This window comes from Stenotrophomonas sp. YJH_SMC_12-1 (assembly GCF_059370935.1).
Window position 1 is genome coordinate 1 of sequence record NZ_JCAFUD010000011.1, and the last position, 55,668, is coordinate 55,668.

Sequence of the window (55,668 nt, forward strand, 5' to 3'; positions counted from 1 at the left end):
GCGGCGAGGGGTAGTGCCGGCCGCTGGCCGGCATTTCAGTCAGGCGGCGAGGGGTAGTGCCGGCCGCTGGCCGGCATTTCAGTCAGGCGGCGAGGGGTAGTGCCGGCCGCTGGCCGGCATTTCAGTCAGGCGGCGAGGGGGGTAGTGCCGGCCGCTGGCCGGCATTTCAGTCAGGCGGTAGTGCCGGCCGCTGGCCGGCATTCCACTGCCGGATCACGGCTTGTCGCGCACCAGCGCGTCGGCTTCAACCACGCCGCCATCCTTGCCATGCAGGTACAGGTGCATGTCCTGCTGCGGGTACGGGATGTTGATGCCGGCCTTGTCATAGCCCAGCTTCAGCTGCTCCAGCAGCGTGACCTTGGTACCAAACCAGTCGGCCGACTTCACGTAGCAGCGGATGCCGAGGTTGATGGCGTGTGCGCCCAGCTCGTAGACCACCACGTCCGGTGCGGGGGTCTGCAGCACGCGCGGGTCGGCCTTCATCAGCGCCAGCGCGGTGTCGCGTGCCAGCTGGATGTTGTCCTCGTAGCCGATGCCGATCACCAGTTCGACGCGGCGTGTCGGCTCGGCGGTGAGGTTGATGATCGGCGCGGCGGTGATCAGCGTGTTCGGAATGGTGGTGTGCTGGTTGTCAGCGCCGGTTAGCACGGTCTGGAAGATGCGCACTTCGCGCACCGTGCCGGTCTGGCCGGCCACGGTGACCACATCGCCCACGCGGAACGGACGCAGCGTCACCAGCATCACGCCCGAGGCGATGTTGGACAGCGAATCCTTCAATGCCAGACCGACCGCCAGGCCAGCGGTGCCGAGCACGGCCAGCAGCGGGGTGATCTGCACGCCCAGCGTGCCGATGGCCAGCACCACGACGATCACCAGTGAGGCGGCGTACACCACATTGCGAAGGAAGCTGCCCAGCATCGGGTCCACACCCATGCGCGCAGTGGCGCGCGGCATTGCATTGGACAAGCGACGTGCCACCCACAGGCCCACCAGCAGCACCACGATCGCGGCCAGCAACGGCACGCCGTAGGTTTCCAGCAGGCGTTCCCAGTCGAGCGAGTGGAACCAGGGCGTTGCGGCGGGGGCGGCGGGTGCTGCTGCGGCGATCATGCGGAAGTCCTTTGCTGAGAAACGGTGTCTGCGTGGGGCAGGGCGTGCGTGCACGCCAGAAACACGAAGCCCCGCAGAGGCGGGGCTTGCATGCAGCAGCAGTATCGGCCGACGCCGATGAACACGACGTCAGCCTGTAGCCATCACGGCATCAGCCGTTGGCCTTCAGCTTGGCCAGGCGCAGCCAGGTATCGACCACGGTGTCCGGGTTCAGCGACACCGACTCGATGCCTTCCTGCATCAGCCATTCGGCCAGATCCGGGTGATCGGACGGACCCTGGCCGCAGATGCCAACGTACTTGCCCTTGGCACGTGCTGCCTTGATCGCCATCGACAGCAGCTTCTTCACTGCCGGGTTCCGCTCGTCGAACAGGTGCGCAACGATCGAAGAGTCGCGGTCCAGGCCCAGGCTCAGCTGGGTCAGGTCGTTGGAGCCGATCGAGAAGCCGTCGAAGATCTCCAGGAACTCATCGGCGAGCAGTGCGTTGGACGGCACTTCGCACATCATGATGATCTTCAGGCCGTTCTCGCCCTGCTTCAGGCCGTTCTGTTCCAGCACCTCGACGACCTTGCGGCCTTCTTCCAGGGTGCGCACGAACGGAATCATGACCCACAGGTTGTCCAGGCCCATTTCGTTGCGCACGCGCAGCACGGCCTTGCACTCCAGCGCGAAGGCGGCCGAGAAGCTCGGGTCGACGTAACGGCTGGCGCCGCGGAAGCCGATCATCGGGTTCTCTTCGTGCGGCTCGTAGTTGCTGCCGCCGATCAGGTTGGCGTACTCGTTGGACTTGAAGTCCGACAGGCGCACGATCACCGGGTTCGGTGCAACCGAGGCGGTGAGGGTGGCGATGCCTTCAGCCAGGCGGTCGACGTAGAAGCTGACCGGATCACCGTAGCCGGCGATCTTCTCGTCGATCTTCTTCTTGGTCGCCGCGTCCTGGCGGTCGTATTCCAGCAGCGCGTTCGGGTGGATGCCGATGTGGCTGGCGATGATCATTTCCAGGCGGGCCAGGCCGATGCCGGCGTTCGGCAGCTGGCCGAAGTCGAAGGCACGTTCCGGGTTGGCCACGTTCATCATGATCTTCAGCGGGGCCGGCGGCATGTTGCCCAGATCGGTGGTGGTGCGCTCGAAGCCGAGCTTGCCTTCGTAGATGAAGCCGGTATCGCCTTCAGCGCAGCTGACGGTGACCAGCTGGCCATCTTCGATGACCTTGGTGGCGTTGCCCGAACCGACCACGGCGGGCACGCCCAGCTCGCGCGCGATGATCGCGGCGTGGCAGGTGCGGCCACCACGATTGGTGACGATGGCCGAAGCGCGCTTCATCACCGGTTCCCAGTCCGGGTCAGTCATGTCGGCGATCAGCACGTCGCCCGGCTGAACGCGGTTCATGTCGTCCAGCGTCTTGACCACGCGGGCCACGCCCGAACCGATCTTGGCGCCGACGGCGCGGCCTTCGGCCAGCACGTTGCCGCCCTTTTCGGTCAGCGCGAAGCGCTCGATCTGGGTGGCGTGGCTGCGCGACTTCACCGTTTCCGGGCGCGCCTGCACGATGAACAGCTTGCCGCTGACACCGTCCTTGGCCCACTCAATGTCCATCGGGCGGCCGTAGTGCTTTTCGATGACCAGCGCCTGCTTGGACAGTTCCTGCACGTCCTCGTCGCTGATCGAGAAGGTGTTGCGCAGTTCGACCGGAGTGTCCTCGATCCTGACGCGCTCACCCGGGACATCCGAATACACCATGCGGATCGCCTTGCTGCCGAGCGAGCGGCGCAGGATCGCCGGCTTGCCGGCCTGCAGGGTGGGCTTGTAGACGTAGTACTCGTCCGGATTGACCGCACCCTGCACGACCATTTCGCCCAGGCCGAACGAAGAGGTGACGAACACCACGTCGCGGAAGCCGGACTCGGTGTCCAGGGTGAACAGCACGCCGGAGGAACCGACGCCCGAACGCACCATCAGCTGCACGCCGGCGGACAGGAACACGTCCTCATGCTTGAAGCCGTGGTGGACGCGGTAGGCGATGGCACGGTCGTTGTACAGCGAGGCGAACACTTCCTTGACCTTGTGCACGACATCGTCGGCACCGGTGACGTTGAGGAAGGTCTCCTGCTGGCCGGCGAAGGAGGCATCCGGCAGATCCTCGGCGGTGGCCGACGAACGCACGGCCACGGCCACGTCGCCGCCGCCGTTTTCGGCGCTCAGCTTGGCGTAGGCGGTGCGGATGTCCTGGTCCAGCTGCGGCTGCAGCGGCGCATCGATCACCCAGCTGCGGATTTCCTTGCCGGCGGCGGTCAGCGCGTTGACGTCCTCGACGTCCAGCGTGGCCAGCTTGTCGAAGATGCGCTTGGACAGGTCGTTGTGCGCGATGAAGTCCTTGAAGGCTTCAGCGGTGGTGGCATAACCGCCCGGCACCGAAACGCCCAGACCGGCCAGGTTGCCGATCATCTCGCCCAGGGACGAATTCTTGCCGCCTACGCGGGCCAGATCGGCCAGACGCAGTTCGTGCAACCACAGGATGTTCTCGTTCAAGCGCGATGCTCCGTTTGGCCATCGCCCGAGGCGGGCTGAGTGGCCGCGTCCGTAGGAAGAAGCCGATATGATGCCGGGCAGACCACTGTCGGCACAAGCTTGTGCTGGCGGCCTTTTTAAGCTTCGTAGGGGGTAAAAGCGCGCATGTCGACCATCCGCCCGGTGTTCTACGTTTCCGATGGAACCGGTATCACCGCTGAAACCATTGGGCATAGCCTGCTCACCCAGTTCTCCGGGTTCAGCTTCATTACCGACCGCATGTCGTTTGTCGACGACCCCGAAAAAGCGCGTGAAGCCTGTGCCAGGATCCAGGCGGCAGGGGAGCGGTACCAGGTCCGGCCGATCGTGGTGAACTCCTGCGTGGACCAGAGCCTGAGCCTGATCCTGGCCGACAGCGGGGCGCTGATGCTGGATGTGTTCGCGCCGTTCATCGAGCCGCTGGAGCGTGAACTGGCCAGCCCGCGCCTGGCCCGGGTCGGCCAGGCCCACGGCATGGTCGACTTCGACACCTACCACCGCCGCATCAACGCGATGAACTTCGCCCTGACCCACGATGACGGTATCGCGGTGAACTACGACGATGCCGACGTGATCCTGGTGGCGGTGTCGCGCGCCGGCAAGACGCCCACCTGCATCTACCTGGCCCTGCATTACGGCGTGCGTGCGGCCAACTACCCGCTGACCGACGAGGACCTGGAAAGCGATCGCCTGCCGCCACGCCTGCGCAATTACCGGCGCAAGCTGTTCGGCCTGACCATCGACCCGGACCGCCTGCAGCAGATCCGCCAGGAGCGCCGCCCGAACTCGCGCTACGCCAACCTGGAGACCTGCAAACGCGAGGTGGCCGCGGCCGAGGTGATGTTCCAGATGGAGCGGATCCCGACGCTGAGCACCACCCACACCTCGATCGAGGAGATTTCCAGCAAGGTGCTGGCCACGCTGGGGCTGCAGCGCGAGCTGTATTGATTCCGGTAGAGCCGGTAGAGCCGGCCGCTGGCCGGCTGATCGATGGACCCTCGGCCGCGATATTGCGCTGCCGGCCAGCGGCCGGCACTAACCCAGGGCTTGGCTTGCGCATGTACGCCCCCACGTTGAAGCACCAACGTGTAGGATCGACCCATGGCCCGAGCCTTGCCCCGTACCGAACGCATTCCCCGCCTGAGCCGGTTGAGCTGGCTCATGGGCCTGTACGCGGAAAACTACCGTCATCTGGTACGCCTGTTCGAGCCGGCGGGACTGGTCGCGGGCAGCTACATCTCCTCGATCGGTGACGGCCTGGATGTGCGCCTGGACGTGATCGAATGCCACCGCTACACGGTGGAACTGCGCCTGACCTACGACCTGGCCGACCCGGTCACCGGTGAGCCGGACCCGTCGGCCTACGTCCGCCTGTACCGTGATGCGCGCCAGGCCGAGACCACCCATTGCTACGTCGGCCGCCGCTGGCAGGACACCATGGGCCTGTATCCGCCACCGGCGGAACTGATCAGCCATCGCATGCGGATGAACACCTTCCTCGGCAAGTGGCTGGAATACCTGGCCGAGCGCGGCCATGGCGTCGCCACGCTGCGCCGTGACCCCGATGGCGCCGGTGCGCCTGCCGAACGCCGCCTGTCGCTGGTGCGCTGATCGGCCATAATCCACGGCTGACCTGCCGCTGGATGCTGCCCATGCCGTACACCCCGATCGTCGCCACCCTGGGCTACGTGCTGTCGCCCGATCGTCGCCAGGTGCTGATGATCCACCGCAACACCCGGCCCGGTGACCACCACCTGGGCAAGTACAACGGGCTGGGCGGCAAGATCGAACCAACCGAAGACGTTGCGGCAGGCATGCGCCGCGAGATCGCCGAGGAAGCCGGCATCGACTGCACCGGCATGCGCCTGCGCGGCACCATCAGCTGGCCGGGTTTCGGCAAGCACGGCGAGGACTGGCTGGGCTTCGTGTTCGTCATCGACAGTTTCGAAGGCACCCCGCACGGCGGCAACCATGAAGGCACGCTGGAGTGGGTGGACCTGGACAAGCTGGACACGCTGCCGATGTGGGAGGGCGACCGCAACTTCCTGCCGCTGGTGTTCGACGCCGACCCGCGCCCCTTCCACGGCGTGATGCCGTACCAGGACGGCCGCATGGTCAGCTGGTCCTACAGCCGGCTGTAAACCGGCGAATCGGGAGGGGGGCGATCTTTCGAGTGGGGATCAACCTTCCAGGTGGGTGCCAACCTTGGTTGGCACGCTCTTCCGGTTCATTAACACCCGGGCAATATTGACGAATGAAAATTACCCGGGCAATATTCGCGCATCACCTCCGATGCCATTGCCATGCCTGCGTCCCGACTCCCTCCCTTCAGTTGCTTCGACGGCCACCGCCTGGTCGCTTCCGGTACACCGGAAGTGGCAGCGCTTGCGCTGAAGCAGCTGCGTGCCGGCAACGCTGCCGGTCCGCTGCTTGTGTTCGACAACGCTACCGGCCGCACCCGTGATTTCGATACGCGCGGCAGTGACGCAGAACTGCTGGCGCGGGTCGTCGAAGCCTTTCCCGCCGCCGTCGAGGCGGATGCCGACGCTACTGCCGAAGAGGCGCCGGCAACTCCGCGTGGCCGCGGCCGCCCCAAGCTGGGCGTGGTCGCACGCGAAGTGACCCTGCTGCCCCGCCACTGGGCGTGGCTGGCCGAGCAGCCCGGCGGGGCCTCGGTAGTGCTGCGCAAGCTGGTGGAGGCGGCCAGCCGTGCTGGTGCCGACAAGGACCGGCGGCGCCGCCACAGCGAGCGTGCCTATCACTTCCTGCAGACCATCGCCGGAGACCTCCCGGGTTTCGAGGAGGCCATCCGTGTGCTGTTCGCGCACGACCGGGCAGGCCTGGAAATGGCCTTGCGCAGCTGGCCCGAGGATGTGCGCAATCACGCCCTGCGCCTGGCCTTCGATGATTCTTCGGACCACGCAGACGGCTGAGCCACTGCGCCGTTGCTGAGCGGCGGCGCCACCTGATCGCGGGCCACGGCCGCCCGCTCCCCTTTGCTTGCTTTGCTGGCGGAAACGCCGGGCAGGGCAGCGCCTTGCCCAGAGAACCCCATGGACACCCCCGCACATCCCATCCCCCCGGTCGCGCCGCCCCTCTGGCACACCTATCTGAACCTGCTGCTGCCGATGCTGCTGACCAATGCATTGCAGCTGGCCGCAGGCACGCTGGACAACATCTACCTCGGCCATCTGCTGGGTACGCAGGCGGTGGCCGCCGCCGCAGCGTTCTTCCCTGTCTTCTTCCTGCTGCTGGCCCTGGTAATGGGTCTGGCGACCGGTGCGATGGTGCTGATCGGCCAGGCCTGGGGCGCGGGCCGGCCGCAACAGGCTCGCGCGGTGGCCGGCAGTGCGGTGGCACTGATCCTGCTGTTGTCAGTGCTGGTGATGGCAGTGGGCGGCGGTTTCGCTCCAGAGCTGCTGGTGGCACTCGGTACGCCGGCGCCGATCCTCGGCGAATCCATCGTCTATGCCCGTGTCCTGCTGCTGGCGGTACCGGTGTTCTTCCTGCTGTGGCTGGCCACTGCGGTGAGCCGTGCGGTGGGCGATGCCAGAACGCCGCTGCATGCGCTGCTGCTGGCCACAGTGGTCGGCCTGCTGTGCACGCCGCTGCTGATCCTGGGCTGGGCCGGCCTGCCGCAGCTGGGCGCGGCCAGTGCGGCAGTCTCGGCGGCGCTCGCCTCGCTGCTGGCCCTGGCCTGGCTGATGTGGCGGTGGCAGCGGATGGGGCACCCGTTGGCCCCGGGGCATGAGTTGCTGCAAGCCATCCGCTTTGATGGAGCGCTGATCCGTTCGATGCTGCGCATCGGCATACCGTCTTCGTTGCAGATGCTCAGCCTGGCCATTGCCGAAATCGTGCTGCTGGGCTGGATCAACCGCTATGGCTACACGGCCACGGCCGCCTACGGTGCGGTCAACCAGTTGATGAGCTGGGTGCAGCTGCCGGCGATGTCGCTGGGCATCACTGCCACCATCCTCGCGGCGCATGCGATGGGCGCGGGGCGTACGGCACGGCTGCCGGCCATCGCACGCACAGGCGTGCTGCTTGGACTGGCGATGCTGAGCGGGGTGGTGGTGCTGGTTGTGGCGCTGGCGCCCTGGCTGACCGGCCTGATCCTGGCGGCGACCGACGTGCGCGAACTGGCCGCGTTGCAGTTGCGCACCGTGGTGTGGGGCGTGCTGGCGATGGGAGGCAGTGCGGTGCTGGTCGGAGTGATGCGCGGCAGCGGCACGGTGCTGTTGCCGGCGTTGCTGGGCATGGCTGCCGTGTTGCTGCTGGAGCTGCCGTTGGCGATGTGGCTGCAATCCCGGCACGGTCTGGCCGGGCTGTGGTGGGCATGGCCGCTGGGGTTGCTGGCCATGCTGGTGATGCAGGTGTTCTGTTTCGCGCATTGGCGGCGCCGGGTGCAGGCTGGGTAGTGCCGGCCGCTGGCCGGCAATCCGCAATGGCCGGAGCAGCCGGCCAGCGGCCAGCACTACCACTTCAGTGCCGCTGTGCCAGCAGCAGGTGGAAGTGCTTCTCTCGGGTCTGGCCGTCATTGCCGGCCGCGGATTCGCGATGGCTGCGCCAGGCCGAGACGCGGAAGCCGGACACGCGCAGGGCCAGCTCCACCGCGTCCAGCTCATGCAGCTGGAAGTCGGCGGCGAATGGCAGGCTGCGCATGAAGCTGGCATCGCCGAAGGCCAGGCACAGGCGGCCGCCCCGGCGCAGCACCCGCGCCAGTTCGTCCAGCACCGGGGCCAGGTTCGGCCAGAAGTACAGGGTGTTGACCGCCAGCGCGGCATCCATCGCGGCATCGGCGACCGGCAGTCCATGGGCGTCGCCGTGTCGCATCGCCGCACGTTCGGCAACCCCGGCGTCGGCCAGCCGCTGGTTGCCGGCCTCGACCATGGCCGTGGACAGCTCGATGCCCAGATAGTGGCTGCCGGTGGCCTGCAGCATCAGTGGCGCGAAGGCCGCATTGCCCGGGCCGACCTCCAGGACCCGTTCGCCGGCGCCGACGGCCAGCAGCCCGATTGCGGCCAGGTTGAGTGCGCCGTTGCTGCGGTTCATCGAGTCGGCCACTGCCAGCGCGGCCTCGCCGTGGGGCTGCCGCAGCTGTGCGGCCAGGGTGGGAGCATCCAGCATCATCATCGTCCGTTGCAGAGTTTCGGACGTGGCGGCGGCGGGTCCGCCGGTGACCATAGCGCCGACCTTGTGGCTTGGGAAGTAGGGAAACCCCGCTTCCGGGTGATGAGGAAATGTCCAGCGTCGCAGTCGGTGAGATCTGGTTGTCCACAGGGGGTGTGGATTACGCGTGGGCAACTTTGTGGATAAGCCGCGACAGGCGCCACCCCCCTAGGCTGTCAAGATGGGTGGCGAAAAATTCACCGTCGGTGAGGGCAGGTGAGGGAGCGGTGAAGGCGGGGCCTGCCAGCGCTGTCGCCAGCGGCGGCGCTCGCGGTAACCTGTGGGCCTTGATGCTCCGTGAGACCCCATGAAACGTCACTTCTCGATGCTGCGCGAATTCCAGCTGGCCGACTGGTTCACCCTGGCCAATGCTTTCTGCGGCACCGGTGCGGTCTTTGCCGCGATGCGCTTCCTGCAGGACGGCGAGCGCGGCTACCTGCTGTTCGGCATGGCGCTGATCCCGCTGGCCTTCATCTTCGACGCGCTCGACGGGCGCATCGCGCGCTGGCGCAAGTCCAGCTCCACCCTCGGCCGCGAGCTGGACTCGCTGTCGGACGTGATCTCCTTCGGCGTGGCGCCGGCGGCGCTGGCCTATGCCTGCGGCATGCAGGGCGGCTGGGACTGGCTGGTGCTGAGCTACTTCGTCTGCTGCGGTGTCAGCCGCCTGGCACGCTACAACGTCACTGCCGAGGCGCTGGCCGGCGACGAGGGCAAGGTCACGTATTTCGAGGGCACCCCGATCCCGACCAGCCTGGTGCTGGTGATCGTACTGGCGATTGCCGCCGGTACCGATGCCATCGGCCAGAACATCTGGTTCGGCCAGTGGCAGATCGGCCCGTGGCAGCTGCACCCGATGGTGCTGTTGTTCGCCCTGTCCGGGTCGCTGATGATCAGCAAGACCCTGCGTATCCCCAAGCCATGAGCCAGCCCAGCGGAGGCCTGCAATGACCAGCTCGGCCCACGACGCCGGCAGCAGCGATTTCGAGACCCTGGCCCGGCAGTACTTCGGCGCCTGGGGCGATGCCCTGCGTCATGCGAGCACGCCCGGCGCACCCGCCGGTGACGACCCCGGCAGCTGGCAGCGGTTGTTCGACTGGTGGGGCCAGCTGTTGCCCGAGCAGGCGCAGGGCGCACCGGAAGATGCCGTGCGCCGGTTCCGGGAGCAGGCGGGCAGCTGGTACGGCACCATGCAGGAGGTCGCCGCACGATTTGCCGGCCGCGACGCCAGCAGTGCCGATGTGGCCCAGGCCTGGCGCGAGGCGGTGCAGGGGCAGGGCGATGGCATGCTGCAGTGGATGCTGCAGGGCGCCCGTGGCAGCACCCACGCCGGCGCCACCGTGCCCGAATTCGCCGCATGGCTGCAGCAGTTCCAGCTGCAGGCGGGCCCGTGGCTGCAGAGCCCGGCGTTCGGCCCCGGCCGCGAGCACCAGGCGCGCTGGCAGGCGCTGCTGCGGGCGCAGGAGGAGTACCAGCAGCATTCGCGCGCCTACGTTGATCAGATCAGGCAGGCGTTGGACGAGGCCTTCGCGTTGTTCGAGCAGCGTCTGGCCGAGCACGAACAGCCCGGCAGCCAGTTGACCAGCGCCCGCGCGATGTTCGACCTGTGGATCGAAGTGGCCGAGGAGGCCTACGCCAAGGTCGCCATGTCCGAACCGTTCCAGCAGGTGTACGCCTCGCTGGGCAACGCGCAGATGCGCCTGCGCGCCGGCCTGCAGCGCGAGGTGGAACAGATGAGTGAGCGTATCGGCCTGCCGACCCGCAGCGAGATGGACGCCGCGCATCGCCGTATTGCCGAACTGGAGCGCAGCCTTCGCCGCCTGCAGGCACAGGTGGCGGTGCTGGCGGGGACCGCCGCGGTCGATCCGGTGTCGCAGCCGGCACCGGCGAAGGTGAAGCCGGCCGCGCGCAAAGCCGCGAAGAAGGCCGCGCCGGCGAAGAAGGCGCCTGCAAAGAAGGTGTCTGCGAAGAAGGCTGCGTCTCGCGCGTCCACTCGGGCGCGTGACCGATGAAAGGACCGCTGGGCTTCAACGCCGATGACCTGATGCAGGAAACCCTGGCCATCCAGCGCAAGCTGATGGAAGGGCTGAAGCTGCTGCCGCAGGTGGAAGACGTGGACTATGGCGTGACCGCGCGCGAGGAAGTCTGGCGTGACGGCAAGGTGGTGCTGTACCGCTTCGTCGGCGAACAGGCACCGACCCGGCGCACACCGCTGCTGATCGTCTACGCGCTGGTCAACCGGCCGTACATGGTCGACCTGCAGGCCGACCGTTCGCTGGTGCAGAAGCTGCTGGCGCTGGGCCAGGACGTGTACGTGCTGGACTGGGGCTACCCGGATAGGTCCGAACGCTTCCAGACCCTGGAGGACTACCTGCTGCGCTACATCGACGGCGCGGTCGATGCGCTGCGTGCGCGCAGTGGTGGCCCGGTGGACCTGCTGGGTATCTGCCAGGGCGGCGTGTTCGCACTCTGCTACGCCGCGCTGCGCCGGCAGAAGCTGGGCAAGCTGATCACCATGGTCACCCCGGTCGACTTCCAGACGGCTGACAACATGCTCTCGCATTGGGCGCGGCAGGTGGACGTGGACCTGCTGGTCGACACGCTGGGCAACATCCCGGCCGACCTGATCAATGCCAGTTACCTGATGCTCAAGCCATTCCGCCTGAACGTGCAGAAGTACGTCGGCCTGCTCGACATCCTCGATGACAAGGCCGCGCTGGAGGATTTCCTGCGCATGGAGAAGTGGATCTTCGATTCACCGGACCTGGCGGGCGAGGCGTTCCGCGATTTCATCAAGCAGTTCTACCAGGGCAATGGGCTGGTGAACGGCACGGTGCGGATCGGCGAGGAAGCGGTGGATCTGTCGCAGGTGACGCTGCCGGTGCTGAACATCTATGCCGAGCAGGACCATCTGGTGCCACCGGATGCCTCGCGCGCGATGCGCGGGCGTTTGGGCACGGACGACTACACCGAGTCCAGTTTCCGTGGTGGGCATATTGGTATCTACGTGTCCGGCCGCGCGCAGCGCGAAGTACCGGCCACGATCGATGGCTGGTTGAAGGCGCGCGATCTGTAGAGTCGAGCCATGCTCGACTGACTTGGGGGGATGATGTACCGGATTTTGTTGATTCTTGCGGCACTGCTGACAGCACCACTTGCCCACGCCGCACCCAGTACGGATGCACGCCGGGAGATCGCCCAGCTGATCGCCAGCCTGGACGGCTCCCAGTGCCGTTTCCAGCGCAATGGCAGCTGGTACGGCGGCAGCGACGCGCGCGCGCACCTGCAGCGCAAGTACGATTACCTGCTGAAAAAGGGCATGGTGGACAGCGCCGAGCAGTTCATCGAGCGCGCTGCCAGCCAGAGCAGCATGAGTGGCAAACCCTACCGCATCCAGTGTCCGGGGCAGCCTGAACAGACCGCAGCCGCCTGGTTCGGCGCACGCCTGCAGGCCCTGCGCCACCGCACGCCGTAGACATGGGGGCGGTGTAGAGTCGAGCCATGTTCGACTGCCTTGTCCGTTTCCCGGAGCTGCCGCCATGAACACCACGCCCAAAACGCTGTCGCGCTCATTGAACGACCGCATGATTGCCGGCGTGATGGGCGGCATTGCCCATCGCTTCGGCTGGAATGCGACCCTGCTGCGGGTGATCTACGTGCTGGTTTCGCTGGCCTCCGCCGCCTTCCCTGGCATCCTGGTCTACCTGATCCTGTGGCTCCTGATCCCCAACGAGGCCGATTGAAGACTGGAGCAACGCCCTGGCCGATCTGGCTGCGCGCGCTGCAGGTGCTGGGCGCGGTGTGGACGTCACCCAATTCCCTGCTCGGCGTGATCGGCGGCCTGGCCGGCATGCTCGGCGGCGCGACATTGCGCTGGAGCGGGCGTGACTGCGCGCTGGTGTTCGACCACTGGCCGTGGGGGCCAGGCGGGGCGATCACCCTGGGGAACGTGATCCTGCACACCGGCCATGACCTGGGCATTTCCTGCCGCACCTATGCGCATCAGGCAGGGTGGGGCGTGGAGCCGCTGATCCGGCTGGATGATCACGAACGGGCGCACGTGTACCAGTACATGGTGCTGGGCCCGCTGTACCTGCCGGTGTACCTGCTGTGCGGCGGGGTGAGTGCGCGCAATCCGTTCGAACGGGCGGCCGATCATTTCGCCCGGTTCGGGCGTGGCTGGTGGCCGTAGTTTCCAGCCAACGGCGCAGCCCCTCGTGGGTGGTCGCGGAATGCGTTTCATGCGATTGGGCCGGGCGGGGTGGGTTCGCGGGACACGCCGTAAACCCGTCCCTGGGGGCTCGATGGCGCCTTGCTCGTGTGCGCAGTCCTGCGCACACGGCAAGACCGGGGTTGGGCGTCCTGCCCAACCCGCCCGAGGCATGCCTCGGGCCCATGGCGCCAACGGTCCCGCGAACCCACCCCGCCCGGCCCCTGACAGTTTCCGTGCGCGTCCAGCCACGGAGAAGAAATAGAACAGCAGAAGCGGGTCGCGCGCTGCGCTTGCTCGCGAGCGGGGCATGGCTTGGCTTGGCTCTACAGGAAGCAATAAATCAGCCGGCCAAGCTGTTTTTGCTTTTGATCTTCTTTTTTCTTTTCCGTGGGGGGGGGGCAGGCATCAGGAACCTGTCAGCGGCCGGGAGGGTGGGTGGGGCGGGGTGTCCGCAGCATGGATGCCGCGGCCAAGCCCCCAAGGACGGGTTCACGGCGTCCCCGCACTACCCACCCTCCCGGCCAGCCCCTGGGAAACCAGCTTTCAGCGAACAACCAAACCACCCACGAGGGGCTGCGCCGTTGGCGGGAATCCGCCACGGATTCGTTAGCAGGAAGTTAAAGATCCGTAAGCATTCTGCTGCGATCCCGCAGTCATCTGCATGCAACCGATCGTCATTAGCCTTCGTGACGTTCCAGTCAGGTTCGACGCAGTAAGCTCTCCTTCGATGAGCTCGCAGCATCGTTCATCGAGTGCAGTACGCAGTAGCAATTTGGAGGAATACATCACATGGCAATCGTTCTTTATGTCGGTGGTAGCAAGGATGGCGAGAAGGGCGTGGTGCCCTACGGCTTCAGCAAATCCCGCGCCGACACCGCGCTGGGGCCGGAGTTCTACACGGAGCGGTTCATGGAACTGCAGGGTGTCGGCAAGGTCCGCCTGATGGCCCTGGAAGGCATGCGTGACGAGATCGTCATGCAGCGCGCCGCCCGCCACTACCGCTGACCTTCGCAACACGCGGCAGGGCGCGCCCACCATCGCGCGCCCGCGCCGGCATCCCAGCCCAGGGCCAGTCCGAGCCCTCTCTCCGCCAGGATGCCGGCGTCCACTCCGGCCCCGCCGCTGAACCTCGCCCCCTGTCAATGCCTTGTCCGGCTCCGTCGTGGATTGCCAGAATGGGATCTTCCCGTACCGCGGCACAGACCTGAAGCAATGCACGACGCCAAGAACGCCCAGAGCGCGCTCGCCCAGCAGATCGCCCAGACCATCGCCGACGAGATCGGTGCCCAGTCCGCCCAGGTGCGCGCCGCCGTCGGCCTGCTCGACGAGGGCGCCAGCGTTCCGTTCATCGCGCGCTACCGCAAGGAAGTGACCGGGGGCCTGGACGACACCCAACTGCGCAACCTGGAAGTGCGCCTGACTTACCTGCGCGAGCTCGAAGACCGTCGCGCAGCGGTGCTGGCCAGCATCAGCGAGCAGGGCAAGCTCAGCGACGAGCTGCGCAACGACATCCTGGCCGCCGACACCAAGAGCCGGCTGGAAGACCTGTACCTGCCGTACAAGCCCAAGCGCCGTACCCGCGCCCAGATCGCCCGCGAGGCCGGTCTCGAGCCGCTGGCCGATGGACTGCTGGCCGATCCCACGCAGGACCCGCAGGCCTTCGCGGCCGCCTTCGTCAACACCGACAAGGGCGTGGCCGACACCAAGGCCGCGCTGGAAGGTGCGCGCGCGATCCTGATGGAGCGCTGGGGCGAGGACGCCGCGCTGGTCGGCGAGCTGCGCACCTGGCTGGGAGAGAACGGCGTGATCCGTGCCCGCGTGGCCGAGGGCAAGGAAACCGAAGGCGCCAAGTACCGCGACTATTTCGAACATGCCGAATCTCTGGCGAAGATTCCTTCGCACCGGTTGCTGGCGCTGTTCCGCGCGCGCCGCGAAGAGATCCTGTTCCTGGAACTGGACCCGGGCAGCGATGCCGAGGCCGGCCACCAGTACGCCGAAGGCCGCGTGGCGCGCAGGGCCGGCATCGCCGACCGGGGCCGCGCCGCCGATCGCTGGCTGCTGGACGCCTGCCGCCTGACCTGGCGCGCCAAGCTGCACACCCATCTGCTGCTGGACCTGTTCAACCAGGCTCGCGAGAAGGCCGAGGCTGAGGCCATCGCGGTGTTCGGCGACAACCTGAAGGATCTGCTGCTGGCCGCACCGGCGGGCCCGAAGACCGTGCTTGGGCTGGACCCGGGCATCCGCACCGGCTGCAAGATCGCCGTGGTCGATGCCACAGGCAAGCTGGTGGCCACCGACACCATCTACCCGCATGAGCCACGTCGCCAGTGGGACCAGTCGGTGCAGACGATCAAGCAACTGTGCGCCAAGCACAACGTTGAACTGATCGCGATCGGCAACGGCACCGCCAGCCGCGAAACCGACAAGCTGGCCGGCGAAGCGATCAAGGCTGCCGCCAACCCGAAGCTGCAGAAGGTCGTGGTCAGCGAGGCGGGCGCCTCGGTGTACTCGGCCTCCGAGTTCGCGGCCAAGGAGTTCCCGGGGCTGGACGTGTCGCTGCGTGGCGCGGTGTCGATCGCGCGTCGCCTGCAGGACCCGCTGGCCGAACTGGTCAAGATCGAACCCAAGGCGATCGGTGTCGGCCAGTACCAGCACGATGTGGACCAGTACCGGCTGGCGCGGGCGCTGGACGCGCGCGTGGAGGACTGCGTGAATGCCGTGGGCGTGTACGTGAACACCGCATCGGCCGCGCTGCTGTCGCGGGTGTCCGGCCTGTCGGCCACGGTGGCCGAGAACATCGTGCGCCATCGTGACGAGAACGGCCCGTTCAAGCGCCGCAAGGATCTGCTGAAGGTCGCGCGCCTGGGCGAGAAGACCTTCGAACAGTGCGCCGGCTTCCTGCGCATCGCCGACGGCGACCAGCCGCTGGATGCTTCGGCGGTGCACCCCGAAGCCTATCCGGTGGTCGAGCGCATCGTGGCCAGCACCGCACGCCCGATCAAGGCGCTGATCGGTGATGGCAGCTTCCTGCGTGGCCTGAAGGCCGAGCAGTTCACCGATGACACCTTCGGCTTGCCGACCGTGCGCGACATCCTGAAGGAACTGGAGAAGCCGGGCCGCGACCCGCGTCCGGAGTTCAAGGCTGCGCGCTTCGCCGAAGGCGTGGAGGACATCAAGGACCTGCGCGAGGGCATGGTGCTGGAAGGCGTGGTGAGCAACGTGGCGGCCTTCGGTGCCTTCGTCGATATCGGCGTGCACCAGGACGGCCTGATCCACATTTCGGCGTTGTCCGACACCTTCGTGAAGGACCCGCGTGACGTGGTCAAGGCTGGCGACATCGTCAAGGTGAAGGTGCTGGAGGTGGACGTGGCGCGCAAGCGCATTGCCCTGACCCGGCGTCTGGACGATACCCCCGGGCAGGCCACCAGCCGCCCGGGCCAGCGTGATGAGCGCGGCCATGGGCAGGGTCCGCGCCGGGATGCAGGCGGCCAGAACCGCGGGCCGAACCGGGGCCAGGGCAATGGCGGCCGTCCCGCCGCGTCCGTGCCGCCGGCCAACAACGCCCTGGCCGAGGCCTTTGCCCGCGCCAAGCGTAGTTGAGGACCGTGTTCCCCGTCACGCTTGATTCGTGGCGGGGGACTTGTCGATTTTCCCCGTGATTGCGCACACTTGCGCTTGAGGGGAGGCGTCCGGCCACCCCGCTGTCGCTGGGGAGGGCCATGACGCCAGCAGGACCCGTCGTCTTCGTTGAGGTCTGCAGCGTCGCGCTGCGGCCGCTGCCTGCCTGCGCGGGCCGGGGGCAGCGGTGATGGCGGGCCAGGGCACCAACGGCAACGGGTTGCTGGAGCGCCGCCTGCAGGCGCTGGCCGAAGAGCGTCGGCGGCTGGCGATGATCATCGATGGCACCGCCGCGGGCACCTGGGAATGGAACGTGCAGAATGGCGAGATGCGGGTCAACGCGCGCTGGGCCGAGATTGTGGGTTACCGCCTGGAAGAGCTGGAGCCGGTCTGCCAGAAGACCTTCCTGAAGCTGGTCCATCCCGATGACATAGCGCTGTCGGACGCGGCACTGGACGAGCATTTCGAGGGGCGCACCGACAACTACGCGTGCCTGCTGCGGATGCGCCACAAGAATGGCCAGTGGATATGGATCCAGGACCGTGGCCGCGTCTTCGAATGGGACGCGCGGGGCAAGCCATTGTGGATGGCCGGCGCGCATGCCGACGTGACCGAGCTGCAGCAGGCCCGACAGGATGCAGCCGAAACACGGCAACGCCTGCAGGCCGTGGTCGATGCCTCCGACGAGGTGGCGGTGATCGCCACCGATATCGATGGCACCATCACCCTGTTCAACACGGGCGCGCAACGCCTGCTGGGCTACAGCGCGGCGGATGTGGTCGGCCAGCGCCGGCTGGATGCCTTCCACGATCCGCAGGAACTGAATGCCTGGCTGCGACCGCTGGCCGATGCCGATGGCCAACTGCCAGATGTGTTCGAGGCACTCAGTGCGCGTGCCGATGGCCAGACCTATTCGCGGCAATGGACGCTGCTGCGCAAGGACGGCCAGCCACGCCAGGTACGCCTCTCGATCAGCCGCATGGACGGAGCCGATGGTGTACGCATCGGCTATGTCGGGATGGCCATCGACATCACCGAGATCCTGCAGGCGAGGGCCGAAGCGCGCTTGTCCGCGGAGAAGTTCGCCGGTGCGTTCACCTCGGCTGCGCTGGGCATGGCGCTGGTGTCACTGGAAGGGCGATGGCTGGACGTCAACGATGCGCTGTGCCGGATCCTCGGCTATCCGCGGGAAGAACTGCTGCAGGTGGATTTCCAGCGTCTCACCCATCCTGATGACCTGCAGACCGACCTGGCCCTGGTGCAGGACCTGCTGGCCGGGCGTCGCAGCCACTACCACCTGGAAAAGCGCTATCTCGATCGCGATGGCAAGGTCATCTGGGCCCGATTGTCGGTCTCGCTGGTGCGCAACGAGCATGGCGAGCCGTTGCATTTCGTGTCGCAGATCCAGGACATCACCGCCCAGCGCAGCAGCGAGCAGCGGCTGTTCGAGAGCGAACAGCGCAGCCGCATCACCCTGGATGCCGTGGCCGACCTGGTGCTGAGCGTCAGCCTCGATGGCCGTATCGATTACGCCAATGCCGCTGCAGTACGCACGTTGGCCGGCGATGGCGCGTTGTCGCTGGCCGGACACAAGGTGCAGGATGTGCTGGCGCTGACCACCGAATACGCGCCGGGTTCGGTGCTGGACGTGTCGGTACTGCTGGATCCGGACAGCAATGCGGTCGACCTGCATGCCGACCTGCTGCTGCGCCTGGGTGCCGCCACGGTGCCGGTGGACCTGACCCGCGCCTGGTTGCGCGATGACGAGGGCCATGTGCGAGGCGCGGTCTGGGTGCTGCGCGACGATACCCAGCAGCGTGCCCGCCAGCGCGAGGCGCGTCATCTGGCCGAGATCGACCCGCTGACCGAACTGAGCAACCGCCGTGGCTTCGAGGTGCATCTGCAGCAGGCGATCACCCGTGTCGAACGTACCGGCCAGGCCGCGTCGCTGATGTACATCGATCTGGATCGGTTCAAGCCGATCAACGATACCTGGGGCCATTTGGCTGGCGATGCGGTGCTCTGGGCGGTGGCCAGCGTTCTGCGTCACGGGGTGCGCGATTCGGATGTGGTGGCGCGGCTGGGCGGCGATGAGTTCGCGGTGATCCTGTCCGGTTGCACGCCGCGTCGTGCAGCGCGCATTGGCGGCGAGCTGCTGCATACCCTGGCGTCGCTGTCGATTCCGTGGGACCAGGACCGGTTGCGGGTAGGGGCCAGCATCGGCATCGCGCCGCTGGCCGGAGGGATGAGCGTGGACCAGGCGGTGGCCGCGGCCGATGCCCAGTGTTACCGGGCCAAGGCGATGGGCCGCAACAACGTGCAGGTGCAGGGCGAGGCCAGTGAGCTGCCGGGCGATGATTCCGAGGTCGTCGAGGGCTGATCTCAGCCTGTGAGAGGGCGGGCGCAAATACTCCGCGCACCTCCTCTCTTACAGGTGATCCCATGAATGTCTGCAACCCGATGGCGGTGCGTGCCTTCGCCCCGGCTCTGGTCGGCTGGTGCCTGGCCCTGGCGGCCGGGCTCCGGCTGGAGGAGGTGCGTGAGGACCGTCTGGCCCAGGCAATGTTGCCGGTGCTGCAGGCGAGCGTGGTGGCGCTGCTGGCCCTCACCCTGGCGTGCACGGTGGCGGCCAGCCTGGTGCTGTGGCGGCACAGGCGCCGGGATCACCGTCGCGTTGATGCCGGCACTACAGAGGCGCAGCATCCATCAGCAGGAACCGGCATGGCGCGCGCTGGAAGGCATTGATCTGCGGCACCAGTCGCTGGAAATGTTCGCTGGCGCAGTGGATGTCCAGGGCGGCGCGGTCAGGCCATTGCTCGATGAAGATGAAGTGCCCGGGATCCTTCTGGTCCACGAACAGTTCATAGCCGAGGCAGAGCGGCTCGCGCTGCGTGCACGCGACCAGTTCCCGGTACAGCGGAAGCACGGTGTCCACGGCATCGGGATGGATGAAGTCTTCGGCGATGACCTTGAGCATGCAGGCACCTCTGGATGGGGCCCTGCAGGATAGTGCCGGCGGGTGGCCGGCACCTATGCCGTCAACGCAATACTGCGTCCGCACTGACCAGCTGCACATCGTGCATCTGATTGAGGTAGGCCTCGTAGTAGCCCTTGTGCGAGGCACCGACGATGGTCAGCATGCGGGTGCCCGGGTGCTGGCCGAGCACGTCGCGCATGTTGGCGACCATGCGCAGGTTGCGGGTTTCCCAGTAGCCCACGTAGTTGCGGCCGAAGCCTTCCGGCGAGGGTTCGACGAGCGTCGCGCCGAAATCGCTGTTGAAGGCCAGCATCGCGGCCTCGGGTGCGTTGTAGGCGCGATACATCGCGAGCAACCCATCCGGTTGAGCAAGATTGGCTTCCAGTCGTTCATCGGCCGCCCTGCGCGCTTTGGCGAAGGAATTGTCCCAGGCACCGCGTATGGCGGCAGCGTAGGCCTTCTGCTGCGATTCCGGTGTAGGCGAATCCGCAGTGTGGTCGTCGACCGCCCACAGCCGCTCCAGCCCCAGGCGCGCGGCGAGGACGCCGGCCACCAGGCCGGCCTCGTTGCGGCGTGCCATGCGCGTGTCGAGGAACTGCACCAGCTCCGGTGTCAGGCTGTCCGAGGCACGTCGCTCTTCCCTGGGCAGCCGCAGCCATTGGACGACTGCCGAGCTGCTCTCGCCCGCAGCCAGGAACACTGCGGCCAATCGGCGTCGCTGGGCAGCGGTTGGCGCCTTCGGCCAATCCGCAAGCAGGCGTTCCATCTCCACGTTGGCGCTGGGCACGTCCAGGCCGGTGGCGGCCTGCGCCGGTGCCGGATCGACGCAGTAGTCCGCTACGCTCTCGGCGTAGCGGGCCGGATTGCGGCGCATGAAGTCACACTGCAGGCCGGACAGGTTCTCCACTGCGATCGTGGTGGGCCGCCAGGCTTCCAGACGCTGCAGCAGAGGTTCCAGCATCGCCGGCGTGAAGGTCTCCGGCAGGCTGGACAGGTGCGGGCTGCCCAGCACCAGCACTTCGTTCGGGCGCCCTGCGGGCGGTCCCTTCAGCTGGTCCGGGTGGAAGGCCGGTCGATAGGCGGTGTCGTTGGCCAGCGCGCTGCTGCTGCACACGGCCAGGAAGAGAAGGCTGGCAAAGCGAGGGAACATGCGATCTCCATGTCGATGAGCATCCTGCGGGACCTTCATGCTGGTCATATTCTCCTGCCGCGGAATCCCGCATTGGTCATGTAAACCTTTTTGCCTTGAGCTGCATCCTTCTGCTGAGCGATGCTGTACCCAGCGCTCAGGCAATGCAGAACATGACGTCCGACGACTGGACCATCGACAGTCCGCGGCTGCACCTCCGGCCATTCACGCCCGGTGACGCCGACGAGGCATTTGCGGGAATCACCCCCGGGCTGACCCGCTACATGTCCTTCGAGCCGCCGCCGTCGAAGGAGGCGTTTGCTGCTGTCTGGCGAACGTGGCTGCCCACCATCGCCGACGGGACCGACATCACGTTCGTGATCCGCAGGCGCGAGGATGGTGTATTCCTTGGCCTGGCAGGCCTGCATCGAGCCCGTGACGCAGAACCCGAACTGGGCATCTGGATCGCAGAAATGATGCATGGGCACGGCTATGGTCGCGAAGCCGTGGCGGCGGTGTGGTCGGCCGCCTCAGGGCGCCTGCGCTGTGCTGCGTTCCGCTATCCGGTGGCCGAGCAGAACCGGTCCAGTCGTTCCCTCGCTGAGTCCCTCGGGGGACTGCCTGTAACACGTGAGCAGGGCGTGAAGTACACGGCAATCGTCTACCGCATTCCGGCTGCAATGCACGGAGTTGCGACGGACGTCGCGGAATCCCGCTAAAGCGGCTGACGGCATCGCCGATACTCCCTCTGGATCCCGCTCCAGTCACCCGCCGCAGGACCCCAGGCTGCCCCCGATGGGCGGTCCGCGCAGTGTGTTCCGCCGCTCCCAGATGCCGATCGCACCCGCAGCAGACGTTCTTGGCAGTCGCTCGAGAGGTGCCGTTGGCACCTGTAGTCCCTGGCAACTGATGTTGCCGCCGGGCATCCCGCCCGTCGGGTCACAACCGCTTACCGGACACCGAGGATCAGACAATGCTCATTCCAGGCTTCACGGCAGGCGCGCAGGCGCCGGCCGAGCTGCACACCCGTTGGTCGCCGTGGCGTGCGCTGCTTGGCGTACTGGCGCCGCAGCAACGCACCAGCACAGAGAAGGCGATGACCGACCGCACCGAGCTGGAAGCGCAGGTGGCCGCGCTGCATCGCGTGCAGGCCGTCATCGAGTTCGCGCTCGACGGCACCATCCTGCAGGCCAATGACAATTTCCTGCAGGCGATGGGCTACCGGCTGGAGGAGATCCAGGGCAAGCATCATTCCCTGTTTGTCGACCCCGAGCTGGCGCGCAGCGCCGAATACCGCGACTTCTGGGCGCGCTTGGGGCGCGGCGAATACGACGCCGGACAGTACCGCCGCTTCGGCAAGGGCCAGCGCGAGATCTGGATCCAGGCCTCGTACAACCCGGTACTGGACCGCCAGGGGCGGCCGTACAAGGTGGTCAAGTTCGCGACCGACATCACCGCGCAGAAGCTGCAGGCGGCCGACTCGGCGGGGCAACTGGCCGCGATCGCCAAGTCGCAGGCGGTGATCGAGTTCAGCATGGATGGCCGCATCCTGTCGGCCAACGACAATTTCCTGGCCGCCACCGGCTACAGCCTGGACGAAGTGCGCGGGCAGCACCATTCGTTGTTTGTCGAGCCCGAGCATCGCAGCAGCATCGAATATCGCCAGTTCTGGGAGAAACTCGGGCGCGGCGAATATGACGCCGGCCAGTATCGGCGCCTTGGCAAAGGCGGGCGTGAGGTCTGGATCCAGGCATCCTACAACCCGATCCTGGACCTCAATGGCAAGCCGTTCAAGGTCGTCAAGTACGCCACCGACATCACCGCACAGGTGCATGAAAACCAGGCCATGCAGCGCGCGGTGGCGCAGACCCGCGAGGTGGTGGCCGCGGCCAAGCAGGGCGATCTGACCCAGCGCGTGGCCACCGCCGACAAGAATGGCTCGATCGCCGAACTGTGCGAAGGCGTGAATTCGCTGGTGGAGGCGATGGCCGCGATCATCGGCCAGATCAAGTTCGCCGCGGACACCATCGCGGTCGGCGCGACTGAAATCGCACAGGGCAACAGCGACCTCTCGCAGCGCACCGAGCAGCAGGCGGCTTCGCTCGAGGAAACCGCGGTGTCGATGAAGGGCCTGGCCGAGACCGTGCAGCGCACCGCCACCAACGCGCGCCAGGCGAGCCAGCTGGCCGGTGGAGCCGCCGATGTCGCTGCGCGCGGCGGCAGTGTGGTGCATGAGGTGGTCGAGACGATGGCGGTAATCAATGCCTCGTCGCGGCGCATCGTCGACATCATCGGGGTGATCGACGGCATCGCCTTCCAGACCAACATTCTCGCGCTGAACGCAGCGGTGGAGGCGGCGCGTGCCGGTGAACACGGCCGTGGATTTGCCGTGGTTGCCACCGAGATCCGCGAGCTGTCGCAGCGTTCGGCCAGCGCAGCGAAGGAGATCAAGCACCTGATCGATGAGTCGGTTGCCAATGTGGGTGCCGGTACGGCGCAGGTTGAGAGCGCGGGCCGCACCATGGACGAGATCGTGACCAACGTGCGCCGGGTGAGCGACCTGATGACCGAAATCAGCACTGCCTCGCAGCAGCAGAGCGACGACATCCAGCAGATGAACCAGGCCGTCGATCTGATCGACCAGGGCACCCAGCAGAACGCGGCCTTGGTCGAGGAGGCGTCGGCGGCGGCGCGCAGCATGGAAGAGCAGTCGGCGCAGCTGCTGCAGACGGTGGCCAGCTTCCGCTTGCAGGGCGGCGCCGGGCACCGGCACGGAGCGGCGGCGCTGCATGCGGTCTAGGCGCGGCGACCGGACTGTTCTTCCTTGGTTTCGGTGTCGCCGCGTACGCAGTTGCGACCGGCATGCTTGGCGCGATACAGGGCCTGGTCGGCGCGTTCGACCAGGCCGCGCGGATCGCCGTCTTCGCCGGGTGCCTGCCAGGCCACGCCGATGCTGATGGTGACGGTGGCCACGGGGGCGGGCAGGGCTGCGGCTTCGACCGAAGCGCGCAGCCGTTCGCCCAGGCCCAGGGCGTGGGTGGCATCGGGCGAGGGCAGGGCGGCGATGAACTCTTCGCCGCCATAGCGGGCCAGCAGATCGTCGCCCCGTTGCAGGCAGCCATCGAGGATGCCGGCGACGGCACGCAGGCGCCGATCACCTTCCGGATGGCCGTAGGTGTCGTTCAGCCGTTTGAAGTGGTCGATGTCGATCATCAGTACCGCCAGGCCCTGGCCCTGGCGGCGCGCGCGGCGGTGGGCCCGATCCAGCGACTCATCGAAGCTGCGCCGGTTGCCCAGTCCGGTCAGCGGATCGCGCCGTGCCAGCGTTTCCAGTTCATCGCGCTGGCGCTGGATCTCGACCTGGCTCAGCACGCTGCGCAGCGCATAGCCGAGCAGGGAGCCGATGAAGCCGACCGTGGCCAGGGTCGGCTGCAGGCGCGCGACCAGAAGCGCCACCAGCATCAGCAGCAAGGGCAGCATCAGTGGTACGCCGGCATCGACGATGCGCCGCAGGCTGCGGGATACCTCCACTGCCGGGTAGCGACGATGGCTGCCCACCAGGGTGGCCAGCAGCACGAACAGTCCACTGATCAGCAGGTCGACCCAATTGCCGTCGGGCACCTGCGGCTGATAGGTATTGATGTAGAAGGCCAGCAGGAAGTAGCCCAGCGCGTAGATCGTCAGCGTCCGGAAAAAATCGCGGCGGTCCGGATCGTCCTCGGCCAGGAAACGGATCAGTGCGAAGCAGAACACCAGGCTGTTCTGCACGCCGCTCATGGTGTTCAGGCACTGCGTCCACAAGGCGGTGTTCAGCGGCGCCATGGCCCGCGCATGCAGGTAGTACAGCAGCCAAAGCAGGGCAATGATCCCGAGGTCCACCGCACGGATGTAGCGGTTCCCGCCGCCCGGGCTTGCAGCGACGTAGGTCAGGGGGATCCGGTAGAACACGTACAGGATCAGTGTTGAGGCGGTCATTTGCGCAGGGGCGAGGCCGGCCACATTGCGGTACAGCAGGTCCAGCAGCGCGAGAGAGAACAGGCCGACGGCCGCGCCGAGCAGTCGCCACTGGCAGGCCGCCTGGCTGACGCGTGCACGCCGTACGCAGGCCAGTGCAGCCAGCAGCGGGGCGGTGATCAGCATCAGGTAGGAGCCGACCGGGTCCTGCGGGCCGACAAAGGCAATGACGAGCGCGTGCGTGACGAGAAAAAACAGTGCAGCACGCAACGTCATGCAGTCCCCCACCCCCGGATCCGGCGGGATCACGATAGGCAGATGTACGTGAGGCTGGCAAGAAAAGTGTGCACTACGTCTAGCGACAACCCTGTCAGCGGTCGCAGTTTTGCGTCAGCACAGTGACACCGGAGCGGCTACATGGGCCTGCATCGCCCGAAAAGCAAAAGGCCAGGTCATGGACCTGGCCTTTGATGCTGTGGTGCCGGTGAAAGGACTCGAACCTTCATGGGGTCACCCCCGGCTGATTTTGAGTCAGCTGCGTATACCATTCCGCCACACCGGCAGGCAGCGTGTGAGTGTAACCGAGGAGGGCAGGGCTTTCATAGGGGCAAGGCAGATCGAGGCGTTTCCTGTCGGCATCGGCTCTGCGATGGCTATACTGCGCCGGCTTGAATGCCTCCAGGAGCCATAGCCGATGACAGTGTTGCAGGACCTGAGGGTGCTGGTGGTCGAGAACGACGAGATGAGCGCAGCCTTGCTGCAGATGCAGCTGGTGCATGCCGGCGCGACCGTGGTCGGGTTGGCGGCGAGCGTGGCTGAAGCATTGCGCGTGCTGGAAGACTCGGTCCCCGATGTGGCCCTGCTGGACTATCGCCTGGCCCGCAACGAGACCAGCGAGCCGGTGGCGGCAGCATTGTCGGCGCGAGGCGTACCGTTCGTGCTTGCCACCGGAATGCTGGCTGAGCAGCTGCCCGAGTCCATGCTGTCCGGAGTACTGCTGGTCAAGCCATATCTGTCGGCGGACCTGACCCGGGCGCTGAGCCGTGCGGTGGGCCGTTCCAGCGCAACGGCGTGAGAACGGCGCTTCAGCCGGCCTCCTCGTACAGGTAACGGATGTCCTCGCGGTCGTCGAGGATGCTGTACTGCCCGGCCAGGTTGTCCGGATCGGGGTTGAGCCACGCATCGAGATGCTCCCTGCGGATCGGTATCACGCCGCGATCGTGACCTGCCGCGGCGACATCGCGTGGCGGGGTGTCGGTGATCGTGGCGAATGAGAGCAGGCGTCCTTCCGGTCCCTCCCATTCCGCCCAAAGGCAGGCCAGAAGCAGGTCGCGGGGCGGGTCCGGGCGAAACTCCAGCACCACATCCTGTTCCTTTTCACTGGCGCCAAGCGCGCGCCCTGCGATCGCGTGGCGTGGTACGTGCTCATAGAACGCCCGCACCACGACAACGCCGTGGCGAAGGCCGAACGCGCCGCGCCAATAGCCTTCCAGGCTGTCGCGTCGTGCGTTGTAGGTGCCGGGGTAGAGCACGTCGTTGCGTGCCGGCTTGTCCGGCAGCCGGCATTGGTAGCGCATCGGCTTGATCACCCGTCGGCCGCTCTCGCTGACCATCACCGGCGCGTAGGTGCCGGGAAAAATGCGGTTGTCGCGCGGCAGTAGTTGTACCCGGTGCAGGTCCTCAAGCCGGGCCTGGGCGCGCTCGATGCGGTTGCCGGCCACGCGCAGGTCGTTGCGTGCCTTCTGGGTGGGGCGGGTGGCGAGCGTCGCGTGGGCGATATCGCGGCGCTCGCGTTGGCGGGCCAGCTCCGCCTCCAGAGCCTGGCGTTCCTGCGCATGCCACTGCTGGATCTTCGCGACGATGTCGCGACCCTGTTCGGTGCGCGCGCCGGCAAAGCCGTCGTCCATGGCCTTGGGGGTGTTCGGCCGCTTCTTGCCGGGATCGTGCGCGTACAGTTCGGCGAACTCCTCCAGCGACAGGATGGCACCGAACTCGCGGACCAGCTTGGCGTAGTCAGCGCGGATCAGGGCGGAATAGCACATGGGAACTCTGCAGGCCTGGGTCGCAGTCGTTGCGACGTGGATGCGGCAGGATAGCCCGACCTACAGGGAGATACCGCATGAATGATTCTGTCAGCTGCCAGTTCCGCGAGGCTGTCCCCACGGTCGAAGACTATTGCCAGCTGCGTGTGCTGGCGGGCCTCAGTGCCAAGAGCCAGGAGGCGGCGGCACGCGCGCTGCCCAATACCCTGTATGGCGTGTGCGCCTACCAGGGCAATGAGCTGGTAGCGATGGGCCGCATCGTCGGCGATGGTGGGTGCCACCTGCAGGTCTGTGATATCGCGGTGCTGCCGCGCCTGCAGGGGCAGGGCCTGGGCAAGGAAGTGATGCGTCGCCTGGATGGCTGGATGCAGGCGAACCTGCCGCCGTCTGCATACGTCAGCCTTCTGGCCGATGGTGAAGCGCACCGGTTGTACGCGCAGTTTGGTTTCGCACCCACCGCACCTGCATCGATCGGGATGTATCGCCGGTTCTGAGGTGTGTTCAGGCTGAGGCCATCCATGCGTGGCATGGATCTACTGGGCCAACCGGCCGCCGGATCCATCCCGGCTCTGCAGTAGATCCACGCCATGCGTGGACAGGGCTTTCACGGGAATCTCAGGCAAAGAAAAACCCCGGCCGAAGCCAGGGTTTTCAAGAGTTGGCGTCCCCACGGGGATTCGAACCCCGGTCGCCACCGTGAAAGGGTGATGTCCTAGGCCTCTAGACGATGGGGACGCACGAAAACTTCAAGTTGTAGATCCTTCGACGGCCTAATTTCGAAGTGGTGGAGCCAAGCGGGATCGAACCGCTGACCTCCTGCATGCCATGCAGGCGCTCTCCCAGCTGAGCTATGGCCCCATGAAACTCCGGATGATCTGCCGGGAGCAGAGTCCGTTTTGAAACTGGCGTCCCCACGGGGATTCGAACCCCGGTCGCCACCGTGAAAGGGTGATGTCCTAGGCCTCTAGACGATGGGGACGCACGAAAAACTTCAAGTTGTAGAACCTTCGACGGCCTAATGTCGAAAGTGGTGGAGCCAAGCGGGATCGAACCGCTGACCTCCTGCATGCCATGCAGGCGCTCTCCCAGCTGAGCTATGGCCCCGTGTTACCGAGCCGCCTATCATACCTGCGTGTTCACGTTTGTGGAAGTCTTTTTTTGAACTTTTTTCGTTCCGGTTCAACCGCAGCCACGAGGGCAGGGGAACCGCAACGCCACACCCTGAATGCCGGTAGGCGGTGAACAAAAAAGACCCGGTTATCGGCCGGGTCCTCGTTGTTCGTGATGAGTGGCGTCCCCACGGGGATTCGAACCCCGGTCGCCACCGTGAAAGGGTGATGTCCTAGGCCTCTAGACGATGGGGACGCAATTCTCATCAATGTTCTTTAGCGACCTTTCGACGGCCTAATGCCGAAAGATTGGTGGAGCCAAGCGGGATCGAACCGCTGACCTCCTGCATGCCATGCAGGCGCTCTCCCAGCTGAGCTATGGCCCCACGTCGCTGAGGAGCGAAATAATAGCCTTGCCCCAGGGGGTTGGCAAGCATTTGTTGCACTTTTCTTCACGCGTGTTGCGAAGCCGATGTCAGTCGCCTGCGGCCGTGGTGTCGTCGGTCAGAGCGGCCAGGATCGGGCACTGGTCCAGCGCGCCATGGCCGGGGCAGGCGTCGACCAGCTGCGACAGCGCGATGTGCATGCGCTGCAGTTCGGCCAACCGTTGTGCGATGTCCTGCAGGCGGGCCTGCGCGGTGTCACGCACGCTGCCCATGTCCTGCTGGTGGTGATCACTGAGCGCGAGCAGCTCTCCGATTTCCTCCAGGCTGAAGCCCAGTGCCTTGGCGCGGCGGATGAAGCGCAGCCGGCGCAGATCCGGCTCGCCGAAGATGCGGTAACCCCCGGCCGAGCGCGCCGCCGTCGGCAGCAGCTGCTGCCGTTCGTAATAGCGGACCGTATCGATCGGCACGCCCGCCTGACGGGCCAGTTGTCCAATGTTCATGGCAGCTTTCCTGCGGATCCTGCCGGCCATTGTGAAGCCTGGAGTCTGGTCGAGAGTCAAGGCTTCAGCTCGGTGCGCGCATTCAGCCCACTTTGCAACTTTCTTCATAGCCCCGCAGATGGGCCTGTTCCTACCCTTCGCCTGAACCGGCCGTTCGATGGCCTGCAACGAACCGAGGAGGTGGTCTGTGGAGGGAGTCAGGAACGAAGCATTCGTAGAGGTTGCGGTGGTTGAATATCCGGGAGGGGACCCCTCCGCCGCCTCTGTGCTGGCCGAAATGGCCCACGTCGCCAACCGCCTGGCCCAACAGCAGCGCCGACCCTTCAAGCGTGTGCTTGTCACCCGCTGGATCGTTCCCGCCAGCCAGACCGGCGTACACCGCATCGCGGGTGCTGAAATGCTCGACGCCGCCATTCCCGCGGTGATCGCGGTTCCCGGCCAGATCAGCCCCGGAGCCTGTCTGCGCGCCGAAGAGGTCCTGCTGGACTGGTTGCGGGCCCATTACGACGGGGGCAGCCTGCTGGCTGCTGCCAGCGACGGGGTCGGTGTACTGGCCCGTGCGGGACTGCTGGCCGGAAGAACGGTCAGCGGCCCCGATCTGGGGCGACATCCTGGGCTGCAGGCGCAGGCGGTGAGCTGGGTGCCCAGTGAGCGGGCGCTGGTCGACGATGGCGATCTGCTGACGGTTGGCGGATCGCAGGCCTGGCGTTTCCTCGGGTTGCGTTTGCTGTACCGGCTGCACGGGCAGGGCGTGGCGAGCGCGGTCGCGCAACAGCTCGGGATCGTCGTGCCCGCAGGAATCCAGCAGGATCTTGAGCGTTTCAGTGCCAACTTCGCCCACGGTGACCGCGATGTACTGAAGGCCCAGCGCTGGCTGCATACCACTGCGGCACGAGGAGCCACTCTGGCCGCAATCTGCGAGGTTTCCGGATTGGAACCGCGCACCCTGCAGCGGCGCTTCCTCCGGGCGACCGGTCTGCGGCCGATCGAATACTGCCAACGGCTGCGCATTGCCAAGGCGCAGACCCTGCTGCAGCAGGGCGCAGGCATCGAGGAGGTGGCCTGGGGGGTGGGCTACGCTGATCAGAGCGCGTTCCGGCGTCTGTTCCTCCGCATCGTAGGCATGACACCGGCCAACTATCGCCGCCACGTCAACTGCAAGCGGCGGGAGCGACCGTTGATGCCGTCGGTGGCCGGAAGTCTGCGCGGCCTGCAGGCGTCCCCCGGAATGCAGTTGGGGCGGAGTGCGGCCTGACCATGGGTGGCGGGCGAGCGCTTGCAACCTGGGCGTGACGCTTTGACCATGCAGGCAGTGGAACTTGAACAGGTGGGCTGATGTCGAGTGTTGGACCGGTACCGATGCCGGTGGTGTTGATCCTGATGTGCACATTGCTGGCCATGATCGTTGCCCGTCTTTGGCCGCGCAGGGCAGTGGGAATGCCGCTGCCGTCGGCAGCAGGCATGGTGCTGGACATGCTGCTGATCGGCCTGCTGTGTGGTCGTGTCAGTTTTGTTGTGCTGAATTTCGCGCTCTATCGTTCGGAGCCCTGGAGCATTCTGCAGGTCACCGATGGTGGCTATCACCTGATGGTGGTGCTGGTGGCCGGGCTGTCGTGGGGATTATGGCGTCTGCGGCCGTGGCGTCAGTTGCGTGCACCGGTGCTGACGAGCGCACTGGTGGGTGCGTTGTTCTGGGTCGCTGGTGGCCAGTTGCTGTCGGCATGGCAGGAGCGGCAGATGCCGTTGCCGGCGCTGCAGGTGGCGGACCTTCAAGGCGATCGTATCGATCTGCAGCAATTCCGCGGCAAGCCGCTGGTGCTGAATCTGTGGGCCACATGGTGCGGGCCCTGCCGCCGTGAGATGCCGGTGCTGGCGACGGCACAACAGGCACATGATGACGTGCAGTTCGTATTCCTCAACCAGGGCGAAACCCTGGATGAGGTGCAGGGTTTCCTGGCCGGCGAACGACTGATGCTGGGCAACGTGCTGCTGGATGATGACGCTGCTGCTTCCACCGTGCTCGGCGTTCAGGCATATCCTTCCACGCTCTTTTTCGACGCCGATGGGCGCCTGCGTGAACTGCACCTGGGCGAACTGACTGCGGCCGGCCTTGAACACAAACTGCGCCGGCTGCGGTAGCCTGCGCAGGCATCTCACTACGGAGTTCCCATGTTGTCGATTTCCCTGCGCACCGCCCCGGCGGTGCTCCTGCTGCCGGTCATGCTGGCATTGGCCGCCTGCAGCCAGGCACAGACGCCGCCGGGCAAGGCCGCTACGGCGTCGGCGACGACTGCTCCGGCATCTGCCGCCAAGGGCGACCGTCCAGCGGTGCTGAAGGGCATCGAGAAGCACGGCTTCGAGGTCGTTGCCGAGTTCGATGCGCCGGACGGCCTGCGCGGTTTTGCTGGCGTGGTGGGAGGGCAGCAGCCTGCAGCGGCCTATGTCACGGCCGATGGCAAGCACGTACTGGTGGGCAGCCTGTTCGATGCCGAAGGTAATGATGTGGCTGCCGAAGCGGTCGAGAAGCTGGTTGCCGCACCGATGTCGGTCAAAATGTGGACCAAGCTCGAAGCCAGCGCCTGGGTACGTGATGGCAAGGCCGACGCGCCCCGCGTGGTCTATACCTTCAGCGATGCCAACTGCCCGTATTGCCACAAGTTCTGGGAGGCGGCCCGTCCGTGGGTCGACGCCGGCAAGGTACAGCTGCGCCACATCATGGTGGGTGTGATCCGCGAGGACAGTCCGGCCAAGGCCGCAGCCATCCTCTCCGCACGTGATCCGAGCGCGGCGCTGCTGGAGAACGAACACCAGTTCGACCGTGGCGGTATCAAAGCGCTGCCGAACATCAGCCGCGAGATAGCCGGCAAGCTCGACGCCAACCAGGTGTTGATGCTGGAAATGGGGTTCCAGGGCACCCCGGGCATCCTGTTCCAGGATGCACAGGGCCAGGTGCAGCGCCGGGCCGGATTGCCGCAGGGCGACGACCTGCAGACGGTGCTTGGTCCGCGCTGATCCACGCCTGCATGATGATGTAGACCACAGGCCCGCATGGTGACATGCGGGCCTGTTGCGTTCCTGCCCCAGGCGAACACAATCGCTTGCGCATTGTCTGTTCGTCGTCACGTCTGAATCGTGACTGAGATCAAGCATCGTGCCTTGATTCCAATCAAGGTCAAAAGCGACAAACGGACTAGCCTTTGACGCATGGAATACAGCGTCAATGCGCGATGGATGCCGCGCTCGCCACGCCCTGATCAGGGTCGGCCGGCACAGCCATTCACGACACTCTCACTCTGTGCTTGTTACCCAGACCGCTGCGGTCGCCACCTCTCTGGCAGCGCGGCCTTGATGGAGTCGACATGGGTGCAGGCGGGGCAGTGTCATCGTCCTGTTGCCTGCCGTGCGCAGGCTGGCCGATGTCGTCGACGCAGTACCCGCATTTCCAGCAACGGCAACGCGAAGCCAGGGCGGCGCATGAATGCGCTCCGGAACCGTGATGCGAGTGTTCGTCAGGGGAGGATGCAATGCGTTTGGCCGTACTGAGTCTGGCATGCCTGGGGGCACTGGCGATCACGCCGGCGTACGCTCAACAGGGTGATGCAGAGGATGCGCAGGCATTGCGGAGCGAGATGGCCGCCATGCGCCAGGCGCTGGAACGCATGCAGCAACGGCTGGACCGGCTTGAGCAGCGTGATGCTGCGCCTGTGCAGGCAACAGCCGCGCCTGCAATGGCGCCGATGGCCTCTGCCGCCCCTTCCGACGTGATCCATCGCACCCAGGTGCCGGGTGTGGCGCAGCCGGTACTCCCGCAGCGCGATTCGGTCGCTGATCCGTCCACTGCGGCATCGCGACCGGACAGTGCGGCGGGCCCGACCGATCCGGATCTGAAGGGGTTCTTTGCCATACCCGGCACTGATACGGTGATCCGCATCGGCGGTTACGCCAAGCTGGATGCCATCGCCGATTCGCGCGCGGCCGGCGACGGGGATCAGTTCATTCCTTCGTCGATGCCGGTGGGCGGCAGCCACCGCGATGTCTCCAACTTCAACATCCACGCCAAGCAGACCCGCTTCAGCTTCGAGGCGCGGCGTCCAACCACGCACGGCAACCTGCGCTTCTATCTGGAGAACGACTTCTTCGGCAGCAGCGATGGCTACGAGTTCCGCCTGCGGCATGCGTATGGACAGCTCGGCAATACCTATGCCGGCTATGGCTACTCCAGCTTCATGGACCCGGACAGCCTGCCCGACACGCTGGACTTCGCCGGGCCGGGCGGCGCCGGCTATCTGCTGGTGGCCGGCATCCACCACAGCTTCACGATGGGCAAGGGCAACACGCTGACCGTGGCGGCCGAAGACTCGAAGACTGAACTTGCCGGTGCCAGTGATGAGCGGGCTGCGGTGAACCGTCTGCCGGACGTAACCGTGACCGCGCGCATGGAGCGCGACTGGGGCCACCTGCAGGTGGGCGCGGTGGCGCGCAGCCTGGCCTATGACGGCGATGGCGAGCGCGACCGGCGAATGGCCGGCGGCCTGCAGCTGAGTGGCTCGGCCTCGGTGGGCGAGCGCGACCTGCTGCTGTTCGGTGCGCTGGGAGGACGCGGCCTCAGCCGCTATACCGCCGACCTGACCGGCTCCGGGCTGGACGCGGTGGTCGGTGCCGATGGCCGCCTCGACGCGTTGGACCTGCACGGCGGCTTCGTCGGCTACACCCACTACTGGTCCGAGTTGTGGCGATCGAACCTGATCTTCGGCCAGCTGACCCTGGAGCGGAACGCCGCACTGGCGGCCGATGCCTTCCGGCAGAGCCGGTACGGCGTATTCAACCTGATCTGGAGCCCCGCGCCGTCGTGGACGATGGGCATGGAGGTGCTGTACGGCCGCCTGGAACAGCAGGGCGGCGCACGCGGCGACACGGTCCGGGTGCAGGGCAGCCTGCAATACAACTTCATCAAATAAGCGCCAGCGGTCGTACGCCAGCGTAACCGTCCCCACGCCCGGTTGTACCGGGCTCATGCCAGTACAGGAGATTGTCATGGCAGAAGCAAAGAAAATCGGGGTGGTCGGAGCCACCTTCCTCGTCGCCGGCAACATGATGGGCTCAGGCGTGTTCCTGTTGCCGTCCAGTCTGGCCAAGATCGGTACCGCCTCGATCTGGGGCTGGCTGATCACCACCGCCGGTGCGCTGCTGCTGGCCTTCGTGTTCGCCAAGCTGGGCAAGCTGGCACCGAAGGCGGGCGGCCCGTACGCCTATGCGCGCGACTGGTTCGGGCCGTACATGGGCTTCCAGACCAACACCATCTACTGGTTCGCCAACTGGATCGGCAACGTCGCCATTCCGATCGCCGCAGTGGGCTATTTCAGCTACTTCTTCCCGATCCTGTCCGAGCCGCTGGTGCGCTGCATCGCGGTGCTGATCCTGGTGTGGGCGCTGAGTTTCGCCAACGTGATCGGTCCGGCGTTCGTCAGCCGGGTGCAGACCGTCACCACCAGTTTTGCGCTGGTGCCGATCCTGGGCATCGCCATCTTCGGCTGGTTCTTCTTCGATGCCGACATTTTCAAGGGCGCCTACAACGTGTCCGGCGAATCGAACTTCGGCGCGATCTCCAGCGCCGCGGCGCTGACGCTGTGGGCCTTCATTGGCGTCGAGTCGGCCTCGGTCACCGCTGGTGTGGTCGAGAACCCGGAAAAGAACGTGGCCCGCGCCACCCTGGCGGGTGTGTTCCTGGCCGCCATCGCCTATATCGCCAGTTCCTCGGTGATCATGGGCATGGTGCCCAATGGCGAACTGCAGACTTCCGATGCGCCGTTCGCACTGGCTGCGGCCAAGGCCGTCGGTGGCTGGGGAGGTGCGCTGGTCAGCCTGTGTGCCTTCATCGGTGCCGCCGGTTCGCTGGGCGGCTGGATCCTGCTGACCGCACAGAGCGCCAAGGCAGCCTCCGATGACGGCCTGTTCCCGAGCATCTTCAGCAACACCAACAAGGACGACGTACCGGTCAAGGGCGTGCTGATCGTGGCCGTGCTGATGACCCTGGCGGTGCTGGTCACCTCCACCTCGGAAACCGCGTCGGCACAGTTCGACGTGATCACATCGGCGGCGGTGGTGCTGACCCTGCTGCCCTACATCTACTCGTGCGTGGCCTGCTACTTCGTGGTCGAGCGCTCGCACACCCTGGTCCACACCGGTGCGTTCTGGACCCTGACCAGCCTGACCGTCGTTTACTGCCTGTGGGCGATCTACGGCTCGTCGGGAACCATCGTGCAGTACGCGTTCCTGTTCGTGCTGTTCATCACCGTGTTCTATCCCTTCTTCAGCGAGGAGCGCCGCCAGCAGCGGCAGCGCGCCCGCGAGGCCTCGGCGATCAGCGCCGGCGCCCAGCGTTCCTGAGTTAGACAAGGAGAATCAACGTGTACTTCAAGTCCCTGGACTACCCGGTCATTGTCATCGACAACGACTACGAGTCGCCGCGCATCGGCGGCATCCTGATCCGCGCCCTGGTGGAAGAGCTGCGCAGCAACGACCAGCGCGTGCTGTGCGGCCTGAACCTGGATGATGCCCGTGCCGGTGCCCGCACCTACGTGGCGGCGTCGGCGGTGCTGATCTCGATCGATGGCAGCGAAGAGGTGGATGGCGAGTTCCAGCGCCTGACCGCCTTCCTGCGCGAGCAGAGCGCGCGCCGCGCCAACCTCCCGGTGTTCCTGTACGGCGAGCGCCGCACCATCGAGAAGGTGCCGAGCAAGCTGCTCAAGTACATTCACGGCTTCATCTTCCTGTTCGAAGACACCAAGAGCTTCATCTCGCGGCAGGTGATGCGCGCGGCCGAAGACTACATGAAGAACCTGCTGCCGCCGTTCTTCAAGGCGCTGATCCATCACGCGGCCGAGTCGAACTATTCCTGGCATACGCCTGGCCATGCGGGCGGCGTGGCGTTCACCAAATCGCCGGTCGGCCGCGCGTTCCATCAGTTCTATGGCGAGAACACGCTGCGCAGCGATCTGTCGATCTCGGTGCCGGAACTGGGTTCGCTGCTTGACCATACTGGTCCGATCAAGGACGCCGAGAACGAGGCCGCACGCAACTTCGGTGCCGACCATACCTTCTTCGTCACCAACGGCACTTCCACCGCCAACAAGATCGTCTGGCACGGCACAGTGGCCCGCGGCGACGTGGTGTTCGTCGACCGCAACTGCCACAAGTCGCTGCTGCACGCGCTGATCATGACCGGCGCGGTGCCGGTGTATTTCACCCCCAGCCGCAACGCGCATGGCATCATCGGCCCGATCAGCCTGGACCAGTTCACGCCCGAGTCGCTGCAGCAGCGTATCGCCGCCAACCCGCTGGCCAGCAAGGCCTACAAGGCCGGCTCCAAGCCGCGCATCGCAGTGGTGACCAACTCCACCTACGATGGCCTGTGCTACAACGCCGAGAAGATCGCCGACGAGATCGGCAGCGCGGTGGACTTCCTGCATTTCGACGAAGCCTGGTACGCCTACGCTGCGTTCCATCCGTTCTACGAGAACCACTACGGCATGGCCAAGGGCAAGCCGCGCGAGCAGGATGCGATCATCTTCACCACGCATTCCACGCACAAGCTGCTGGCCGCGTTCTCGCAGGCCTCGATGATCCACGTGCGCAACTCGGCGCAGCGCGACCTGGATGCCGAGCGCTTCAACGAGTCGTTCATGATGCACACCTCGACCAGCCCGCATTACGGGGTGATCGCGGCCTGTGATGTGGCCTCGAAGATGATGGAAGGCGATGCCGGCCGTTCGCTGGTACAGGAAATGCACGACGAGGCGATCGCGTTCCGCCGCGCGATGCTGCACGTCCGCGATGACCTGGGGCGCGACGACTGGTGGTTCAGCGTGTGGCAGCCGACCCAGGTCGAGCGCAGCCTGGACAAGGGCGATACGCCGGCACCGATGGTGGCCAAGCGCGAGGAGTGGTACCTGCAGCCGGATGCGCACTGGCACGGCTTCGAGAACCTGGTGGATGACTATGTTCTGATCGACCCGATCAAGGTGACCCTGCTGACCCCGGGCCTGGCGATGGACGGCAGCATGGGCAAGCTGGGCATTCCGGCGGCGGTGCTGAGCAAGTTCCTGTGGGGCCGCGGCATCACCGTGGAGAAGACCAACCTGTACTCGGTGCTGTTCCTGTTCTCGATGGGCATCACCAAGGGCAAGTGGAGCACCCTTGTCACCGAACTGATGGCGTTCAAGGAACTGTACGACCGCAATGCGCCGCTCAGCCAGGCACTGCCGACGCTGGCCGCCGACTATCCGAATGCCTACGCCGGTTGGGGCCTGCGTGACCTGTGCGACGCGCTGCATGCGTTCAACCAGGAGTTCGCGGTGGCCAAGGTGATGCGCGAGATGTACGTGGATCTGCCAACCCCGGTGATGACCCCGGCCGATGCCTACAACCACCTGGTGAAGGGCGAGATCGAGCGGGTCGACATCGAGCAGGTCAGTGGTCGCATCGCCGCGACCATGCTGGTGCCTTACCCGCCGGGCATTCCGACCATCATGCCGGGCGAGCGCTTTGGCGACAGCGATGAGCCGATCATCCAGTCGCTGCGCATCGCCCGTGAGCAGAATGCCCGCTTCCCGGGCTTCGAGTCGGACGTGCACGGGCTCATCATCGAGAACGACGGCGATGTGACCTCGTACAAGGTGGAGGTACTGAAGGCCTGACCGGCGACGGTCGGCCCTTCGGCGAACGATGGATACCGCGCGCGAGCAACGCATCCTGAAGTTCTCGATCGGGGTCACCATCGCGGTCAGCGTGGTCGGCTTCAGCGGTGGCCTGCTGGTGGGATCGCAGGCCATCCTGTTCGACGGTGTGTACAGCCTGGTCGACGTTGCCCTGACCCTGGTGTCGTTGTCGGTGCTGCGGCTGGTGGCGCGGGAACAGAGCCCGCGCTTCCAGTACGGCTACTGGCACCTGGAGCCGATGGTCGAGGCGCTGGGCGGTGTGATCCTGTCGCTGGCCTGCGTGTATGCGCTGGCCAACGCGGTGATCGGTTTGACCACGGGCGGACACGAGGTGAAATTCGGGCCCGCGCTGTGGTGGGCGGCGCTGCTGAGTGCCAGCAACCTGGCGATGGCGGCGTTCGTCGCCCAGCGGGCGCGGCGCCTGCGCTCGGCGCTGTTGTGGCTGGATGTACGAGGCTGGCTGCTGGGTGGGTTGATGAGCCTGGCGGTAGTGCTGGCCTTCGTACTGGCCCTGGTCCTGCATGGCGGTGAGTGGCACCACTGGGTGCCGTACCTGGATTCGATCGTGCTGGCATTGATCAGCCTGGCGGTACTGCCGGTACCGGCGCGCAGTGCGTGGAAGGCCATGCGCGAAGTACTCCAGGTGGCGCCGGATGATCTGGACCGGCGCGTGCAGCAGGTCATGCAGGCATTCGTGGCCGAGCGTGGCTATGCCGGTTTCACCAGCCACGTGGCGAAGATGGGGCGGATGCGCTTCATCGAGATCCATTTGCTGGCCGATCCGGCTACGCCCTTGGGCTCGGTGGGCGAGGTCGATGCGATGCGTGACGAGATCGCGGTCAGGCTGGATGCTCGGGGCAGCACGTTCTGGTTGACCATCGATTTCACCGCAGACCCGGCGTGGACGTGACCACGCTTCTGTAGAGTCGAGATTGCTCGACTGCTTTTCGTCAGCGGAAGTCTAGCAGGCTCGATTCCACGGGATCGCGTGATCGTTGCGCGTGGCAGACCGGTCTGTTGCACCGGATCCGTTTGACCTCAACCGGGGTTGAGGTCACAGACTGCCGGCAACCCCCACGAAGCGCGCGGCATGAACCTGCTGACCACACCGGACTTCAGCCATGGCCTGCTGGAGCTGTTCAATCCGCCGGGCCTCTACGATCCTTCGGCCAACGGCTACTCACACGTGGCGGTGGTGCGCCTGCCGGCACGGGTGATCCACGTGGCCGGGCAGGGCGGTGAAGACGCGCAGGGCCGTCTCTCGCCAAGCTTCGAAGACCAGGTCGGGCAGGCGCTGGACAACCTGCAGACCGCGCTGCGCTCGGCGCAGGCAAGCCTGGTTGATGTGGCGCGGTTGCGCATCCTGGTGGTCGGCCACGATGAGGACCGGCTGGGCATCATTGCCCACCAGGTACGGCGACGCTGGCCGAACCGTGCGGCGCCCACCTGCACGCTGATCCCGGTGCCGCGACTGGCGCTGGACGGCATGCTGTTCGAGATCGAGGCGGAGGCCTACGCCGCCTAGCGCAGGTAGTACTCCACCGGCACCACCAGTTCCTGTGGTGCCTTCAGTTGATCGGGAATGGGCGGTAGTGGCTGCGCGCGACGGAAGGTCTGCAGCGCAGCGTCATCGAGCATCGGCTGGCCACTGGACTGTTCCAGCCGCAGAGCCAGCAGGCGGCCTTCGCGGTCGATGCTGGCCCTGACCCAGGCAGTGCCCTGCTGCCGGCGCGAGCGTGCGGCGGCAGGGTAATAGCGGTAACGCTCCAGCCGCGCCATCAGGCGGGCTTCCCACTGGTCGCTGGCGGCGCCGGCCTGGAAGTCCGCCGGTGGCGCGTCTGGAGCGGGCGGAGCGGCCGTGATCGATGCCGGTGCGGGACTGGCATCGGTCGCGGCCGCCGGCGGGGCGACCGGCAGCGGCGTTCGACCCGTCCCGCCCGTTTCGCTGGCGGCCAACTCGCCCTCGCGCGCGGCGGTGGGTTTCGGTGGCGGCGGCGACTTTGCCGGTTGCGATGCGCGCGCCTGCTGCGCCTGGCTGGGGGTGTCGGCCTGGCGCTCCTCTACGGGCTGTGGCGGCGTGGCCGGCGCCAGCAGGCGCAGGCTGATGCGCACGTCCTGCTCCGGCGGCGGCAGCATCGGCGGCGCTGCCACCCAGTGCACCAACAGCAGCAGGGGCAGCAGGTGCAGGACGGCGGTGATCGCGATCGCCTGCCAGTGTTGGCCGCGCTCACTCATCGTCCAGCACCCACAGCAGATCGGCATCCGCCGCATCCACGGTTTCACCCGGCGAAGCCAATGCGATCACCAGCGCAGGCGTAGCCGGTGACAGGTAGCCCGGTACCCCGGTACCGCGCAGTACATGCCAGCGCCCCGCTACCAGCAGCGCCGGCGCGGGCGCATCGAGCAGCACCTGTGCCATGCGTGTGTCGCGGGCCTGTTGCACGGCCAGCATCCCTTCCAGCATCGGTGCTGCGTCTGCGTGCTGGGCCAGCACCACCGCCGACAGGCGCTGGCGGGCAGCGGCCACCGGGAACCGCACGCCCTTGGTGGACGCGAGCAGCGCGTTGACCTCGGCACGCGACAGGTTGCCGCCGAACAGCGGCGTGCCTGCATCGGCAGCATCCTGTACCAGCCCGCCATACGCGGCCCACGGCCAACGCGTATCCCAGTCCAGCAGTTCCTGCAGGCGTGCACCTTCGGCCTGGTTGCCCTTGGCCAGCCAGCGCTGCACCCGCTGCAGGCGTGGCTGGCGCTCGCTGGCGATCATTTCCAGCACCAGCGAACCCTGCGGGCGCCGCCGCTGCAGCGCCTGCAGCAGCCAGCGCTGGGCGGCGTGGTCTCCGGCGAGGTCATGGCGCTCACCCAGCATCAGCCTCTGGGCGTCCGCCGCATACGCCACGAACGCGGCTTCGTCCAGGTGCCGGCCGTTGGCCAGGTCGATCACTGAGCCAGGCATCGGCTGCGCGCTGGCCACGGTCGCCAGCGCGAGCAGGCATACGGGCAGCCAGCGACGGCTAGAACGCCACATTGACGCCCATCGAGACGGTACGGCCACGGCCGTTGCCGCGGTCCAGGATCGGGCTGAAGATGCTGTCGATCGAGGCATTGTTGTCATAGGCCTTGTTCTGCAGGTTTTCGATGTTCAGCCACAGCGTGGTGTTGGCCTGGGGCTTGAAGCTGGCGTAGAAGTCGAGCAGCACGCCGGTGCCGCCGGTCTTGCGGGTCTGGAAGAAGTCGTAGCCTTCCTCGGTCGGCCCGGAGTACTCGGCGCGCAGGCCGGCCTGCACGCGCTGCTGCCACCAGCGGCCGCCCACGTCCAGCGTCCAGTAGCGGTCGGGCAGGGCGGTGATGTCTTCCAGGTTGACGAACTCGATGGCCGGCGCACTGGTGTGCGAGCGGGTCCAGCTCAGCGTGGCGTGGTAGTGCTCGCTGGCGTAATGCGCTTCCAGTTCGATACCGCGCATGCGCACCACGCCGGGGTGGTTCATCCAGCGCGTGGTGGTGCTGAAGTCGTCCACGTCCAGCGCATCGGTCCAGGCAGTGAGCTGCGGATCGCTGTCGATCGGCACCACGAACGGTTCCACTTCCGGCGGATGCACGATCAGCAGGTACTGCGGCTTGATGTAGTCGCGGATGCGGTTGTCGAAGCGGGTGATCCGCAGCTGTGCCAGGTCACCGTCGACCAGCAGCGAGTCGGTGCTGAGGTTGGCACCGACCTGCAGGTTGCGCGAGCGCTCGCGGCGCAGGAACGGGTTGGCGCCCACGCCATCGGCATCGCTCATGCCTTCCAGCGGGATCTTCTCGAAGAACATCTCCTGCACCCGCGGCGGGCGGGAAGTACGCGAGGCTTCTGCGAACAACTGCAGCCAGTCGGTGGCCTGCCACGATACCGCCAGGCTGGGGCTGAGGGCGCGCTGGGTACGGCGCACGTCGATGCCGCCACCGTTGATCTCCGCGCACTGGCCGGGCACATCCGAGCACACCGGGATGTGGCCACGGATGCCGAAGCGGTCCTGGCGCAGGCCGGCGGTCAGCGCGTAGATGCCGTACTGCAGCTCCAGCGTGCTGAACAAGCTGTCCAGCTGGCTGCGACCTTGCGGGTTGGCACCGCGCAGGACGGGGGTATCGGCCACATAGATGTCCGACTGGTGCTTGATGCCGGTGTTCCAGCGCGCCTGCAGTGCCCCGATGTCGAAGCGGCTGGTGTTGTCAACGGTCCAGCTGCTCAGGCTGCTGTGGGTGCGGCGACCGATGTAGCTGGAATCCTCCACTGGCGGATAGAACAGCCGGGTCTTGTTGCCGGCGAAGGTTGCACGCAGGTCGATCCACGGCGAATAGGGCGTGTAGTGGTAGCTGGCGCGCTCGTTGCGCGCGGAAATCTGCCACGGATAGTTGTGGTAGAAGTCGTTTTCGTAACGCATGTGGCTCAGGTCCAGCCGGTGCTGGTCGCTGGGCTGCAGGCGTGCTTTCAACAGCCAGCTGCTGGGCTGCTGGCTGCCCGGGTCGGCGTTGTTCTTCTGCCCACGCGCGGTCGCGTATTCGCTGCTGCGGCTGCTGCTGGCAGCGGCCAGCAGGCCGAACTGGCGGTCGCCACCCTCTTCACCGTGGCGCCAGGCACCGGCGAAGGTACGGCCGCTGCCGTAGCCGTTGTTGCCGTGGCGATAGCCTGCACGCAGGCCCCAGTCACGGCCCTCACCGAGCAGATCGTCGATATCCAGCGTGCGGAAGTTGGCACTGCCGGCCAGCGTACCCGCACCATCACCACCGGCGACCGCACCGCGTTGCACGTCCACGCCGGCCAGCAGGAAAGGATCGACATAGGCGAACGGACCACCCGAGCCATGCCCGGCATTGTTGCGGAAGGTCTGGGTGACACCGTCGATCATGGTGTTGACCCGGCCAGCACCGGTCATGCCGCGGATGTTGACCTGCAGGCCCGGCTGGCTGCGCGAATGGAAGCTGTGGGTGCCAGGCATCGAGCGCAGCAGACTGTTGCCTTCCTGGCGTTCGGGCATCGCCACGCGCTCGCTGCCGATCGAAGGCGCAAAGCCATCGCGGGTGGCTGGTACATACTGGCTGGCACCTGCACCGGGGGAATGGCCGTGCGCGGTATTGCCCTGCACCCGCAAGGGCCCGGTGCGGCGGCTGCCATCGCCGCGCTCGGCCGGCGCCGGCTCCAGAGTGGCGCGGCGCGCATCGATGAAGCGCGGGCGCAGGCCGCTGCCCGCCAGCAGGCGCGTCAGGGCCTGCGCATCGTCGAAGTCACCGCGAAGGGCCGGCGCGGCATGGCCAGCGGGAAGCGCCGCGCCGATCACCAGATCGACACCGGTCAGCCGGCTGTAGGCGTCCAGCGCGGCCGCCAGTGGCTGGGCGGGCAGATCGTAGCTTCGAGTGGCGGCCTGCGCGTGGGCGCTGTTTGGCAGCAGTGGAACGGTGCTGGCGCAGGCCAGCGACAGGGCGAGGACAAGGGGGCGGGGGCACAGCATCGGGGGCTCCAGGGGCTGACGCAGAGCGTCGTCATCCTGGGTAGACGCAGCCGCAGGCCGGATGTCAGGGTCCATCACGCCGTTCCCTGCGTGGCGGCAGCCACACCTGTACGCCGTCGCCGAGGCGCAGCACGCGCACCTGCAACTGAGTGGCCAACTGGTCGCGGTTGCTGGCTGCGCCGTCGGCACTGCCAAGCAGGGTGACCGGCTGCTGGCGCAGCTGATCGCCGATGACCCACGTGTGCCCGCCGTGCCAGCGGTCCAGGCCCTGCGTGACGTCGGCCAGCGGAGCCGAGACCCAGTGCAGGCGCCGCTCGCGCCAGGCCAGTGTTCCGGGGGCGGTGGTTGTTGCATGGGCTGTTGACTGCCCATCGAAGCGCAGCTGCTCGCCGTCGTTGGCCAGCATGCTGGCGTTGCCGCTGTCCACGCGCACGCGATGCTCGGTAACGGTGACCACGCTGCTGTTGCCCTGCACGGCAAGATCGAATGCGGTCCCCAGTGCAGTGACGGTGCCCTGCGGAGTGTGTACCTGGAAGGGCCGGTCGTCATCGGCGGCGACCTGGAACCAGGCCTGGCCACGCTGCAACTGGAGCTGGCGGCGCTGCCCATCGATGCGCACCTTCACTTCGCTGCCGGGTGACAGCAGGACATGCGAACCATCCGGAAGGGTCTCATCGCGGATCTCGCCAGCGGCCGTACGCAGTACCTGCGCCACCGGCGGCGAGGCATGGCGGCTGTAGAGACCCAGCGCACACAGCAACAGAACCGCAATGCCGGCTTCGCGCAGGCGACGGCGTTGCCTGCGCTGCTGTTGCCGCTGCAGGCTGGGCAGCGTCGCGCCTGCCTGCCACAGGTGCTGCAGATACTGGTACTGCGCGGCATGTCGGGGGTCGGCCTGGAACCACTGGTCGAACGCGTTCTCGTCGCGGTCACCGTCGTGCCCGTCCAGCCACCAGCGTGCGGCTTCGCGCGCGATCGCGTCCTGGCTCATGCGCTGGGCACCTGCTGCAGGGCGACGAGGGCGCGCAGCAGATGGCCGTGCGCGGTCTGCCGGCTGATGCCCAGCTGGCGCCCGATCTCGGCCAGCGCCAATTGTTCAACCCGCGCCAGCAGGAACACCTGGCGCGAGCGCGGTGGTAGCGCGGCGATGATCGCGTCGAGGTGGCGCAGCTGTTCGGCGTCGAGCAGTCGCTGCTCGGGCAGTGGTGCAGGATCGGCGATGGCCTGCAACTGCGTGTCATCCAGTACCTCTTCGCGACGGCGCTGGCGCTGCCGGTAGTGATCCGCGATCAGGTTGTGGGCGACGCGGTACAGATAGGCGCGGCCGTTGCTCAGCAGGCCGCTGGCGGCGACTTTGACGACACGCAGCCAGGTTTCCTGGACGACGTCATCGGCGTCGCTGCGTTGCGGGAGTTTGCGGCGGACATGGGCGTGCAGCGGCCGGTAATGGGCCGCGCACAGCTGCGCGACATCCGTCGGTTCGACAGGCGTGGACACGGGGCGGGCGACAACTGGGAAAGGGAACAGCCCGCGGCGGCAAGGGCAGCGGCTGCACCTTACAGCAAAAGAGAATCATTTGCATCCATGGCGCGAGGCACGGCACGCCGGGCCACCGCGTCGTCAGCGCGGACGATAGTCGCAGTGGATCTGCAGGGCTTCGGTGGCGTTGTGATGCAGCTCGAAGCCGCACTGCTGCAGGCTGCGCTTCACCTGCACGACGGCTTCGGAATGACGGGCAACGCGACGATCCTGCCAGCGCAGTGGGGTGAACACGCCCAGGGGCAGCAGCCGCAGCCGCTTGCCGTGCAGTACCAGTGAGACATCGACATGACGGCCATCGATGTCGTGGCCGTTGGCGCCGAAGATGGCATCGATCTCATCGCGGCGTTGCGGGTAGCAGGTGCGGAATGCTGCGATGCCGAGCCGTCGTACCGCGCGGCGGAAGCCACCGAGACGGCTGTGGCCGGGTTCGAAGCCACGGGTGAGCAGCAGGCGCAACCCGGCAGGCAGCATCGCCTGCGCGTCGAGCAGGCGTTGCAGCACCTCTTCTTCCAGTTGGATGCGGGTGGAGGGCCAGCGCGGAGCGATGAGCAGTCCGTGGTGGTTGCCGCGTTGCAGGGTCAACATGCGTGAAGCTTCGCACGCGGGCGAACAGCCGCGGTAGTGCCGGCCGCTGGCCGGCAGATCCGGATGCCGGCCAGCGGCCGGCACTACCATCGGGTCAGATGTCGCGGTACTGGATCTGCGAAGCCAGTACCCGCAGGCCATCGGCATTGCTGGACAGGATGCGCTCTTCGCCGACACCTTTCTGCCGTTTCAGCTGGAAGCCCTGATCGGCAGGCAGCTGTGCGGCAATGGCGTCCATGCGTTGCAGGGCATCGGGGCCGCTGCAGTCGAAGTGGCCCCAGTGGGCGCCATCGCGGTGGATCTGCAATCGGTAGTTCATTGCGGTGTCTCCGGCAGGTCCTGCAGCCAATGGTCGAACATCGCGGTTGCGGCCGCTGCCAGCGGTGCGCCATAGCGACGCGCCTGTGCGCGCAGGTCGTTGGGATCGATGCCGGCCTGGGCCAGCTCCAGCGTGTGGCCGATCAGCCAGCGCTCGAACTGGCGGGCGTCCAGTTCCGGGTGGCATTGCAGGGCCAGTGCGTGGCTGCCGATGGCGAAGGCCTGGTGACGGCAGGCCGGCGTGCTGGCCAGGCGGCGTGCACCGGCCGGAAGTTCGAACGCCTCACCATGCCAATGCAGTACCGGAATGCCCTGCAGGGACTGCAGCGGAGAACGCTGGCCTTCATCGGTCAGCAGCAGTGGCGCAAAGCCGATTTCCTTGCCACCACTGGGAGCGACACTGGCACCGAGTGCGCGCGCCATCAGCTGTGCACCCAGGCAGATGCCCAGGGTCGGCCGCTGCCGCTGCAGCCGGCGCTGCAGCAGGGCAATGCTGTCGTTGACGAAGGGGTAGGTCCCTGTGTCATTGGCACTGATTGGACCGCCCAGCACGACCAGCAGGTCGGCGGTTTCGGCGTCATCGAGCGCATCGACGCCGGCCTGCAGCGGCTGCAGCTGCCAGCCTTGCGCCAACAGCAGTGGCTGCAGGGTGCCGAGGTCTTCAAAGCCAACGTGCTGCAGGACAACCGCGTGCTTCATGCCGGGGCTCCGCTGTTCGGCCAGTAGAAGCTGTCCGGGGTGGCGCGGGCGCCGAAAATGGCCTGGCCGACGCGGACCACGGTGGCACCTTCCTCGATGGCCACTTCGAAATCACCGGACATGCCCATCGAGAGCTGCGACAGGTCCAAGTCGGGCGGGGCGGTGCGTTGCAGCTGGTCGCGCAGTTCGCGCAGGCGCACGAAGCAGGCGCGCACGCGTTCGACGTCGGGGGTGAAGATGGCCAGGGTCATCAGGCCGCGCACGCGCAGACGATCGAAGGCTGGCAGCTGTTGCACGAAGGCCTCGACCGCGTCGGGTTCCAGTCCGTACTTGCTGGGTTCGGCCGAGGTGTTGACCTGCACGAACACATCCAGGGTGCGCTCTTCCAGTTGCAGGCGCTGCTGCAGGGCCTTGGCTACGCGCAGGCTGTCCAGCGCCTGGAACTCGCTGGCAAAGCGCGCCATGTAGCGCGCCTTGTTGGTCTGCAGATGGCCGATCACCGACCAGTGCACGCCCAGGTCGGCCATCGCTTCGGCCTTGCGTTGTGCCTCCTGCACCTTGTTCTCGCCAAGTTCGTGGCAGCCTGCGGCCACCGCCATGCGGATGCGGGCTTCATCGACGGTCTTGCTGACCGGCAGCAGGCGCACGCTGGCCGGGTCCCGGCCGACGCGGGCGCAGGCATCGGCGATGCGTTGGCGCACCGTGACCAGGTTGGCGGCGATCTGTTCAACGGACTGGGCGACGGGCCAGTCGGCGGCGGCAAGGGGCATGCGGGCACCTTCAATGCAGGGCGGCCAGGGTGGGATACACTGGCACAGGACAAGAGATATTTTGGCATAGGACAAAATGAAAATCACCGGGCACAGTGCCGAGTCGATCTTCGACAGCATCCGTGAGGGCATCGGCGAGGGCCGCCTGCCGGCCGGCAGCGTGCTGCCGCCGGTGCGTGAACTGGCCGAGCAGCTGGGCGTGAACCGCAACACCGTGGCCGCTGCCTACAAGCGCCTGGATGCGGCGGGCCTGGCCAGCACGGCGGGCCGCCGCGGCACGGTGGTGCGTGGCCTGCCGCCGCCGCTGGCGCGCGAGGGCAGTACGCCCGGGCTGGCGCTGCAGGACCTGGCCGGTGGCAATCCGGATCCGCGCCTGCTGCCGAACCTGCGCCTGGCCCCGGCCGCACCGCGGCTGTATGGCGTGGGCACGGTCGACCCGAGGTTGCAGGCGCTGGCGCGCGCCTCGCTGGATGCGGACTGCCCGGCGGGTTATGCGCTGGAGCTGACCCATGGCGCGGTCGATGGCATTGAACGCCTGCTGGCGGCCTGGCTGCTGCCGGGGGATCGCATCGCGGTGGAGGATCCGTGCTTCCTCGGCAGCCTCAATGTGCTCAATGCCGTGGGCCACGCGCCGTTGCCGGTGGCGGTGGACGCGCATGGCATGCAGGTCGAATCACTTCGGCAGGCGCTGGAGGCCGGTGCACGCGCGGTGCTGCTGACCCCGCGTGCGCACAACCCGACCGGGGCCAGCCTGGATGCGAAGCGGGCACGGGCGTTGCGCCAGCTGCTGGCGGCCTACCCGCAGGTGGCGGTGCTGGTCGACGATCATTACGCGCTGCTTTCGCAGCAGGCCTACCACTCGGTACTGCCGCTGGATGGCCGGCGCTGGGCGCTGTTGCGTTCGTTGTCCAAACCGCTCGGCCCCGACCTGCGCCTGGCCTGGTTGGCCTGCGATGAAGAAACCGCGATGCGGTTGCGGCTGCGATTGGCGTCCGGCACCGGCTGGGTCAGTCATCTGCTGCAGGATGCGGCGACGTCGGTGCTGGCGTCGGCAACGCAGCGGGCGAAGATCGCCTCGGCAGGTGAGCGTTACCGGCAGCGCCTGCAGTCGCTGCAGGAGTTGCTGCGCGCGCGTGGCATGCCGACGCCGCTGCCAATGGAGGGATTGAACCTGTGGCTGCCGTTGTCGGCTGACAGCCATCCTCAGGTGCTGGCACTGGCTTCGCGCGGATGGCATGTGCGGGCGGGCGAAGTGTTCGCGGTGGCGGCGCCGGGACATGGCCTGCGCATCACCTGTGCGGCGCTGGGGACGACGCAGCTGCGGCAGCTGGCCGATGACCTGGCGGCCGTGTGCGGGGTGTAGCGTCGAGCATGGCTCGACGCTACAGAAGCCGATCAGGGCGCGGCGTTGGCGCCAGGGCGCACGTAGTAGGACTGGCCGCTGTCATCGACGAACATCAGCTCCGGCTTGCCCTGCCAGGAGGTGAGCATGGCGCCGGTGTTGTTCTGGTGCTTGACCATCAGGCTGGCGCCGCGGTCCGGATTGGCGACGACCTTGAATACTTCGGTAGTGCCGGTGGCATCGTCGAGGGTGAGCAGGGCTTCGCCGCCGCGGTCGCTGGTGCCATAACCACCACGCTCGGAACCGTCGGGGCCAAGCAGGATCAGGCCAGACAGGGCGGTGGCGCGCGGCCCCTGGGTGCGGCCCTGGCTGAGCGGGTCGGGGACCGGTGCGCCGAGGATCACCCGCGGCTGGCCGCTTGCATCGTGGATGACCAGGCCGCGTGCTTCGATGATGCGCTGTGGCGATTGGCTGCGATGCAGGTTCCAGGCGGTCCAGCCGGAAACAAGCAGGGCGAGGGTGGAGACCACCAGGGTGGTCAGCAGCAGCGCACGGGGCATCGGGTGGTCCTTCCTTGGATGTGCCGACGATAGCGGATGCAAAAGGCGATGGGTAGAGTCGACTGTCAGTCGACTGATGTTCGATCAGATCACGGAGATTCCCGCGCTGGCGCGCGCAAGTCGACTGACAGTCGACTCTACCTCTACCTGCTCGACATCACCCAGTGGCCATTACGCGGTGATTCCCGGCGTCAGTGGAAATCGCGGCTGTGGCTGCGCAGTCCCTGCAGCAGTTCATCCAGGCAGTGCATGCGTTGCACGATGACGTGCTGGACGCCATCGACGCGTTCCAGGCGACCATCGATCTGCATCAGCTGGGTATCGACCAGCACCCGGTGCTGGCGATCGGCCAGGTGCCGCCAGACCACGGCGTTGACCATGCCGGTCTCATCCTCGAGCGTGAGGAAGGTGACACCGCTGGCGGTCTGTGGACGCTGGCGCATGCGTACCAGACCGGCGATGCGCACGCGACGGCCATGGCCATGGCCCGCCAGTTGCGCGGCATCCAGGCAGCCACGGCTGCGCAGCTGCGCGCGCAGGAATGAGATCGGATGGCGGCCGAGGGTGGTGCCGGTGCTGCGGTAATCGGCCTGCATGTCCTCCCAGGCGCTGGGCAGGGGCAACGGCACGCGGGCTTCGGCGGTGGCGCGGGCCTGGTCGAACAGCGGCAGCCGGTTTTCCACGCCGGAGATATCCCAGCGTGCACGATGGCGATGGCCACTGAGCCCACGCAACGCACCGGCATCGGCCAGCAGGCCCTGCTGGCGGCGGTCCAGGGCGGTGCGCTGGCACAGGTCGCCGACATCGTCGAACGGGTGCCGCGCACGTTCGCGCATGATGGCCTGCACGGCGGGTTCATTGCAGCCATCGACCAGGCGCAGGCCGAGCCGGATCGCCGCCGGCCCCTTGCTGAAATCCAGGGTGCAGTCCCAGTCGCTGTGGCGCACGTCCACCGGCAGCACGCGGATGCCATGCCGGCGCGCGTCCTGCAGCAGCTGGTCGGGGCTGTAGAAGCCCAGCGGCTGGCTGTTGATCAGGCTGGCGGTGAACGCGGCGGGGTGATGGCATTTCAGCCAGCAGCTGTTATAGGTCAGCAGGGCGAAGCTGGCGGCGTGGCTTTCCGGGAAACCGTAATCACCGAAGCCCTTGATCTGCTCGAACAGGTGCTCGCCGTATTCGCGGCTGAAGCCGTTCTTGAGCATGCCGGCCAGCAGCTTCTCGCGATGCGGTTCCAGACCGCCACGGCGCTTCCACGCCGCCATCGAGCGGCGCAGGGCATCGGCCTGGCCCGGCGTGTAGCCGGCCGCTTCCACCGCCAGCTGCATCACCTGTTCCTGGAACAGCGGCACGCCCAGCGTGCGTGCGAACACGCGTTCCAGCTGCGGTGGGTAGAGCGGGTTGTCCGGGTCGTTCAACGCGTCCGGTCCCTGTTCGCGCAGGATCCGGCGCCGCTCCAGATAGGGATGCACCATGTCGCCCTGGATCGGGCCAGGGCGCACGATCGCCACCTCGATCACCAGGTCATAGAACGTGCGTGGCTGCATGCGCGGCAGCATCGCCATCTGTGCGCGCGATTCGATCTGGAACACGCCGATGGTATCGGCGGCGCAGATCATGTCGAAGGTCTTTGCATCCTTGGGCGGGATCGCATCCATGCGTCCTTCATGCAGGCCGTGCTGCTTCAACATCGCCAGGCATTTGCGGATGGCGGTAAGCATGCCCAGCGCCAGGCAGTCGACCTTCATCAGGCCGGTGGCATCCAGATCGTCCTTGTCCCACTGGATGACGGTGCGGTCGGCCATCGCCGCGTTTTCCACCGGCACCAGGGTCGACAGCGGATGCTCGGAGATGACGAAACCACCCGGATGCTGAGACAGGTGGCGCGGGAAGTCGATCAGTTCATTGGTCAGTGACAGCAGCCGCCGCATCAGCGGCGTGTCCGGGTCGAAGCCGCGCTCGCGCAGGGTTTCCGGCAGCGGGATGCTGCCACCCCAGTGGTCCATCGCTGCGCCGAGTTCGTTGACCTGGTCCATCGGCAGGCCGAGCGCACGGGCCACGTCGCGGATCGCGCTGCGGCCACGGTAGCTGATTGCTACTGCGGTCAGTGCGGCGCGCTCGCGGCCATAGCGCTTGAACACGTACTGCAGCACTTCCTCGCGGCGCTCGTGCTCGAAGTCGATGTCGATGTCCGGCGGCTCATTGCGCTCGGCGGAGATGAAGCGTTCAAACAACAGATTGCTGCGCGCAGGATCGATCTCGGTCACGCCCAGCACAAAGCACACCGTCGAATTGGCCGCCGAGCCACGCCCTTGGCAGAGGATGTCCTGGCTGCGGGCGAAGCGCACGATGTCATGCACGGTAAGGAAGTAGGAGGCGTAGTTTTTCTCCCGGATCAACGCCAGCTCATGTTCGATCTGCTTGCGCTGTGCGTCCTTGATGCCTTCTGGCCAACGCCAGGGAATCTTTTCTTCGACCAGCTCGCGCAGCCAGCTGTCCGGGTCATGCCCCTCCGGCACCAGCTCGCGTGGATAGGTGTACTGCAGCTGTTCCAGGGTGAAGTGGCAGCGTTCGGCGATGCGCAGGGTCTCGGCCAGCAGTTCGGCGGGATACAGCTGGGCCAGCGCGGTGCGCGGGCGCAGGTGGCGCTCGCCGTTGGGAAACAGGCGCCAGCCGGCTTCGGCCACGCTGCAACGGTGGCGGATCGCGGTCAGCGTGTCCTGCAGGGCGCGGCGGCGTCGCACGTGCATGTGCACATCGCCACTGGCGACCAGCGGCAGGCGGTGACGTTCGCCGAAGGCCTGCAGCTGCTGCAGGCGGCGTGCGTCGTCGTGCTCGTGGTGCAGTTCCACCGCCAGCCACAGCCGATCATTGAAGCCGGCGCGCAGCAGTTCCAGGTCGGTGGCGGCCGGTTGCCGGTCCAGCCACAGGCACAGCAGGCCGTCGGGCAGGCCGAGCAGGTCCTCACGCAGGCAACGGTACTCGCCCTTGGCCGCGCGCCGCCGGCAGGTAGTTATCAACTGGCACAGCCCGGCATAGGCGGCCTGGTCGGTGCACAGCAGGGCCAGCTTGGGTCCGTCCTCGACCTGGAATTCGGCGCCGACGATCAGCGCCACGCCATGCGCCTTCGCCGCCTGCCAGGCACGCACGATGCCGGCCAGCGAGCATTCGTCGGTGATCGCCAACGCGCGGTAGCCCTGGCCGGCGGCGCGCGCGAACAGCTCTTCGGCGATCGAAGCACCACGCTGGAAACTGAAGGCCGACAGGCAGTGCAGTTCGGCGTAGCCGGGCAGTTCGCTGTGCATGGCGGCTCAGCCGAACCAGCCGTGCAGCATCCACGGCGCATGCGGATCGTTGCGCTCACGGAAAGCCCAGCCGCGCTGGCCGTGTGCGGTTTCCACCACGTAGTAGTCGCGGCGCGCGTCGGCCTGGTCCCACCAGCCCGATTCGATCCGCTCCGGCCCGGTGACGATGCGCAGCCGCGGATCACGCAGCGGTTGCGGGGTGTCCAGCAACCAGCCAGGGCGCAGCGGCCAGTACGACGGGGGCTTGGCCGGTGGCTGGGTGCCACTGGCGCGTTCGGGGCGATGATCGGCCTGCACCGCCAGCGGCTGCACGGCATCATCACCCAGCCGCGCACGCAGGCGCTCGCGCAGCTGGTTCCAGGGCATCGCCTGTGCCGGGCGGGTATCGAACAGGTCGCGCGCGGCGGGCACGAACGGTGGCAGCTGTTCGGCCTGCAGGCGCAGTGCGCGGCTGCCGGCCGGCAGGGCGAACGCTTCCATGCGGTTGCGCGCGATCTCGAACAGCAACGCGGGATCGCGTTCCGGTGCCAGCAGGCCGATGGTCAGCACGCTGGCCGGCAGCAGATCGTGCTCGAAATGCAGGTCGAAGCGCTGCACGCCGCCATCGCGCGAACACAGGAACGCGGCCAGGTCCAGCAGCAGGCGACGCAGCGGGAACAACAGGGCCTGGCTGGATTCGATCTCGTACTCGAATTCGATGCGTGCATCGAAACGGTCCGGTGGCTGGTAGTAGCGCAGTGGCGCGGTGGGTAGCCCACGCAGTGCATCCAGCTGCTGCAGGACCTCGGGGGCAAAGCGCCGGGCCAGGCTGTCGCGCGGCAGCTCGAGCACTGTGCCCAGCGTGCGCAGGCCGGAGCGGCCGAGCACCGTCACCGCCTCGTTGGGCAGGCCGCAGCGCGGCAGGGGCAACTGCGCCAGCGCCGCCGGCAGTTGCTGTGCATCGATGCCGAGGCCGTCGTGGACGTTGGCCAGCACGCGCGCGGCATGTGGGGTAGGTGCGGCCACCAGACGGTGACGGAAGCCGAGTTCGTGCAGTTCGTTGCGCAGCCGCTGCTGGATCGTCAGCCAGTCACCGAACAGGGCGCGGCTGGCGCCGATCTCCAGCACCAGTGCATGCGGGAAATCGAGGCTGACCTGCGAGCTGTAGGCGTAGGCCCAGCTGGCCAGCAGCTGCCGGGTGTGCTGTTCGGCGTTGGGATCGTAATCGTGCAGGTGCATGTCCTGCACCAGCACCTGCGCAGCCGACAGCAGCATGCCCGGGCGCAGCCCCGCTGCGCGTGCCGACGGGCTGACCGCACGCAGTACGCGACGCTGTGCCGGCCCCTGCAGCAGCACCAGTGGGCGCTGCGGATCCGGCTGCAGGCGCAGCACGCTGTCCAGCGCCAGCTGCGGCAACAACAGGCAGGCCCAGTGCATGGCGCGGCCTCAGTGGGCGATGGCCAGCGGCAACGGCTGCGCCGGCGGCAGGCCGCCTCGGCACTTCAGCACCCGCACCTGGCCGTGGTCGAGCTGCAGGCGCAGGCTGGCCGGAGAGGGATTGCGCGCCGCCTGCGCCTCGCGGAACACGAAGCCCAGGCACTGGCCGCTGTCGGCGGCGACCTGCAGCCGGCGCAGGGCGCGATCGTCGGCCTGGTGTGGCCAGCACAGCACCGCCGCGCAGGCGGCAGAGCGCAGGCACTGCTCGGTGGCCCAGAGCGCCTGTTTCGGCGCTGCGTGGATGATCTGCAGCTGGGCCAGGTCCAGCCCGGCTGCCGCCCAGGCCGGGGCATGCGGGCGATAGGGCGGGGCGACCAGCACGATCGGGCGGTCGCGCAGGCTCAGCTTGGCCAGCGCCGGCCAGACCAGCGCCAGCTCACCCACCCCGGGCGCCGCCTGCAGTACCTCGCACAGCCCGCTGGTGGGCCAGCCACCGCCGGGCAGGCGTGCGTCCAGTGCCGGGTGGCCGCTGGCCAGGTGGTCGCTGGCCGGCCCCTGGCGGGCCGGGCCGCGCCACAGCTGGCGCCCGTCCAGCAGCCGGTCGAGGGCGACAACGGCACCCATCAGCCGGCCCTCCAGGGGAGGCGCCGGGCGGGCTGGAAACGGCAGGAACGGGCGGAAACAGCGGGCATGGCGCGAGTATCGACGGGCCGGTATCAGGGGCTGAGACCAGACATGCTACTCGTCTTGTGAGTAGAATTACTAATGAAATCGGAGGGTCCGGTTTCAGGTTGCTGAAGGGGTAAAGGAGTGCCGACCAAGGTCGGCACCCACAGGCCCTGGTTACGGGCGGACTGGCAACGCCACCGGGCGCAGCGGCGCGGCATCGCCACCGCGGATCTTCAGCGGGCCGCCGATGAAGGCGAACTCGTAGACCTTGTCGCGGGCCAGTTCGTCCAGCGCCACCAGCTCGATGATCGGCGCGCCCTGCTGGGCCAGCAGGTAGGTGTGCAGCGGCACGTAGTCGTCGGACACCTCCGAGGGGAAGGTCTCGAAGCTGAGGTTGTCGGCGCCGACGATCATCGCGCCGCTGTCCTCCACCAGGAAGCGCGCCGCGTCCAGGCCCATGCCCGGCGGGTTGGCCATGTAGGCCTTGGGCTGTTCGAACAGGCGCATGCGGCCGGTGCGGATCAGCACCACGTCGCCCTGCTGCAGTTTCACCTTCTGGCGTGCCAGCGCATCCTTCAGGTCCTGGCGGGTGACGCGGTAGCTGTCCGGCAGCATGTCCACGCCCTTGGCGGCGGCCACGTCGATCAGCACGCCACGCGCGATCAGCGGCGGGAACTTCTCGATGCCGGTGACATTCCAGCCACGATCGCCGAGGTGCTTGTCGGCCTCGAAGCCGTTCCAGATCTTCCCGTGGATGCCGAAGTGGTTCAGCGCATCGATGTGGGTGCCGGTGTGGCTGTACATCGAGAATGCGGTGCCGGTGTAGCTGCGGGTGAGGTTCATGGTCTCGCCCACGCCCATCGGGTCGTCCATCACCGTGCCGCGCGGGGTGTGGGTCATCCAGAACTGGTAGTGCGGGTCGCCGGCATCCTGCCAGCTGGGCATGCCGACGTAGTATTCGGTGGCCAGGTCATAGGCCTTGCCGCCGCTGACCCGTGACAGGATCGCCGCACGCGAGGCCTCGGTGATCAGGTTGAGGCGGCCGATCTCGTCCTTCGGCCCCCAGGGGCTGGTGCCGACCTGCTGGCCGGAGGGAACGCGTTCGTGCGCGGACACGGTGGTGGAAGCGGCGGTGCCGGCCAGCAGCAGGGCCAGCGCGGTGGCCAGGGTACGTGGGGTCATGGGAAATCTCCTTGCAGGGTGGGGGGCGGTGCGGCTCAGGCCGCGACCAGGTGCGCCAGGGCCTGGCGCAGTTGCGGCAGCGGCAGGGTCTGCAGGCGCAGGCCGTTGCCGCCGATCACGGTGGGTATGGAACGGATGCCGAGGGCAGCGGCTTCGGCACGATCGGCCTGCACGCGCTGGCGTACTGCGTCGCTGCGCATGTGGTCAACGAAGGCGCCACGTGGATGACCCAGCGATTCGGCGATATCCAGCAGGACTTCGGCATCGCCGATGTTGCGGTGCTGGTGCAGGTGCGCCCACTGCACGGCATCGAACATCGCGCCATGGG

The 55,668-nt window shown here is 66.9% G+C and carries 51 protein-coding genes and 7 tRNA genes (1 of these 58 only partly in view); 28 read left to right on the top strand and 30 right to left on the bottom strand.

Features of this window, described 5'->3' with window-relative positions:
• Nucleotides 1-213: 213 nt before the first annotated feature.
• Nucleotides 214-1,110, bottom strand: coding sequence for a mechanosensitive ion channel family protein (locus tag AC5P8Y_RS18190; protein WP_005410099.1), 897 nt, complete (start codon nt 1,108-1,110; stop codon nt 214-216).
• Nucleotides 1,111-1,261: 151 nt separating this feature from the next.
• The gene (gene ppsA, locus AC5P8Y_RS18195) at nt 1,262-3,640 is read right to left on the bottom strand and encodes a phosphoenolpyruvate synthase (RefSeq protein ID WP_005410098.1); all 2,379 of its coding nucleotides are present in this window, start codon (nt 3,638-3,640) and stop codon (nt 1,262-1,264) included.
• Nucleotides 3,641-3,784: 144 nt separating this feature from the next.
• On the opposite strand from ppsA, the gene ppsR reads away from it, so the two are divergent.
• From ppsR to AC5P8Y_RS18220, 5 genes are all read left to right on the top strand, one after another.
• Nucleotides 3,785-4,606 carry a posphoenolpyruvate synthetase regulatory kinase/phosphorylase PpsR gene (ppsR, locus tag AC5P8Y_RS18200; RefSeq protein ID WP_005410097.1) on the top strand — a complete coding sequence of 274 codons (822 nt, stop codon included), beginning with the start codon at nt 3,785-3,787 and terminating at the stop codon, nt 4,604-4,606.
• Nucleotides 4,607-4,759: 153 nt separating this feature from the next.
• Nucleotides 4,760-5,269 (top strand): DUF1249 domain-containing protein, encoded by a 510-nt coding sequence (locus AC5P8Y_RS18205; RefSeq protein WP_033833151.1) that lies wholly within the window; start codon nt 4,760-4,762, stop codon nt 5,267-5,269.
• Between the two features lie 41 nt (nt 5,270-5,310).
• Nucleotides 5,311-5,799, top strand: coding sequence for an NUDIX hydrolase (locus tag AC5P8Y_RS18210; RefSeq protein ID WP_005413820.1), 489 nt, complete (start codon nt 5,311-5,313; stop codon nt 5,797-5,799).
• Nucleotides 5,800-5,961: 162 nt separating this feature from the next.
• Complete coding sequence (locus AC5P8Y_RS18215; RefSeq protein WP_049402528.1) at nt 5,962-6,591, top strand: DUF2239 family protein; 630 nt, start codon at nt 5,962-5,964, stop codon at nt 6,589-6,591.
• Nucleotides 6,592-6,711: 120 nt separating this feature from the next.
• Entirely contained in the window at nt 6,712-8,076 is a 1,365-nt protein-coding gene (locus AC5P8Y_RS18220) for an MATE family efflux transporter (RefSeq protein ID WP_049402529.1), read from the top strand.
• Nucleotides 8,077-8,140: 64 nt separating this feature from the next.
• On the opposite strand, the gene AC5P8Y_RS18225 is transcribed toward AC5P8Y_RS18220, so the two are convergent.
• The gene (locus AC5P8Y_RS18225; protein ID WP_049402530.1) at nt 8,141-8,791 is read right to left on the bottom strand and encodes a class I SAM-dependent methyltransferase; all 651 of its coding nucleotides are present in this window, start codon (nt 8,789-8,791) and stop codon (nt 8,141-8,143) included.
• 343 nt (nt 8,792-9,134) lie between these two features.
• Here AC5P8Y_RS18225 and AC5P8Y_RS18230 point away from each other — a divergent pair, with 343 nt between their 5' ends.
• From AC5P8Y_RS18230 to AC5P8Y_RS18275, 10 genes are all read left to right on the top strand, one after another.
• Nucleotides 9,135-9,749 (top strand): CDP-alcohol phosphatidyltransferase family protein, encoded by a 615-nt coding sequence (locus AC5P8Y_RS18230; protein ID WP_014647547.1) that lies wholly within the window; start codon nt 9,135-9,137, stop codon nt 9,747-9,749.
• Nucleotides 9,750-9,771: 22 nt separating this feature from the next.
• A complete protein-coding gene (gene phaE / locus AC5P8Y_RS18235; protein ID WP_088436214.1) occupies nt 9,772-10,836 on the top strand; it encodes a class III poly(R)-hydroxyalkanoic acid synthase subunit PhaE in 1,065 nt (354 codons plus the stop codon).
• A complete protein-coding gene (gene phaC, locus AC5P8Y_RS18240; RefSeq protein WP_111172468.1) occupies nt 10,833-11,900 on the top strand; it encodes a class III poly(R)-hydroxyalkanoic acid synthase subunit PhaC in 1,068 nt (355 codons plus the stop codon). Before phaE ends, phaC begins: the two co-directional genes overlap by 4 nt.
• Before the next feature lie 30 nt (nt 11,901-11,930).
• Nucleotides 11,931-12,299 (top strand): YfeK family protein, encoded by a 369-nt coding sequence (locus tag AC5P8Y_RS18245; protein WP_111150702.1) that lies wholly within the window; start codon nt 11,931-11,933, stop codon nt 12,297-12,299.
• A gap of 64 nt (nt 12,300-12,363) precedes the next feature.
• Entirely contained in the window at nt 12,364-12,567 is a 204-nt protein-coding gene (locus AC5P8Y_RS18250; RefSeq protein ID WP_005410087.1) for a PspC domain-containing protein, read from the top strand.
• Nucleotides 12,564-13,016, top strand: coding sequence for a hypothetical protein (locus AC5P8Y_RS18255; protein WP_033833143.1), 453 nt, complete (start codon nt 12,564-12,566; stop codon nt 13,014-13,016). The genes AC5P8Y_RS18250 and AC5P8Y_RS18255 overlap by 4 nt, the downstream gene beginning before the upstream one ends.
• Nucleotides 13,017-13,826: 810 nt before the next feature.
• Complete coding sequence (locus AC5P8Y_RS18260; protein ID WP_005410085.1) at nt 13,827-14,042, top strand: hypothetical protein; 216 nt, start codon at nt 13,827-13,829, stop codon at nt 14,040-14,042.
• Between the two features lie 207 nt (nt 14,043-14,249).
• On the top strand, nt 14,250-16,637 hold the full coding sequence (locus AC5P8Y_RS18265) for a Tex family protein (protein WP_164133419.1): 2,388 nt from the start codon (nt 14,250-14,252) through the stop codon (nt 16,635-16,637).
• 208 nt (nt 16,638-16,845) lie between these two features.
• Nucleotides 16,846-19,035: a PAS domain S-box protein gene (locus AC5P8Y_RS18270; RefSeq protein ID WP_164227519.1), complete on the top strand. Its 2,190-nt coding sequence runs from the start codon at nt 16,846-16,848 to the stop codon at nt 19,033-19,035.
• 62 nt (nt 19,036-19,097) lie between these two features.
• Nucleotides 19,098-19,400: a hypothetical protein gene (locus AC5P8Y_RS18275; RefSeq protein ID WP_012480609.1), complete on the top strand. Its 303-nt coding sequence runs from the start codon at nt 19,098-19,100 to the stop codon at nt 19,398-19,400.
• On the opposite strand, the gene AC5P8Y_RS18280 is transcribed toward AC5P8Y_RS18275, so the two are convergent.
• Both AC5P8Y_RS18280 and AC5P8Y_RS18285 read right to left on the bottom strand, forming a co-directional pair.
• Nucleotides 19,342-19,632, bottom strand: coding sequence for a putative quinol monooxygenase (locus AC5P8Y_RS18280; protein WP_024957815.1), 291 nt, complete (start codon nt 19,630-19,632; stop codon nt 19,342-19,344). The two genes, AC5P8Y_RS18275 and AC5P8Y_RS18280, sit on opposite strands and share 59 nt — an antisense overlap.
• Before the next feature lie 61 nt (nt 19,633-19,693).
• A complete protein-coding gene (locus tag AC5P8Y_RS18285) occupies nt 19,694-20,782 on the bottom strand; it encodes a DUF5694 domain-containing protein (protein WP_164227520.1) in 1,089 nt (362 codons plus the stop codon).
• Between the two features lie 152 nt (nt 20,783-20,934).
• Between AC5P8Y_RS18285 and AC5P8Y_RS18290 the strand changes: the two genes are divergently transcribed.
• A complete protein-coding gene (locus tag AC5P8Y_RS18290) occupies nt 20,935-21,480 on the top strand; it encodes a GNAT family N-acetyltransferase (RefSeq protein ID WP_181453473.1) in 546 nt (181 codons plus the stop codon).
• A gap of 254 nt (nt 21,481-21,734) precedes the next feature.
• Nucleotides 21,735-23,561, top strand: coding sequence for a methyl-accepting chemotaxis protein (locus AC5P8Y_RS18295; RefSeq protein ID WP_111173424.1), 1,827 nt, complete (start codon nt 21,735-21,737; stop codon nt 23,559-23,561).
• On the opposite strand, the gene AC5P8Y_RS18300 is transcribed toward AC5P8Y_RS18295, so the two are convergent.
• Together AC5P8Y_RS18300 and AC5P8Y_RS18305 are read right to left on the bottom strand one after the other, a co-directional pair.
• Entirely contained in the window at nt 23,558-24,991 is a 1,434-nt protein-coding gene (locus tag AC5P8Y_RS18300; RefSeq protein WP_111108549.1) for a GGDEF domain-containing protein, read from the bottom strand. The genes AC5P8Y_RS18295 and AC5P8Y_RS18300 overlap by 4 nt on opposite strands.
• A 200-nt stretch (nt 24,992-25,191) precedes the next feature.
• Nucleotides 25,192-25,277 (bottom strand) — tRNA-Leu (locus AC5P8Y_RS18305).
• 132 nt (nt 25,278-25,409) lie between these two features.
• Between AC5P8Y_RS18305 and AC5P8Y_RS18310 the strand changes: the two genes are divergently transcribed.
• Nucleotides 25,410-25,790, top strand: a complete 381-nt coding sequence (locus tag AC5P8Y_RS18310) for a response regulator (protein WP_005410076.1) — start codon at nt 25,410-25,412, stop codon at nt 25,788-25,790.
• A 10-nt stretch (nt 25,791-25,800) separates the two neighbouring features.
• Here AC5P8Y_RS18310 and AC5P8Y_RS18315 read toward each other — a convergent pair whose 3' ends face one another.
• The gene (locus AC5P8Y_RS18315) at nt 25,801-26,757 is read right to left on the bottom strand and encodes an SOS response-associated peptidase family protein (protein ID WP_111108548.1); all 957 of its coding nucleotides are present in this window, start codon (nt 26,755-26,757) and stop codon (nt 25,801-25,803) included.
• Between the two features lie 77 nt (nt 26,758-26,834).
• Here AC5P8Y_RS18315 and AC5P8Y_RS18320 point away from each other — a divergent pair, with 77 nt between their 5' ends.
• Entirely contained in the window at nt 26,835-27,251 is a 417-nt protein-coding gene (locus AC5P8Y_RS18320) for a GNAT family N-acetyltransferase (RefSeq protein ID WP_005410074.1), read from the top strand.
• Between the two features lie 165 nt (nt 27,252-27,416).
• On the opposite strand, the gene AC5P8Y_RS18325 is transcribed toward AC5P8Y_RS18320, so the two are convergent.
• From AC5P8Y_RS18325 to AC5P8Y_RS18355, 7 genes are all read right to left on the bottom strand, one after another.
• Nucleotides 27,417-27,492: transfer RNA gene (locus AC5P8Y_RS18325), tRNA-Glu, on the bottom strand.
• Between the two features lie 47 nt (nt 27,493-27,539).
• Nucleotides 27,540-27,615, bottom strand: a tRNA-Ala gene (locus AC5P8Y_RS18330).
• Between the two features lie 45 nt (nt 27,616-27,660).
• Nucleotides 27,661-27,736, bottom strand: a tRNA-Glu gene (locus AC5P8Y_RS18335).
• Between the two features lie 49 nt (nt 27,737-27,785).
• Nucleotides 27,786-27,861, bottom strand: a tRNA-Ala gene (locus AC5P8Y_RS18340).
• Nucleotides 27,862-28,046: 185 nt separating this feature from the next.
• Nucleotides 28,047-28,122: transfer RNA gene (locus AC5P8Y_RS18345), tRNA-Glu, on the bottom strand.
• Nucleotides 28,123-28,176: 54 nt separating this feature from the next.
• Nucleotides 28,177-28,252: transfer RNA gene (locus AC5P8Y_RS18350), tRNA-Ala, on the bottom strand.
• Between the two features lie 89 nt (nt 28,253-28,341).
• Nucleotides 28,342-28,752 carry a heavy metal-responsive transcriptional regulator gene (locus tag AC5P8Y_RS18355; protein ID WP_033833933.1) on the bottom strand — a complete coding sequence of 137 codons (411 nt, stop codon included), beginning with the start codon at nt 28,750-28,752 and terminating at the stop codon, nt 28,342-28,344.
• Between the two features lie 187 nt (nt 28,753-28,939).
• Between AC5P8Y_RS18355 and AC5P8Y_RS18360 the strand changes: the two genes are divergently transcribed.
• The 8 genes from AC5P8Y_RS18360 to AC5P8Y_RS18395 all read left to right on the top strand — a co-directional run bounded on the left by AC5P8Y_RS18360 (nt 28,940) and on the right by AC5P8Y_RS18395 (nt 38,994).
• Nucleotides 28,940-30,007, top strand: coding sequence for a GlxA family transcriptional regulator (locus AC5P8Y_RS18360; RefSeq protein ID WP_005410072.1), 1,068 nt, complete (start codon nt 28,940-28,942; stop codon nt 30,005-30,007).
• An 80-nt stretch (nt 30,008-30,087) separates the two neighbouring features.
• Nucleotides 30,088-30,891 carry a TlpA disulfide reductase family protein gene (locus tag AC5P8Y_RS18365; protein WP_049453612.1) on the top strand — a complete coding sequence of 268 codons (804 nt, stop codon included), beginning with the start codon at nt 30,088-30,090 and terminating at the stop codon, nt 30,889-30,891.
• A gap of 30 nt (nt 30,892-30,921) precedes the next feature.
• Nucleotides 30,922-31,764, top strand: coding sequence for a thiol:disulfide interchange protein DsbG (dsbG, locus tag AC5P8Y_RS18370; protein WP_033833931.1), 843 nt, complete (start codon nt 30,922-30,924; stop codon nt 31,762-31,764).
• Nucleotides 31,765-32,276: 512 nt separating this feature from the next.
• On the top strand, nt 32,277-33,710 hold the full coding sequence (locus AC5P8Y_RS18375) for a DcaP family trimeric outer membrane transporter (protein WP_111108547.1): 1,434 nt from the start codon (nt 32,277-32,279) through the stop codon (nt 33,708-33,710).
• A 76-nt stretch (nt 33,711-33,786) separates the two neighbouring features.
• Nucleotides 33,787-35,139, top strand: a complete 1,353-nt coding sequence (adiC, locus tag AC5P8Y_RS18380) for an arginine/agmatine antiporter (RefSeq protein WP_495202123.1) — start codon at nt 33,787-33,789, stop codon at nt 35,137-35,139.
• 20 nt (nt 35,140-35,159) lie between these two features.
• On the top strand, nt 35,160-37,448 hold the full coding sequence (locus AC5P8Y_RS18385; RefSeq protein WP_033833929.1) for an Orn/Lys/Arg family decarboxylase: 2,289 nt from the start codon (nt 35,160-35,162) through the stop codon (nt 37,446-37,448).
• A 28-nt stretch (nt 37,449-37,476) separates the two neighbouring features.
• On the top strand, nt 37,477-38,379 hold the full coding sequence (locus tag AC5P8Y_RS18390; RefSeq protein WP_111108546.1) for a cation diffusion facilitator family transporter: 903 nt from the start codon (nt 37,477-37,479) through the stop codon (nt 38,377-38,379).
• Between the two features lie 180 nt (nt 38,380-38,559).
• Nucleotides 38,560-38,994 carry a RidA family protein gene (locus AC5P8Y_RS18395; protein WP_005410065.1) on the top strand — a complete coding sequence of 145 codons (435 nt, stop codon included), beginning with the start codon at nt 38,560-38,562 and terminating at the stop codon, nt 38,992-38,994.
• Here the strand turns inward: AC5P8Y_RS18395 and AC5P8Y_RS18400 are convergent.
• From AC5P8Y_RS18400 to AC5P8Y_RS18440, 9 genes are all read right to left on the bottom strand, one after another.
• Nucleotides 38,991-39,704: an energy transducer TonB family protein gene (locus tag AC5P8Y_RS18400; RefSeq protein ID WP_049402503.1), complete on the bottom strand. Its 714-nt coding sequence runs from the start codon at nt 39,702-39,704 to the stop codon at nt 38,991-38,993. The two genes, AC5P8Y_RS18395 and AC5P8Y_RS18400, sit on opposite strands and share 4 nt — an antisense overlap.
• A complete protein-coding gene (locus AC5P8Y_RS18405) occupies nt 39,697-40,497 on the bottom strand; it encodes a ChaN family lipoprotein (RefSeq protein ID WP_033833927.1) in 801 nt (266 codons plus the stop codon). The genes AC5P8Y_RS18400 and AC5P8Y_RS18405 overlap by 8 nt, the downstream gene beginning before the upstream one ends.
• A complete protein-coding gene (locus AC5P8Y_RS18410; protein WP_111108545.1) occupies nt 40,484-42,955 on the bottom strand; it encodes a TonB-dependent receptor in 2,472 nt (823 codons plus the stop codon). Before AC5P8Y_RS18410 ends, AC5P8Y_RS18405 begins: the two co-directional genes overlap by 14 nt.
• 64 nt (nt 42,956-43,019) lie before the next feature.
• Nucleotides 43,020-43,946: a FecR family protein gene (locus AC5P8Y_RS18415; protein WP_049402505.1), complete on the bottom strand. Its 927-nt coding sequence runs from the start codon at nt 43,944-43,946 to the stop codon at nt 43,020-43,022.
• Nucleotides 43,943-44,452, bottom strand: coding sequence for an RNA polymerase sigma factor (locus tag AC5P8Y_RS18420; RefSeq protein WP_049402506.1), 510 nt, complete (start codon nt 44,450-44,452; stop codon nt 43,943-43,945). The genes AC5P8Y_RS18415 and AC5P8Y_RS18420 overlap by 4 nt, the downstream gene beginning before the upstream one ends.
• 123 nt (nt 44,453-44,575) lie before the next feature.
• A complete protein-coding gene (locus tag AC5P8Y_RS18425; protein ID WP_033833941.1) occupies nt 44,576-45,082 on the bottom strand; it encodes a hypothetical protein in 507 nt (168 codons plus the stop codon).
• A gap of 94 nt (nt 45,083-45,176) precedes the next feature.
• Nucleotides 45,177-45,401, bottom strand: a complete 225-nt coding sequence (locus tag AC5P8Y_RS18430; RefSeq protein ID WP_005410058.1) for a hypothetical protein — start codon at nt 45,399-45,401, stop codon at nt 45,177-45,179.
• Nucleotides 45,398-46,099: a glutamine amidotransferase gene (locus tag AC5P8Y_RS18435; protein WP_033833923.1), complete on the bottom strand. Its 702-nt coding sequence runs from the start codon at nt 46,097-46,099 to the stop codon at nt 45,398-45,400. The genes AC5P8Y_RS18430 and AC5P8Y_RS18435 overlap by 4 nt, the downstream gene beginning before the upstream one ends.
• Entirely contained in the window at nt 46,096-46,869 is a 774-nt protein-coding gene (locus AC5P8Y_RS18440; RefSeq protein WP_049402507.1) for a YggS family pyridoxal phosphate-dependent enzyme, read from the bottom strand. Before AC5P8Y_RS18440 ends, AC5P8Y_RS18435 begins: the two co-directional genes overlap by 4 nt.
• A gap of 76 nt (nt 46,870-46,945) precedes the next feature.
• On the opposite strand from AC5P8Y_RS18440, the gene ptsJ reads away from it, so the two are divergent.
• Entirely contained in the window at nt 46,946-48,232 is a 1,287-nt protein-coding gene (ptsJ, locus tag AC5P8Y_RS18445; RefSeq protein WP_033833921.1) for a MocR-like B6 salvage transcription factor PtsJ, read from the top strand.
• Nucleotides 48,233-48,264: 32 nt separating this feature from the next.
• Here the strand turns inward: ptsJ and AC5P8Y_RS18450 are convergent, their stop codons facing one another.
• The 6 genes from AC5P8Y_RS18450 to AC5P8Y_RS18475 form a co-directional block, all read right to left on the bottom strand.
• Complete coding sequence (locus AC5P8Y_RS18450) at nt 48,265-48,771, bottom strand: hypothetical protein (RefSeq protein WP_005410054.1); 507 nt, start codon at nt 48,769-48,771, stop codon at nt 48,265-48,267.
• 191 nt (nt 48,772-48,962) lie between these two features.
• Nucleotides 48,963-52,073, bottom strand: a complete 3,111-nt coding sequence (locus tag AC5P8Y_RS18455; protein WP_049402508.1) for an error-prone DNA polymerase — start codon at nt 52,071-52,073, stop codon at nt 48,963-48,965.
• Between the two features lie 6 nt (nt 52,074-52,079).
• Nucleotides 52,080-53,489, bottom strand: a complete 1,410-nt coding sequence (locus tag AC5P8Y_RS18460; RefSeq protein WP_049402509.1) for a Y-family DNA polymerase — start codon at nt 53,487-53,489, stop codon at nt 52,080-52,082.
• Nucleotides 53,490-53,498: 9 nt separating this feature from the next.
• Nucleotides 53,499-54,113 carry a translesion DNA synthesis-associated protein ImuA gene (gene imuA, locus AC5P8Y_RS18465; protein WP_005413787.1) on the bottom strand — a complete coding sequence of 205 codons (615 nt, stop codon included), beginning with the start codon at nt 54,111-54,113 and terminating at the stop codon, nt 53,499-53,501.
• A gap of 219 nt (nt 54,114-54,332) precedes the next feature.
• Nucleotides 54,333-55,340, bottom strand: a complete 1,008-nt coding sequence (locus AC5P8Y_RS18470; protein WP_005410050.1) for a cyclase family protein — start codon at nt 55,338-55,340, stop codon at nt 54,333-54,335.
• Nucleotides 55,341-55,375: 35 nt separating this feature from the next.
• On the bottom strand, nt 55,376-55,668 hold the final stretch of the coding sequence (locus tag AC5P8Y_RS18475; protein ID WP_005410049.1) for a DsbA family oxidoreductase. The gene runs 358 nt beyond the window's last position; the window shows 293 of its 651 coding nt (coding positions 359-651); its start codon lies beyond the right edge, outside the window — the gene reads right to left on this strand; its stop codon occupies nt 55,376-55,378.

Coding starts and splice junctions, on each gene's coding strand:
- AC5P8Y_RS18190 (WP_005410099.1), bottom strand. CDS start 1,110: ATGATCGCCGCAGCAGCACCCGCCGCCCCCGCCGCAACGCCCTGGTTC.
- ppsR (WP_005410097.1), top strand. CDS start 3,785: ATGTCGACCATCCGCCCGGTGTTCTACGTTTCCGATGGAACCGGTATC.
- AC5P8Y_RS18205 (WP_033833151.1), top strand. CDS start 4,760: ATGGCCCGAGCCTTGCCCCGTACCGAACGCATTCCCCGCCTGAGCCGG.
- AC5P8Y_RS18210 (WP_005413820.1), top strand. CDS start 5,311: ATGCCGTACACCCCGATCGTCGCCACCCTGGGCTACGTGCTGTCGCCC.
- AC5P8Y_RS18215 (WP_049402528.1), top strand. CDS start 5,962: ATGCCTGCGTCCCGACTCCCTCCCTTCAGTTGCTTCGACGGCCACCGC.
- AC5P8Y_RS18220 (WP_049402529.1), top strand. CDS start 6,712: ATGGACACCCCCGCACATCCCATCCCCCCGGTCGCGCCGCCCCTCTGG.
- AC5P8Y_RS18225 (WP_049402530.1), bottom strand. CDS start 8,791: ATGATGATGCTGGATGCTCCCACCCTGGCCGCACAGCTGCGGCAGCCC.
- AC5P8Y_RS18230 (WP_014647547.1), top strand. CDS start 9,135: ATGAAACGTCACTTCTCGATGCTGCGCGAATTCCAGCTGGCCGACTGG.
- phaE (WP_088436214.1), top strand. CDS start 9,772: ATGACCAGCTCGGCCCACGACGCCGGCAGCAGCGATTTCGAGACCCTG.
- phaC (WP_111172468.1), top strand. CDS start 10,833: ATGAAAGGACCGCTGGGCTTCAACGCCGATGACCTGATGCAGGAAACC.
- AC5P8Y_RS18245 (WP_111150702.1), top strand. CDS start 11,931: ATGATGTACCGGATTTTGTTGATTCTTGCGGCACTGCTGACAGCACCA.
- AC5P8Y_RS18250 (WP_005410087.1), top strand. CDS start 12,364: ATGAACACCACGCCCAAAACGCTGTCGCGCTCATTGAACGACCGCATG.
- AC5P8Y_RS18260 (WP_005410085.1), top strand. CDS start 13,827: ATGGCAATCGTTCTTTATGTCGGTGGTAGCAAGGATGGCGAGAAGGGC.
- AC5P8Y_RS18265 (WP_164133419.1), top strand. CDS start 14,250: ATGCACGACGCCAAGAACGCCCAGAGCGCGCTCGCCCAGCAGATCGCC.
- AC5P8Y_RS18270 (WP_164227519.1), top strand. CDS start 16,846: ATGGCGGGCCAGGGCACCAACGGCAACGGGTTGCTGGAGCGCCGCCTG.
- AC5P8Y_RS18275 (WP_012480609.1), top strand. CDS start 19,098: ATGAATGTCTGCAACCCGATGGCGGTGCGTGCCTTCGCCCCGGCTCTG.
- AC5P8Y_RS18280 (WP_024957815.1), bottom strand. CDS start 19,632: ATGCTCAAGGTCATCGCCGAAGACTTCATCCATCCCGATGCCGTGGAC.
- AC5P8Y_RS18285 (WP_164227520.1), bottom strand. CDS start 20,782: ATGTTCCCTCGCTTTGCCAGCCTTCTCTTCCTGGCCGTGTGCAGCAGC.
- AC5P8Y_RS18290 (WP_181453473.1), top strand. CDS start 20,935: ATGACGTCCGACGACTGGACCATCGACAGTCCGCGGCTGCACCTCCGG.
- AC5P8Y_RS18295 (WP_111173424.1), top strand. CDS start 21,735: ATGCTCATTCCAGGCTTCACGGCAGGCGCGCAGGCGCCGGCCGAGCTG.
- AC5P8Y_RS18300 (WP_111108549.1), bottom strand. CDS start 24,991: ATGACGTTGCGTGCTGCACTGTTTTTTCTCGTCACGCACGCGCTCGTC.
- AC5P8Y_RS18310 (WP_005410076.1), top strand. CDS start 25,410: ATGACAGTGTTGCAGGACCTGAGGGTGCTGGTGGTCGAGAACGACGAG.
- AC5P8Y_RS18315 (WP_111108548.1), bottom strand. CDS start 26,757: ATGTGCTATTCCGCCCTGATCCGCGCTGACTACGCCAAGCTGGTCCGC.
- AC5P8Y_RS18320 (WP_005410074.1), top strand. CDS start 26,835: ATGAATGATTCTGTCAGCTGCCAGTTCCGCGAGGCTGTCCCCACGGTC.
- AC5P8Y_RS18355 (WP_033833933.1), bottom strand. CDS start 28,752: ATGAACATTGGACAACTGGCCCGTCAGGCGGGCGTGCCGATCGATACG.
- AC5P8Y_RS18365 (WP_049453612.1), top strand. CDS start 30,088: ATGTCGAGTGTTGGACCGGTACCGATGCCGGTGGTGTTGATCCTGATG.
- dsbG (WP_033833931.1), top strand. CDS start 30,922: ATGTTGTCGATTTCCCTGCGCACCGCCCCGGCGGTGCTCCTGCTGCCG.
- AC5P8Y_RS18375 (WP_111108547.1), top strand. CDS start 32,277: ATGCGTTTGGCCGTACTGAGTCTGGCATGCCTGGGGGCACTGGCGATC.
- adiC (WP_495202123.1), top strand. CDS start 33,787: ATGGCAGAAGCAAAGAAAATCGGGGTGGTCGGAGCCACCTTCCTCGTC.
- AC5P8Y_RS18390 (WP_111108546.1), top strand. CDS start 37,477: ATGGATACCGCGCGCGAGCAACGCATCCTGAAGTTCTCGATCGGGGTC.
- AC5P8Y_RS18395 (WP_005410065.1), top strand. CDS start 38,560: ATGAACCTGCTGACCACACCGGACTTCAGCCATGGCCTGCTGGAGCTG.
- AC5P8Y_RS18400 (WP_049402503.1), bottom strand. CDS start 39,704: ATGAGTGAGCGCGGCCAACACTGGCAGGCGATCGCGATCACCGCCGTC.
- AC5P8Y_RS18405 (WP_033833927.1), bottom strand. CDS start 40,497: ATGTGGCGTTCTAGCCGTCGCTGGCTGCCCGTATGCCTGCTCGCGCTG.
- AC5P8Y_RS18410 (WP_111108545.1), bottom strand. CDS start 42,955: ATGCTGTGCCCCCGCCCCCTTGTCCTCGCCCTGTCGCTGGCCTGCGCC.
- AC5P8Y_RS18415 (WP_049402505.1), bottom strand. CDS start 43,946: ATGAGCCAGGACGCGATCGCGCGCGAAGCCGCACGCTGGTGGCTGGAC.
- AC5P8Y_RS18425 (WP_033833941.1), bottom strand. CDS start 45,082: ATGTTGACCCTGCAACGCGGCAACCACCACGGACTGCTCATCGCTCCG.
- AC5P8Y_RS18430 (WP_005410058.1), bottom strand. CDS start 45,401: ATGAACTACCGATTGCAGATCCACCGCGATGGCGCCCACTGGGGCCAC.
- AC5P8Y_RS18435 (WP_033833923.1), bottom strand. CDS start 46,099: ATGAAGCACGCGGTTGTCCTGCAGCACGTTGGCTTTGAAGACCTCGGC.
- AC5P8Y_RS18440 (WP_049402507.1), bottom strand. CDS start 46,869: ATGCCCCTTGCCGCCGCCGACTGGCCCGTCGCCCAGTCCGTTGAACAG.
- ptsJ (WP_033833921.1), top strand. CDS start 46,946: ATGAAAATCACCGGGCACAGTGCCGAGTCGATCTTCGACAGCATCCGT.
- AC5P8Y_RS18450 (WP_005410054.1), bottom strand. CDS start 48,771: ATGCCCCGTGCGCTGCTGCTGACCACCCTGGTGGTCTCCACCCTCGCC.
- AC5P8Y_RS18455 (WP_049402508.1), bottom strand. CDS start 52,073: ATGCACAGCGAACTGCCCGGCTACGCCGAACTGCACTGCCTGTCGGCC.
- AC5P8Y_RS18460 (WP_049402509.1), bottom strand. CDS start 53,489: ATGCACTGGGCCTGCCTGTTGTTGCCGCAGCTGGCGCTGGACAGCGTG.
- imuA (WP_005413787.1), bottom strand. CDS start 54,113: ATGGGTGCCGTTGTCGCCCTCGACCGGCTGCTGGACGGGCGCCAGCTG.
- AC5P8Y_RS18470 (WP_005410050.1), bottom strand. CDS start 55,340: ATGACCCCACGTACCCTGGCCACCGCGCTGGCCCTGCTGCTGGCCGGC.